This is a genomic window from Maricaulis sp. (assembly GCF_034670125.1).
In the GTDB taxonomy this organism is placed as follows: domain Bacteria; phylum Pseudomonadota; class Alphaproteobacteria; order Caulobacterales; family Maricaulaceae; genus Maricaulis.
The window spans coordinates 451,296-508,966 of record NZ_JAXMOC010000003.1; the positions used below are offsets into that span (position 1 = coordinate 451,296).

Sequence of the window (57,671 nt, forward strand, 5' to 3'; positions counted from 1 at the left end):
TCGTCTCCGGGCCGTAGGCATCGCTGCGTTCGCCAAAGGCGATCAGCGCCGGGATGGCCATTCCCGGAAGTTCGGGGCGCAGGTCCTGCTGCGCCATCGAAGACCAGAGGTCAGCCATGGCATCAGCATCGCGAGCGCGAAGCAGGGAAAGAGCGTCAGCCACCATTTGTGGCTCGCGTGCGGCCCGGTCCCGGGCAAACATGCGTGGCGCGAATGTGGCGGCATAGGCAGGCCAGTCGGCCCGCATCGCCTCGGTCGCTCGACTGGACGCATTGGAGTCCATGCCGCTCGACATGCCCAGCGACCAGGTTTCGTCGTTGAGAATGCGCGGGCTCATGTCTTCGATCACCATGCCGGCAAGCCGGTCATGGCCATGACGCTGGATCATCGACCACAGCACGGTTGCGCCCATCGACCAGCCCAACGCCACAATCCGGCTCAATCCCTTTCGGGTCAGCAGTTCATCGAGATCGTCGGCCAGGTCACCAATCGTGGTCGGAGGCGTGCCGGCCGGCGTGTCGCCATGGCCACGCAGGTCAGGTACCAGGACCCGGAACTCATCCGAGAGCGCTCGCGCGATGGTGTCGAAGAACGCGCTCGAAGCCGCCCAGCCATGCACCAGAAGCAGGACCGGCCCCTGTCCGAGTTCCCGATAGGACATCACCGTGCCATCGCGCAGCGTCAGGTGTTGCAGCGCGTGCTCACCTTCGTCCGGACTGTGCGGCTGTGCATCGGCCACGGTCTGATCTCCCCCTGGCCGTCCAATTTTCGCTGGATCGTGCCATATTGATTTAGGATCCATTTTGTGAAAACTGAATCATATGTCAACTTCAGAATCCAATACCGTCGATAAACGCCCCAAAACCGCACGCGGTCTGAGGACCCGGAACAAGCTTCTGGAAGCGGCGGAAGGCGCCTTCGGGGAGAATGGTTTTCATGCCACCTCGATCGGCGACATCACACGCCGGGCCTCGGTGGCACTGGGTACTTTCTACGTCTACTTCGACTCAAAGGACGAAATTTTCCGGGCCCTGGTCGCCCATATGGGAGACATGACGCGCGGCTGGATTGCCGAACGGGTCAAAGACGCGTCGGACCGGCTGGAAACCGAGCATCGCGGCCTCGTTGCCTATATCGAGTTCGCCCGGGCCCACCCGAATCTCTACCGGATCATCGAGGAATCCCAATTCGTCGCTCCGGACGCCTACAAGGCGCACTACGACGTTTTCATGGAACGCTATCAGAGAAACCTGGAAGACGCCGCCAGCCGGGGCGAGGTCAGTGCCGGCGACCAGGGCACCCGCGCCTGGGCACTGATCGGCATGAGCGTGTTCATGGGACTTCGCTTCGGAATATGGGAGCGTGACCGTGACCCGGAAGACGTTGCCCGCGTGGTCTCGGACCTGATCGCAAACGGCCTGAAGTCATGAATTCGGACGCGACCCCTTCGCCGGTTCTGGTCCGCCGTGACGACGAGGTCGTCCGGATCACGCTGAACCGGCCGGGCCATGGCAATGCGCTGGAACCGGTGTTGCTGAACGCGCTTTGTGACGCCCTTGGTGACAGCCGGAACGCCCGAACTGTGATCCTGACAGGTGCGGGGCGTGCCTTCTCCTCCGGTGGAGACATCCGCGAATTTCAGGCCCGGGCCGATGATCCTGCATCTCTCGAGGCATTCGGCGACACTGTGGTGTCGGCGCTGAACCGTGCCATCCTTGCCCTGCGTGCGCTGCCCTGCCCCACCATCGCTGCGGTCAACGGCCCCCTGACCGGTGGAGCGATCGGCCTGATGCTCGCCTGCGACATCACCCTGATGAGCCGCGACGCCTTCATCCAGCCATACTACGCCCGGATGGGATTTGCGCCCGATGGCGGCTGGACCGCGCTCCTGCCCGCCAGGATCGGTGCCGGTCGTGCCGGCAGCTGGCTGGCGCAGGACAGTCGTCTCGATGCCGACGCCGCTTTGGCCATGGGTGTCGTCGACCGGGTCTGTGACGCTCGCAATTTCGCCGGGCAGCTCGCGGAGCTGACCCAGCTTCAGGCCGCCCATGACCCACAGACCGCGCTGGCCAGTCGCCAGCTGCTGGATGCCGGTCTTGGGTCACCGACCCTGGCCGAACGGCTGGAGCTGGAACTGGCCAGTTTCAAGCAATTGCTGATCCGGCCGGAAGCCCGTCAAAGGATGGAAGCATTTCTGGCCCCGCGAGAGGCCGCCGGATGATGGATATTATCACCGACATCACCGCGCGCCGCGCCGCCCTGACGCCCGACAGGCCGGCCTTCCACATCGTCGAAACCGGCGAGGTCATCAGTTTTGCCGGGCTGGACGAGCGCAGTGCCCGCGCCGCCACCGTCCTGGCGGACCGGGGCGTGGGTGAAGGCGACCGGGTCGCCATTCTTTGCCGCAACCGGATCGAGTTCTTCGAGGCCCTGTTCGCCTGCGCGAAGCTGGGCGCCATTCTCACGCCATTGAATTGGCGCATGCCGGCGCGCGAACTGGCCGACCTGCTCGTCGATTGCGCGCCGACCTGCCTGCTCGTCGGCCATGACGACAGGCAGAAGGCCGAAACGGCAACGCAAACGGCTCCACTGGCCTTGATTGACCTGGAAAGCGAGTGGCCGACGGCCCGCAAAGTCGCATCGCGCCATCCCGGCCGGACAGCTTGGCCAGGCGATCAGCCCTGGTATCTGATCTACACATCGGGCACGACCGGCCGCCCCAAGGGCGTGATCCAGACCTACCGCATGGCACTGGTGAATTATGTCAATATTTCCCAAGCGATAGGCCTGCGGGACGGGGACGCGACGGTCAATTTCCTGCCCCTGTTCCACACCGCCGGGATCAACCTGCACACCCTGCCGGTCCTGATGGCTGGCGGACTCAACCATCTCTTGCCCGGCTTTGACGCCGGCACGGTGCTGAGCCTGATCAATGACGGCCAGCTGGACGTCATGCTGTGCGTCCCGGCCGTCTACCGCGAATTGTCGCTGCATCCCGAGTTTGGGGCGACCGATCTGACGCGCCTGCGGCACTGGGCCTGCGGCGGCGCACCCATGCCGGACGTCCTGATCGAGACATTTGCGGCCCGGGGCGCAATCGTTTGCAACGGCTTCGGGATGACCGAGACAGGACCGACAGCCTTTCTCATGGATCGCGACCATGCGCTCGAGAAAATCGGGTCGGTGGGTAAACCACAATTGCTGATCGAAGCCCGGGTGGCGACACCCGAGGGCGAGGCGCTGGCGACCGGCAAGACCGGCGAAATCCAGTTCTTCGGGCCAGGCCTGACGCCTGGCTACTGGCAGCGCGACGGGGAGACCGCGAAACTCTTTACCGCGGACGGCTGGCTCAAGAGCGGTGATCTGGGCCGCTTCGACGCGGATGGCTATTGCTATGTCGCCGGCCGGATCAAGGAGATGTACATTTCAGGTGGCGAGAACGTTTACCCGGCCGAGGTCGAGAACGTGCTCGACGAACACCCGGCCGTGCTGGAATCCGCCGTCACCGGCATCGCCGATGAAAAATGGGGCGAGGTCGGCTGCGCGCACCTGATCCTGCGCGACGGCCAGGACGTCACCGACAACGCCTTGGCGGACTGGTGCCGCGAACGGCTGGCCGGGTACAAGATTCCCCGCCATTTCCGTCGGGCAACAGACTTTCCGCGCACCGCAGCCGGCAAGGTCCAGAAACACCTTTTGCCGCTCCCGGAAGCCACAACGTGATGACGACGCCCCCGCAGCCGGCCTTGCCATGCGCGCACCTGGAAAAGACCTTCAGCCAGGCCGATTTCGACGCCTTTGCCCGGTTGTCCGGTGACAACAATCCGATCCATTGCGACCCCGGGTTCGCGGCGGGCACGCGCTTCGGACGAACCGTTGCCCACGGCGCGCTTTTGTGTGCTGTGCTGCGGCGGTTGGTGGAGGACCTCTATCCCGGAGCCCGACAACTGGGCCAGAACACGCAATACCCGGCGCCAAGCCCTGTCGGCGAAGCGCTTCGTTTTGACGTCGAAACAACCGGCCGGCCGGAAGCGGCAAACCGTCGGCGGATCGCGCTGTCGCTGACCGTGACCCGGCTTCTCGACGGGGTGACCACCTGTACCGGAACAACGGAAATCGAGGTATGAGCGAGGCGCTCCTTATCGGCCAGACCGCGTCAATAGAGCGTCGCTTCTCGTCTGCCGATGCCCGCGACCTGCAGCGCCTGACCGGCGGCACGCTGACCGTCGAGCATGTTCCCGAGGCGCTGATAAACAGCATGTTCTCCCACCTGCTCGGTGTCCACCTGCCGGGGCGGGGCACCAACTACCTCAAACAGGAAACCCGTTTCCTGTCACCGGCACCGCTGGGCCAGACGCTGATCGCCAGCGTCGAAATCACGCGTCTTCGTCCCGACAAACAGCTGGTCGACCTCGCCACGCGATGCGTGACAGCGGATGGCGCTGAGATTGCCTCCGGCCGCGCCCTGGTATTGGCGAAGGATGTCGCCGGCGCCTTCGATTGATCGGGCCAGCCTGGCGTCGATCGGCACAACCTCTGCGAAGCATTGCTCTTTTCCGACTTCGCGGCAAAACTCGACAGCCATGACAGCCCTCACCGCACCGATCCGTCACCGCGCCCGCAGAACCAGACCCGACCGCGATATCCTGATCATAGGAGGCGGTCATAACGGCCTTGTTTGCGCTGCTTATCTCGCCAAGGCAGGCTTGAAGGTCACCGTACTGGAGCGACGCGACGTGGTGGGTGGCGCTGCTGTCACCGAGGAGTTCCATCCCGGCTTTCGCAATTCGGTCGCCAGCTACACCGTCTCCCTGCTCAATCCCAAAGTGATTGCCGATCTCGACCTGCACGCCCACGGCCTGAAGATTGTTGAACGCCGGATCGGCAATTTCCTGCCGCTGGAGCACGGCTATCTTCTCGCCGGCGACGGCCTGACCGCCGACCAGGTCGGCAAGTTCTCCGCCAAGGATGCCGCGCGACTGCAGGAATACAGCGACCGGCTGGAAGTCGTTGCCGACACCTTGCGCGAGCTGGTTCTGGAGACGCCGCCCAACCTGTCCGAAAGCGGTTGGCTCGGCGCGCTGCCCGAGCTTCTCAAGGCCGCCAATCTGGGCGGTCGGCTGGGCGGCATGTCGCTCACAGCGAGACGCGACCTGCTCGACCTGTTCTCCAAATCCGCCGGAGACTGGCTCGATGGCTGGTTCGAGAGTGACGCCATCAAGGCGCTGTTCGGTTTCGACAGCATAGTCGGCAATTTCGCCAGCCCCTACACGCCCGGCAGTGCCTATGTCCTGTTGCATCACCTGTTTGGCGAAGTGAATGGGAAGAAAGGAGCCTGGGGTCATGCCATCGGCGGAATGGGAGCCATCACTCAAGCGATGGCGCGTTGTTGCGAGGAACGCGGTGTCGAGATCAGGACCGGCTGTGCCGTCGAGCAGGTGCTGGTCGACGACGCTGGCGCCGGTACGGTCGTACTGGCAGGCGGAGAAACCCTGTCGGCCCGGGCCGTGGTGTCGAACCTGAACCCGAAACTCCTGTTCGGCTCCCTGATCGACCCGGCCGCCCTGCCGGACGATTTCAGCGAGCGCATCCGGCACTATAAATGCGGGTCCGGCACGTTCCGGATGAACCTCGCCCTCGACCGCCTGCCCGATTTCACGGCCCTGCCCGGACCGGGCGACCATCTGACCGCCGGAATCATCATGGCACCGACATTGGCCTATATGGAGCAGGCCTATGCCGACGCCCGCCGCCAGGGGTGGTCGAACGAGCCGATCATCGAAATGCTGATACCGTCCACCCTGGACCCGACCCTCGCGCCGGATGGCCAGCACGTCGCCAGCCTGTTCTGCCAGCATGTCGCGCCGGAGCTGTCGGGAGGCCGGGACTGGGACGATTATCGCGATGAGGTGGCGCAGGTGATGATCAAGACTGTCGATAAATGGGCCCCCGGCTTTGCCGACAGCGTGCTGGGGTATCAGGCGCTGACCCCAAAGGACCTCGAGCGCACGTTCGGCCTGATCGGTGGCGACATCTTCCACGGCGCCCTCAGCCTCGACCAATTATTCGCGGCCCGGCCTGTCCTTGGCCATGCCGATCACAGGAGCCCGGTGAAAAATCTCTACCAGTGCGGTTCCGGCACCCATCCCGGCGGCGGTGTCACCGGCGCCCCCGGCCACAATGCCGCGCGCGAGATCCTGAAGGATTTCGGCAAGCGGATGAGCTAGCTGCCCGTCCCGGGCCCGGGACGTCCGAACCAACCTTTGGAAGCCGTATCAGGCCGCGCGGGCATGGCTTGCCCGCCGGACCGCAAATCCGGGAAAGCGTTGCGCCAGATCGGCTTGCAGGTCGGCATCCTGGAACACCGCGCCCCCCATCGCCTCACCGGTCACCGGGTCCCGACATTCCTGGAGCGCGAAATCCTTGCACCCCAGCCGATGCGCCTCGGTGGCGATCTGCCGGACAGCGTCGCCATCGAGCAGGCTCGGCCAGATGGTTACCCTCACCTCGTAGGGAATGCCCCACCCGGCGAGCATGGAGAAACTGGCCTGGGCTTGGCGTCCGGCCTGACTGACACCCGTGACACCGCCATAACCTGAGAACGGCGCCTTGATGTCAAATCCGACCCAGTCGACCCGATCGCGCAGGCGCTGAAACCGTTCCGGCGAAATCCCGGAGGTATGCAGACCGACCTTGAAACCAAGTGACCGGACATGATCCATCGCCGTCGCCAACCCGGACTGGACAAGCGGCTCTCCGCCGGAGAACACCACGGCTTGCAACAAGCCGCGGCGCTCTTTCAGGCGGGTTTCGATCTCTCGACCGTCAATTTCCGTGTCCGCGTGCACCGGGAGCAGGTCCGGGTTGTGGCAATAGACACAGCGCAATGGACAGCCCTGCAGAAAAACGACTGCCGCCATCTGCCCGGGAAAGTCCAGGGTGGTGAACGGCTGGAAGCCGCCCACCCGAATGGCGGACAACCCGTCAGGCGGCACGGCGAGACGCCCGGCGTTCCGTGAAGTGCTGGCGCTCTTCATGCTCGGACTTCTTGCCAGGATTGAACGCTTCGACAGGCCGGTGATAGCCCATCACCCGCGTCCAGACTTCGCAGGCCTGCCGATTGTCCGGATCGTAGCGACCGGCCAGTTTGGCCTCCTCATCACAGGTCGGACAGAAATGTTCCTCGCCGGCGAGATAGCCGTGATGGGGACATATCGAGAAGGTCGGCGTCACGGTGATGTAAGGCAGGTGGAAGGTTTCCAGCGACCGTCGGACCAGCGCCGCACAGGCATCGGGACTCGACAGCCTTTCGCTCATGTAAAGGTGCAGGACCGTTCCGCCTGTATATCGGGTCTGCAAGGCGTCCTGACGGGTCAGGGCCTCGAACGGGTCATCGGTAAACCCGACCGGCAACTGACTAGAATTGGTGTAGTAGGGCGACGTCTCCGTGCCGGCTTGCAGGATGTCCGGGAAGCGTTTGGCGTCTTCCTTGGCGAAGCGGTAGGTCGTGCCTTCTGCCGGCGTGGCTTCCAGATTGTACATATGGCCGGTCTGGTCCTGGAATTCGAGCATGCGGGCCCGGACATGATCGAGCAGGCGCAAGGCAAACGCTTCGCCAAAGGGTGTGGTGATGTCCGCCTCGTCATGGGTGAAATTCCGGATCATTTCATTGACGCCATTGACGCCGAGCGTTGAAAAATGGTTCCGCAAACTGCCCAGATACCGCTTGGAATACGGGAACAGCCCGTCATCCATCAATGACTGGATCAGGGCCCGCTTGATCTCCAGGCTGTCCCGTCCAAGCTCGAGGAGCCGGTCGACTTCAGCCATCAATCCGGCCTCATCGCCGGCGAAGCGGTAGCCAAGCCGGGCGCAATTGATCGTCACCACACCAATCGAACCGGTCTGCTCAGCCGAGCCGAACAAGCCGTTTCCCCGCTTCAGCAACTCACGAAGATCCAGCTGCAAGCGGCAGCACATCGAGCGGATCTGGTTGGGCTTGAGTTCCGAGTTGATGAAATTCTGGAAGTACGGAAGGCCATATTTGGCGGTCATGTCGAACAGGAGTCGGGCATTCTCCGACTCCCAGGGGAAGTCGTCAGTGATGTTGTAGGTCGGAATCGGGAAAGTGAACACGCGGCCCCGCGCATCGCCGCGGGTCATGACCTCGATGAAGGCGCGATTGATGATGTCCATCTCCGCCTGGAGCTCACCATAGGTGAAATCGACCGGCTCACCTCCAATGATGGCAACATCTTCGCGCAGGTCTTCCGGGCACACCCAGTCAAAGGTCAGGTTGGTGAACGGGGTCTGCGTGCCCCATCGCGACGGAACATTCAGGTTGAACACGAATTCCTGCATCGCCTGCACCACGGCATCATAGCTCAGACCGTCAAGGCGCAGGAAAGGAGCAAGATAGGTATCGAACGAGGAAAGCGCCTGGGCGCCGGCCCATTCATTCTGCAATGCCCCCAGAAAATTGACGATCTGGCCGAGCGCACTGGTAAAGTGCCGCGGCGGTGCGGCCTCGATCTTGCCGGGAACTCCGTTGAAGCCCTCCACCAGAAGGTTACGCAACGACCATCCGGCGCAATAGCCCGCCAGCATGTCCAGATCATGTACGTGCAGGTCGGCATTCCTGTGCGCGATCCCGACGGCGGGCGGGTACACGTGATCGAGCCAATAGTTGGCCGTGACCTTCCCGGATGTATTCAGGATCAGTCCGCCCAGGGAGTATCCCTGATTGGCATTGGCCTTGATGCGCCAGTCCTCACGGTGGACATATTCCTCAATGGTCGACTTCACATTGATCTGCGCCGCGACCGCGTGTTCGATCCGGCTATCCTGACGCCAAGCCAATTGCTCCGACTGCATGCTACCCTCCAATAATACGATATGTTGTCTCTTTTTAGAGAATGACCACAACATATTGTGTCATTTGGTCGAGAGCGTCATCGCGACGCCTTGACGCGCGGCCCTGAGCCGCACCGAACAGGACTTGACATTTATCAATTCATGTGAGTTTCAAGGCGCTCGAGGAAGCGCGGCATCAAGGCCGCCCGAACCTCCGGATCCCGCCAGAACGGGTTCATGAACACGCAGCGGATCAGGACCAGGGAGCCGCAGTCTGCCTGCCCCCCGTACTGGTCAAGATGGCTGTCAATCAAACGGCGATAGTTCGCGACCGCGAGTTTGGTCTTGGAGACGGCGAATTCAGGATCCGCGGCAAACGCCTCGTAGACGCGGCTGGTTCGGGCGTTGGACGCGTGGAGGCCTTCGCCCTTTTCGGCCAGAGAGAAGCAGAGAATATTGGAGTCGATCGGCTTGAGGATACGGACCCGCTCTGATCCGGACACGAGGGCCTGTTCGAAATAGGCGCGACTTTCAAGCGTACCCGCCATGACTTCGCCGAACCGGTCTGCGCTGAAGGTCAGCGTTTTTCCGGTCAGCCAGACTGCGGCCGCGCCGGACCCGCTGCGAGATCCTTCCAACGTCATCATCCATCTGTCATTGGGCGCTGCCCGGTCGATATAGGGCGCGGCAAATGTGGAGTTGGCGTAGTTGGCCAGGTCACGGACCAGAAACGCACCGCAGGCGTAGGGCACATAGCCCAGTTTGTGCGGGTCAAGCGTCACGGAGTTGGCGCGCCGGATAGCGGTCAGTGCCCGGCCGGCATGCTCGCTCAGTGCCCGGCTCGCGTCGCCTCCCAGCATCGAGCACAGAAACCCGCCCCAGGCGGCATCGACATGATGCCAGATATCCCGCCCCTTAGTGCGCAGTGTATCGAGCAGATCACATACACCATCGACCGGATCGATCTCACCCGCTTCTGTTGTGCCGGCGACGCTGACCACAGCCAGCACGGGTCGCCCGGCATCAAAGGCACGGTCAATCACCTCTGCCAGGGCGGCAAGGCTAAGCCGCCCATGCCGGTCCAGCTCGACCGGCCAGAATGCCTCTTCGCCCAGACCGAACACATTGGCCGCCTTGAGCCAGGAAAAATGCTTGTTGCCGGGTACCAGCAGAACCGGCCCTTCCCACGCGCGGCCGGACGCGCTGGATATCCGGGCGGCAACCCGGAACGGATTGCCCAATACCGCGCTGGCGTTTCGCAACTCGGCGTCGGTGATGTGGTGAGCTGCGACCAACGCGTGATAGTCATCCCACCCCAGATGAGCAAACTCGACCGGATCAAACCGCTCGCCCGTTGTCTCCGCGATGCACAGACCCAGGGCCAGAAAATGGTCCATCCGGTATCGGGCGCGCCAGACACTTTCAAAATTGGCGATGGTGCCACCACTGGTGAAATGACCCTGCGCACGGGCCGGGTCGAAACCGATCATCGAAGCCAGCATCGAGATCGCCTCATCCTCGACCCGGCCGCTCACACGGGCCACATCGCGGGACGTATTGTTCGGATTGTGCAACAGCGTGACAAAATGTCCGAGCAGGGCCGGCACCGACAGTTCCGACACCATGTGTCCAATATAGCGCGGGGTGTATTTGGGGACCTCACCGGTCATCATTTCGCTGAGCTCGCGGACTTTTTGCGTGAGTTTGTCCTGCTCGGCGCGAAACTCCGGCGACGCTCGCATCGCCATGGGAACCGGCGAGGGGTCCGAGCTGAACAGCGCACGACGCCAGTCAAACCACTGATCCAGCACACCCTCGAATTCAGAGCGAAGCCAGCTGGCATTCTCCGATTTCGGCCCGAGGAAGCTGACCCCTTCCAGACATCCGGATATTTTGCTCATTTTCCACTCCAACACGGTACGGACGCCCGTCAACGCAGCGTCAGCCTAGCTCTCCCATCATTGATAATTGATAAAAGTCAAGATGCGTTTCCACACATCTCCAATACCTGTGAGCCACTGAATGACCGGTTTTGGCGGCGCCGGCACGATGAAGCGCTGCGCCGCAGGTCATCGGCACAAAAAAGCCCCGGACCAGCCGGTCCGGGGCGTGTGGCATTGCCGTGCTGTGCCGTCGCTCAGCTTTTCACGCGCTCAAGCGAATCCAGGATCAGTTCGCGGGCCTTGGCGGCGTCGCCCCAGCCAATCACCTTGACCCATTTGTTGGGTTCGAGATCCTTGTAGTGCTCGAAGAAGTGCTTGATCCGCATCAGTTGGGGTTCCGGGATGTCGTCCGGCTCGTTGACCTTGCCGTAGAGCGGCGACAGCTTGGGGTGCGGAACGGCTAGAATTTTCTCGTCCATACCGCTCTCGTCTTCCATCAGCAGGACACCGATCGGACGGGCCCGGACGACACAGCCCGGCACCAGCGTGGTGTGGCCGACGATCATCACGTCGATCGGGTCGCCATCTTCCGACAGGGTATGCGGCATGAAGCCGTAATTGCACGGATAGCTCATCGGGGTGTGCAGGTAGCGGTCGACGAACAGCGTGCCCGCATCCTTGTCCATCTCGTACTTGACCGGCTGGCCACCGACCGGGACCTCGATGATCACATTGATGTCTTCAGGCGGATTTTCGCCCGCGGAGATTTTGTCGATCCGCATCGTGTGCTCCTTGCGGCTGGTCCGGGCGATGTCTTACGCCCAAATTCTGGCGCGACCAATGCCCGTGTTGCGCCGCAATATCAATTCTCAAGGTCAGACATTCGCTGGATTCAGGCGGTCTGACTGTCATTGGCCGCCGCGATGGCTGCCCGCTCGCGTTTCACCACTTCCTCACCGCGCAGGTGAACAAAGTGCTCCCGCTCGGCAGGCCAGGCGGCCAGCAGGCGAGCCGCGATCCTCGAGCCGGTCTCGCCGGCATGGGCTTCGATCATCGCCAGACAGCGGCGCTCGGCCTCGCCGTCCAGATCGAAAGCCAGCACGGTCTCACGGTTGAGACGGGCGTCGAGACGGCGCTCCGGATCATAGACGAACACATCACCGCCCGTCATTCCGGCCGCGAAATTATCCCCCACCGGTCCGAGGATCACCGCATTGCCACCGGTCATGTATTCACAGCCATTGGTGCCACAGCCCTCGATCACCGCGTCGGCGCCAGAATTGCGCACACCGAAGCGCTGACCCGCCCGCCCGGCGGCGAAAAGACGCCCGGAGGTGGCGCCATAGAGGCAGGTATTGCCGATAATGGCGTGCTCCTCATTGGCTTCGGTTGCGCCGCCATAGGGTCGCACGATGATGCTGGCGCCGGACAGGCCCTTGCCGACATAGTCGTTAGCGTCGCCGTCGAGCTCGATCCGCAAGCCCTTGGCCGAAAACGCTCCCAGCGACTGACCGGCCGAACCCCGCAGGCGCAGGGTCAGGTGATCAATACCCAGACCGTCCGGACCGAACCGCGCGACGATTTGCGACGAGGTGCGTGTACCGACCGCGCGATCGGTGTTCTTGACGCCATAGTCCAGTTGCATCTTCTCGCCGCGGTCGAAGGCAGGCGCGGCGTCCTGTATAATCTGTTCGTCCAGCGCCGGGGCGACATCATTGCGCAGGCGGCGGGTCGAACGGGCCGGGCGTTCGACCGCATCGGCCCGCGACATGATCGCCGACAGGTCGAGATCGTCGAGCGCCTGGGAGCCACGCGAGACCTGGTCGAGCAGGTCGGCCCGGCCGATGATGTCTTCCAGCGAGGTGGCGCCAAGATCGGCCAGGATTTCGCGGACATCCTGGGCCAGGAAGGTCATCAGGTTGACGACATGGTCCGGAATTCCGCCAAACCGCGCCCGTAGGTCATCGTCCTGGGTGCAGACCCCGACCGGGCAGGTGTTGGAGTGGCACTGGCGCACCATCAGACAACCCAGGGCGATCAACGAAGCCGTCCCGACACCGAATTCCTCCGCCCCCAACATGGCGGCAATGACGATGTCGCGACCAGTCCGGATCCCGCCATCAGCGCGCAGGGTGACGCGTTCGCGCAATCCGTTGAGGGACAGCATCTGGTGCGCTTCGGCTAGGCCGAGTTCCAGCGGTCCGCCGGCAAACTTGATCGAGGACAGCGCCGCCGCGCCGGTTCCGCCGACCGATCCGGAAATATTGATGATGTCGGCATTCGCCTTGGCCACGCCGGCGGCAACCGCCCCAACACCAGCCGCAGCGACCAATTTCACCCCGACGCGAGCGGTCGGATTGATCTGCTTGAGATCATAGATGAGCTGGGCGAGGTCCTCGATCGAATAAATGTCGTGATGCGGTGGCGGCGAGATCAGGCTGACGCCCGGTGTCGCCAGTCGCATGCGGGCGATGAATTCGGTGACCTTGAAGCCGGGCAGCTGGCCGCCTTCACCGGGCTTGGCGCCCTGGGCGACCTTGATTTCCATCTCGCGGCACTGGCCCAGATACTGGGCGGTGACCCCGAAACGACCCGACGCGATCTGCTTGACCGCGGAATTCATGTTGTCGCCATTGGGCAGCGGCGTGTAGCGGGCCGGGTCCTCACCGCCCTCACCGGAGACCGACTTGGCACCGATCCGGTTCATGGCGACATTCAGCGCCCCGTGCGCCTCGGGTGACAACGCCCCCAACGACATTCCCGGCGTGACAAAACGGCGGCGGATACCATTGATCGACTCGACCCGGTCCAGACCAACCGACGGACCGATGGGTCGCATGTCCATCAGATCGCGCAAATGGATCGGACCTTGGTCCTTGATCGCCGCGCCGTACTGCTTCCAGGCCGCTGGATCATTGTCACGGACCGCCGTCTGCAGGGCACTGATCACGGGTGCATTGAGCGCGTGGCGATCGCCACTGGACCGCTGGCGATAGAAACCGCCGATCGGCAGCCGCGCATCGCCATCCCAGGACTTGCGATGCAGATCGAGGGTACGGACTTCCAGTCCGGGCAGGCCGATCCCGGAAATCCGGCTGACCACGCCCGGCAGATAGGCCTCGACCAGAGCGCGCGACAAGCCGAGCACTTCGAAATTGCAGCCGCCGCGATAGGAGGAAATGATCGAGATCCCCATCTTGGAGAGGATTTTCAGCAGCCCGCCGTCCAGCGCTGTCTTGAGGCGACCGGCCCGCTCGCGGGCCCAACTCTCGCCGCCCACGGCCTCACGACCGGCGGTGACCGTGTCGAAGGCCAGGTAGGGGTTGACCGTCGTCGCCCCGAGACCGATCAGGACCGCTGCATAGTGGGCATCGAAACACTCACCCGCCCGCACATTGAGCGAGCAGAAATTGCGCAGACCCTCGCGGGTCAATGTGGAATGCACGGCGCCCGCGACCAGGACCATCGGCAGGGCGGCACACTCGCTGTCCTGGCGGTGATCGGTGAGAACCAGATGGGCGGCACCATCTCGGACGGCAGCAACACATTCATGGATCACGGCATCGATGGCCGACCGCAGGGCCTGACCGTCACCACTGGCGCTCGCAACCGGCAGAAGACAATCAATCTCCTTGATGGCGCCACCCATATGGTCCCGCCAGCGTTCGTAACTGCCATTGGACAGGATCGGACTTTCCAGCACCAGCACACTGGCCCGCGCCTCGCCCTGGCCCAGGATATTGCCCAGATTGCGGAAGCGGGTCTTCAGCCCCATCACCCGACCTTCACGCAGCGGGTCGATCGGCGGATTGGTCACTTGCGAGAAATTCTGGCGGAAGAAGTGTGATAACGGGCGGTAGCTTTCGGAAAGCACGGCGAGCGGTGCGTCATCCCCCATCGAGCCAACGGCCTCCTTGCCGTCTTCGGCCATCGCCTTGATCACCAGCTCGATGTTTTCGAAAGTGAAACCGGCGGCAGCCTGGCGGCGCGTGCGCTCGGCGTCGTCAAACAACTGGTCCTCGGCGCCCGGACCCACGACCGGCTCGATATCCTGCATTTCACCCAGCCAGCGGGTGTAAGGATGCTGTTCGGACAGTTCGTTCAGGATGTCCTGCTCTCGATAAAATTTGCCCTCGACGATGTCGAGCGCGATCAGGCGACCCGGCGTGATCGAGCCGCGCTCGGTCACCGTCGCCGGGTCTACCGGGGCCATCCCGGTTTCCGATCCGGCAACGAAAACATCATCGCGTGTCAGCGCATAGCGCATCGGCCGCAAACCGTTGCGGTCCAGCCCGGCTATTGCCCAGCGGCCATCAAAGGCGGCGATCGCCGCCGGACCGTCCCACGGCTCCATCACCGCATTGCAGTACTCATACATCCGGCTCCAGGCTTCCTGCATGACGTCGGCCCGCTTCGACCAGGCTTCCGGAATCAGAAGAGTCTTGGTCATCGGCGCAGACCGGCCGGCCCGGACCAGGATTTCGAAAGTCTGGTCGAGGGCCGCACTGTCCGAGGCGCCCGGCTGGATGACCGGTTTCACATCGCGCTCGACATCGGCAAAAGCGGTCTCGGCGATGTGGACCTCATGGCTCTTCATCCAGTTGATGTTGCCGCGGATCGTGTTGATTTCGCCATTGTGGGCGAGCATCCGGAAAGGCTGGGCCAAACGCCATTCCGGGAAGGTGTTGGTCGAATAGCGCTGATGGAATATCGCGAACGGCGAAATGAAGTCCGGCGATTGCAGATCCGTGTAGAAGGCGTCGATATCCTCGGCACGGAACAAGCCCTTGTAGATGATGTCCCGCGACGACAGTGAGCAGACATAGAGGTCACGCAAATTCTCTTCGCGAGCCCGCCGCTCGATCCGGCGGCGGACGATATACAGGACGCGTTCAACCGCTTCGCTGTCGCGACACCGCGGGTCACGAAACAGGACCTGCTCGATTTCCGGCAGGGTCGCCCGCGCCTTGTCTCCGAGCACAGACGTGTCGATTGGCGGCTGGCGCCATCCATAGAAGGCAAATCCCTCGCGCAGGATTTCCGCTTCGATGATCGCGCGGGCCCGCTCGCGGGCGGCGAAATCGGTGCGTGGCAGAAAGACCATGCCGACAATGACATCGCCGCGCTCGGGCTCGTGACCGGTTCGGGCAACGGCCGCCTTGAAGAACTCCTGCGGGACGCCCACTCGCAGACCGGCACCGTCGCCGGTCAGCCCGTCAGCATCGACAGCGCCGCGGTGCCAGACCGCCTTCAAGGCATCAATGGCGAGCTCGACAATGTCGCGACGAGCCCGGCCCTTCATGTCGGCGATGAGGCCGACGCCGCAGGCATCACGCTCATCGCGGGGATCTATGAGACCTGCATCGGAGAGTGTTTCGAGGCCTCGGCGATGCGCGGTTTCGGACCAGGTCTTGTTCGTCATTCGGCTGCTCCCAGTACCCGCATGCGATTGTCGAGATAGGAGATGATCGAGCGTGCAGCATCGAGCCCGTCCTTGATCGCCCAGACCACCAGCGAGGCGCCGCGGTGCAGGTCGCCGGCGACAAACACGCCATCAAGGCTGGTCATTCGCGTATCCGGATCTGCCTCGACACGGCCATCGTGATGGACCGACAGATAGGGCGCATCGAAATGGTCTGGCAGATCCTCGGGCGTGAAACCAAGTGCCGAGATCACCATGTCAGCCTCGATATCCCAGGTCCTGCCCGGATCTGCTTCGGGCGCCCGTCGACCGGAAACATCCGGAGCACCCAGCCTCATGCCCTGAACCCGCACGGCGGAAATGGCGTCCCCCTTGGTCAACACGGCAAGCGGTGCGGAAAGCCATTCAAAGTCCACACCTTCTTCCTCGGCGTGTCTCACTTCACGGGCCGAGCCCGGCATGTTGGCGCGATCCCGGCGATAGAGACAGGTGACCGATCTGGCCCCCTGTCGAATGGCGGTTCGGACACAGTCCATCGCCGTGTCGCCGCCACCGACAACGACCACGCGCTTTCCCTTGGCGTCGAGCGTGGGAATATTTGCGACAGGGTCGCCGAGGTCATCGCGGTTGGATCGGGTCAGATAGTCGAGCGCGGCCAGAACACCATCGCCTGAACCCGGACAGGTCAGGGCCCGCGCCTTGTAGACCCCGGTCGCCAGCAGCACCGCATGATGCTCCGCGCGGATGTCTGCCAGCGACGCGTCCCGGCCGACCTCGAAATTCAGCTTGAAAACAACGCCGCCCTGTTCGAGACGGTCGAGACGACGCTGGACCACGTGCTTTTCCAGCTTGAAGCCGGGGATGCCGTACATCAGCAGGCCACCAGCCCGGTCTGCGCGCTCGTAAACCGTGACCGCAAATCCGCTTTCGCGCAGGCGTTCAGCAGCAGCAAGGCCGGCGGGTCCGGACCCGATCACCGCGACGCTCTGGCCGCGCTCGATCCCGACCTTGAGCGGCTCGACCCAGCCTTCTTTCCACGCTGTGTCGGTGATGTATTGCTCTACGGCACCGATGGTGACGGCACCATGCTTGGACTTCTCGACGACACAGGACCCTTCGCACAGGCGGTCCTGCGGACAGATGCGACCGCAGATCTCGGGCATGGTCGAGGTTGCGGCCGAGGCGGCATAAGCCTCCTTGAGACGGTCCTCGCCCGCCAGCATCAGCCAGTCGGGGATATTGTTCTGCAAGGGACAACCGGACTGGCAGAACGGAACGCCGCATTGTGAACAGCGAGAGGCCTGGCCGGCGGCGGCTTCGGTCGCGAACCCGCGATAGATTTCATTGAAATCCTTACGTCGTTCCGTTTCCGCGCGCTTTTCCGGATAGGTCTGGTCTATGTCCACAAATCTGAGCAATCCGGCCCCCTTGGAAATGACGGAAGTTCGCCACTGCAGCACAGTCTTCGCAACCGCACAAGTCCGGGGCGATCCGGGATATTAGCATTTTTTGCCGCGAACTAGAGCTTGAGGGAATGATGTTGCCGGTGGCGCCAGCCAGCGCTCGATACTGCGCAACATTATGGGCGCACGCATCCGGCGCCAGATGATCAGATTGCGCAAGAATGATGCGACGCTGCCCGGCCTTGCAGCACGTTTTGCACCGCAACACAGATTCCACGGTCAACCCTTCCCGGTCGGGAGCGGAGTTCGGTGCCGCGTCGAATAATGGTTGGCAAGGGTCAATCCGCCGATGGCGTAGTGGGTCACCCGACCGTGAACCCGCCGGCATAAGGGTCGTTGTCGTCGACCCAGATTGCATTGACACCGGTCTGCACCGCCCAACCCCTGATGCTGGGACGGATCGCCGGGAAGCCTCCGACCCGGGTCGCGCCTTCCACCCGCCCCTCGAACAGGCTGCCGATAATGCTTTCATGGACAAAGGCATCACCAATCTGCAGATCACCCCGCGCGACCAGCTGGGCCATCCGGGCACTGGTTCCAGTTCCGCACGGAGACCGGTCTATGGCGCGACTGCCATAGAAAACAGCGTTGCGGGCATGGGCGCTGGGGTCTTGGGGGCGCCCGGCCCAGAGGGCATGGCTGACACCGCCAACCCGCGGATCCTCCGGATGGGCCAGGGTGACCGCGTCATTGGCGGCTGCGCGGACAAGCGGGCTAAGTCGCAAAATGTCCGCGACCGTCAACGCCGCCAGGTCTGCATACCCGGGCTGTGGCTCGATGATCACGTAGAAATTGCCCCCATAGGCGATATCGACGGTGAGGGATTGCCAACCGGGAATTTCGAGCACCAGACCGGAGACCGCCAGGTAGGACGCGACATTGCGGATCCGAACTCCGGCGACCCGGTCGCCTTGCCAGTCGATCTCCGCCACGATCCGCCCCGCTGGTGCATCCAGGTGCACGCACCGCCTGTCTGCCGGCGTGATGACCCCGTTTTCCAAAGCCATGGTCAGGGCTCCGATCGAGCCATGCCCGCACATCGGCAAGCAACCGGATGTTTCGATGAACAGGATCGAGGCGTCAGCATCCGGCGAACACGGCGGGTAGAACATCGCGCCGGACATCATGTCGTGCCCGCGGGGCTCGAACATCAGCGCGCGTCGGATCCAGTCGAAGCGGGCCATGAAGTCGGCCCGCTTTTCGCCCATGGTCGTGCCTTGGAGAAACGGCAGCGGTCCTGTGACCAGGCGCACCGGATTGCCGCAGGCGTGTCCGTCCAGGCACTGAAAGATATGGCGCATGACGCGCTACCGGCCGGGCTCAGTGTGCAAGCACTGACGGCAGCTTGACGGGCCGCGTGTCGCGCGCCGTCTCGACCATCGCAATCACTTCGGCCCGCCGCGCACCGGTCAGCACCATGCGCGGCATGCGGACCCGTTCAGATCCTCGCCCCATGACGGCCTCGGCGAGCTTGATCGACTGGACCAGATCGTGTTCAGCGTCGAGATGCAGCAACGGCATGAACCAGCGGTAGATGGAGCGTGCAGCTTCCAGGTCACCGCGCTCCACCGCATCCCACAAGGCTATCGACTCGGCGGGGAAAGCGTTGGTGAGGCCGGAAACCCAGCCAACCGCGCCCAACAAAATCTCTTCCAGGGCCACGTCATCGAGGCCCGCGAAAACCAGGTATCGGTCACCGCAACGATTGATGATGTCAGTGATGCGGCGCGGATCCGGAGCGCTTTCCTTGATGGCGACCAGCGTCGGCACGTCAGACAGTCGATCCAGCGTATCGAGCGAGATCGAGACCCGATAGGCGGGCGGATTGTTGTAGAGCATGACCGGCAGCGGGCTGGCGGCCGCGACTGTGCGGATATGGGCCTCCAGTTCGGCTTCACTGGGTACATAGACCATGGCCGGCAGCAGCATCAGCCCGTCGGCGCCGATCCGCGCCGCGTCAGCGGCATAGGTTTCCGCCAGCGTGGTGGTGAGTTCGGAGACGCCGGTCAGAACGGGCACACGGCCATCGACGACGTCGACGATCGCAGCCAGCACGGCACGCTTCTCGGTGGCCGTCAGCGAGTTGTTCTCGCCGACAGTGCCCATGGCGATCAAGCCATGCACACCGTCATCTACGAGCGCCCGGACCACGGCAGTGGTCGCATCGAGATCAACCGAGTGATCCTCGGCGAATTGCGTTGTCGCCGCGGGAAACACGCCGCGCCAGCCTGTTGTTGTCATGTCATGCCCTCACCCGGGACCGGTGTGACCGGTCACTGCCCTCGCCGCGTCCCCGTTCGCCAACGCGATCCCGATCAATCTGTCACTCTCCGGGAGAAAGATCGACCGCGCAGCAAATTGTATACGATATCCGAAACTGTCAAGACCACCGGGTGACACTATCGGGTGCTTCGTCTAGCGTCCGGGCAAAGAACGGGGACAGAACCACATGAAGACCACCACGATGATGCTGATGATGATCGCGCTCGGCGCGACGGCGACCACCTTGCCGCCGGCTGCCACGGCCCAGGAGCCGGAGAGCTTTGGTGAAGTTGTTGAAAATCTTGAACATCGTGAGGGCTTCATCCCGCTCTGGGTCGACCCGACGGACGGTCGCATCCTGGCCGAACTGAGCACCGGTGAGGAGGATGGTCTGGGCCGCATGATCTATACGGCCAGCCTGACTTCCGGGCTCGGATCCAACCCGGTCGGGCTCGATCGCGGCCTGGGATCAAGCTCGGAAATCCTTCGCTTCTTCCGCGTCAACGATCAGGTTTTTGCGGAGTTCGAGAATCTTCGCTACCGCGCCGACGGGGCCGGTGCGGACGAAGCGGCGGCGACCCGAAACTCCTTCGCCCGCTCGATCATCTGGTCCACCGCCATCGTCGCGGAAGACCAGGGACGTGTCCTGATCGACCTGTCCGATTTCCTGATACGGGATCCGGTCGGTACGGCCGATCAGCTCTCCGACAGTGGTCAGGGCAGCTTTTCCGTCGCCAGTGACCGCTCGGCCGCGATCACCGAAAGCGCACTGGCCTTTCCGTCGAATGTCGAGATCGACGCGCTGCTGACCCTCACCGGCACGAGTCCGGGTTCCGAGGTCAGAGCCGTCACCCCGGCACCGGATTCGGTGACCCTGACCGTTCACCATTCCTTCGCCGCCCTGCCAGCAGCTGGCTATGAGCCCCGGGAAGCCGATGACCGCTCCGGCGCCATCACCCGCGATTACTACGACATGGCGAGCCCGCTTGCCGAACCGGTTCGGCGCTCGCTGGCACTTCGTCATCGCCTTGAACGCGTTGACCCATCCGCCCAATCCGGTCCCGTCGTCGAGCCGATCATCTACTACCTGGACCGCGGAACCCCGCCGCTCATCCGTGATGCGCTGATCGAAGGTGGCAATTGGTGGGCCGACGCCTTCACCGCCGCCGGATATGAAAACGCGTTTCGCGTCGAGCTCCTGCCGGAAGACGCCCACCCGCTCGACATCCGTTACAATGTCATCCAGTGGGTGCACCGGCAGACGCGGGGCTGGTCCTATGGCGGATCAGTCATCGATCCCCGCACCGGTGAGATCATCAAAGGCCGGGTCATCCTCGGTTCGCAGCGCGTGCGTCAGGACAGGATGATCTTCGAAGGTCTCGTCGGGACAGCCAATACCGGCACCGGATCGGCGGATGATCCGCTCGAGCTTGCCCTCGCCCGCATCCGCCAGCTATCAGCCCACGAGATCGGCCATACGATCGGTCTGGCTCACAATTTTGCGGCCAGCATTTCGGACCGGGCCTCGGTGATGGACTACCCCGCCCCGCTCGTCACGCTCGACGACGCAGGCGGGATCGATACCAGCCAAGCCTATGATGTCGGCATCGGTGCTTGGGACAGGGTCGCGATATCCTGGCTCTACGGCGAGTTTGGTGACGGCGCGAGCGAGGCGGCCACACTCAGCCGTATTCTCGACGACGCGGCGTCCCGCGGTCTGCTCTACATCACCGACCGCCATGCCCGTGGCAATTCCAGCGCCCATCCGCTTGCCAATCTGTGGGACAATGGTGCCGATCCAACCGCGATGCTGACCGAAACCATGGCCGTGCGGGCACGCGCCCTGGACGGATTCGGATCACACGTGCTTGCTGCTGGCCAGCCCGCGAGTGCGTTGCGTCAGGTATTGCCGCCCATTTACCTTTATCATCGCTACCAGGTGGAGGCCGCAGCGAAAGCGATCGGCGGCGCGGTGTTCAATTACGGCCCCAACCGATCCGGCCTGATCGGCCTGACACCGGTTGATGCGGCCGATCAGGCGCGCGCCATTGATGCCCTGCTGGCAACGCTGGAGCCCCGGACGCTTGACCTCCCGGACTCCATCCTGGCCCTGATGATGCCGGCACCGTTCGCGGACTATGACGCTGCCGCAACCCGTGAGCTGTTCCGCTCCGACGATTATCCGGCGTTCAGCCGCGCCGACGCGGCGGCCGCGGCCGGGCGCATCACCCTGCAGGCAATGCTCAATCCGTCACGCCTGTCGCGACTGGCTGACCAGGCCGCGCGAGACGCGTCGCACATGCCCCTGCCCGCCGTGTTCGACCGCGTGGAGGCGACCCTCTTTGACGCGCCACGCGACGAGGCCATGCGGCTACAGCCCGTCCGCCAGGCCTTGCAAGCCGAGTATGTTGCGCAATTGCTGCAGATTGTGGCTGACGGCCCGGCGACACCGGCGGCGATGGCGAGGCAACGCCTGGAAACAATCGCCCGCAACGAACCGGGCCGGCGGCGGACAGATGCCGCCAGCTCCCACCAATTGTGGCTGGCCCGGGCTGCCGCGGCCGGACTGGAGCGTTTCGATGCGGGCGAAACACCTGAGTTCGTCGACACGCCGATTCCCCCGGGCAGCCCGATCGGTGCCGACACATGCTGGCATTGCGACAGCGCCACACTGCTCGGCCTCGGACAGGATCAATGAGCCCGGCCGGGCACGCCGGCCTTGGCCTGGTTGCCAGCATCCTGGCAGGCTGCGCGGGCGAAACCTGGACCGTCACGGAACAGGCCAGCGGTGTGACGTCGTCCCTGCGCGGGCTGAGCGTGGTTGATGATGACACGGTCTGGATCGGCGCGCCTGACGGTCAGGTCCTGCTCACCCTCGATGGCGGGGCGACTTGGCAGGTCTCCACAGCGCCTGAGGCGGAAGGAGCGGACTTGCGCTCGGCTCAGGGATTCGACGGCCGGACGGCACTCTTTGCCACCGCCGGACAGCCCGCCCGAATACTTGTGACCCGCGATGGCGGCGAGACCTTTGCCACGGTCTGGGATGATGCCAGTGGCGGAGCCTTCATAGACAGCATCGCCTTCTGGGATCGCGAGCGTGGACTGGCCTTTTCCGACCCGGTGGGCGGAGCCTTCCTGATCCTGCGGACCCTTGACGGCGGCAATAGCTGGCACCGCCTGGATGACCTGCCCCAACCGTTGGAGGGCGAAGCAGGGTTTGCAGCATCGAACAGCTCGATCGCCCTGACTGGCGATGGTTGCGCCTTCATCGGCACGGGTGGCGCGGCCATTGCCCGGATCCTGCGCAGTTGTGACTATGGCGAGCACTGGGATGCCATGGAAACGCCACTCGCCGCCGGTTCGGGTGGCGCCGGTATTTTTTCCGTTGCGACTGGTCAGTCCGGCCTCCTGGTAGCGAGTGGCGGCGACTATCTGGCCCCGACAGGCCAGGCTGGAAATTTCGCTACCTCAACCGATCGCGGCGAGACCTGGCAGGTTTCGCCAAGCCCCCCGCTCGGCTACCGATCCGGGATCACCGAATTCGGCAGTCAATGGATCACCGTCGGCACCAATGGCGTCGATATCGGCGCCGACACGGACGGCGCATTCGTCTGGCGGGATAGCGGTTGGGGCATGGTCGCGCCCAACGCCGTCGCTGTCTCGCCGAGCGGAAATGCCGGCTGGATCATTGGCGCGAACGGCAGCGTCTGGAAGCTGACCCCACGATAGGATCAGGCCCGGCGTTTGGCCGGGCCTGATGGCGTCTCCAATCCCTGCGGGCCAGGAACCCGAACTAGCCGCCGAAGCTCTGCGAGAATGACAATACGATGCTGTCATCACCGCCGTCGGACAGGTCGTGATAGCGCAGATCCCACCCGACATTTCCAAACACGGTGCCGGAAACGCCAATCTGATAGTCTTCGTAGTCCGCGACGGGGAGATCATCGAACCGGCTGGCACCGATACGGCCGTCGAGACTGATCCCCTCAGCCACTTCTACACCAACGCCGGTTTCCAGATACCAGGCCTGACCGATTTCGCCGTAGAATTCGGGTGAGTAGGACAATTTCGCATCCCAGGCGACCGGCCCGAATTCGCGGCCGAGACCACCGTAGAATTCGACGAAATTCTGATCACCGCCCGCGCTGGGACTGTCAGGGTAGGCGTAGTAGATCACGCCGATATCCCAATCGAACCCCGCTCCCGAAAAGGCGTATCCACCATACAGGTCGAGCTCCATTGTGGTGTCATCGGAAAAGTCGACGCTCGACCCCCAGACACCGACATAGAAGCCATCTGCCTCGACATCGAATCCGCCGGAGATCGCAGGGCCGCCATCGGTCTGGGTGACGCCGCGGAAAATATAGTCAGTGGTGAGCGCGACATTGCCGGTGATCTCCTGGGCAGCGACCGGAGCGGTGAAACAGCAGGCCGCAAGGCCAAGGGCGAGAATATTGGTTTTCATGATTTACTCCTGGGTGAAACATTGGGTGGTCGGGAATGCGAAAGTCTGGTGGTCCGGTGTCGGGGACGGGAGCGCAGCTCTCCCGTTTGCCGCGTGATCACCGGCGCTGTGTTCAAGGGTTTCGGGTGAGCCGGCCTGGACCGGCGCCCTGCGTGTGCTGGAGCGGATAAAGCCGGCTCCTGGTCAGCCCCGTCCGGCGGCGGAACCGGCACCGGGGAGACAGGCTCACCAGTGCCGGACACCTTTGCCGTTACTGCGCCGGGGCCGGGACCTTTCCCACGTCGGAGGCGAAAATCGAGCCCGCGTCATGTCCGAGTTCGGACAGGTCGCCGCCGACGTTCTCCGCATCTGGCGAGAGACGGATTCCGACGGTCATCTTCAGCGCGAGCCAGACAATGAAGCTGGTCGCAAACACGAAGGCACCGATTGCCCCGACACCCACCGCCTGACCGAAAAAGGTCGCGTCGGCATTGGTGAGGGGGACAGCCATCGTGCCCCAGATGCCGGCGAACAGGTGAACCGGGATCGCGCCAACGACGTCATCGATGCGGATAGTTTCAAGCAGTTTGGCGCCAAATGTGGCGATGACCGCACCGACTGCGCCAATGGCGATGGCCTGCAGGATCGTCGGGGTCAGCGGCTCGGCCGTGATGGCAACCAGGCCCGCCAGTGCGCCATTGAGGCAGTAAGCCAGATTGGCCTTGCCGCCTCCCAACAACATGGACAGCAGATAGGCGGTCACGACGCCACCGGCCGCAGCCATGTTCGTGTTGGCAAAGATTTGCGAGATGGCGACCGCGTCACCGGCAGAGCCCAGCGCCAGCTGGGAGGCGCCGTTGAAGCCGAACCAACCGAACCACAGGATGAAGGTACCTAGCGTGGCCAGAGGCAGTGAACCGGGCATCATCGGCTTGGCATCCGGCCCGAACCGCCCGGACCGGGCGCCCAGAAGGATCGCGCCGGCCAAGGCGGCCCAACCACCGGTCGAGTGAACCAGCGTCGATCCGGCGAAGTCCGAGAAACCGAAGTCGGCATCCAGCCAGCCACCGCCCCATTCCCAGGACCCCTGAACCGGGTAGATGATCGCGGTCAGGACAACCACGAAGATGAAGAAGGGCCCGAGCTTGACCCGTTCGGCGATGGTGCCGGACACGATCGAGGCGGCGGTCGCGACGAACACCATCTGGAAAAACCAGTCCGAGGCCGCGGCATAACCCGTTCCCAGGTCAATGGACGCGTCGGAAGACACTTCAGACGGCACCCACATTTCCGGGATCCCGAAATAGGGCGTCTGGCCGCCATACATGACCTGATAGCCGACCAGGTAGAACATGATGCCGGCAATCGAGTAGAGCGCGATATTCTTCAGGCAGATCGCCGCTGTGTGCTTGGTCCGCACAAAACCGGCTTCAAGCATGGCGAAACCCGCAGCCATCAGCATCACGAGGAATCCGCCAATAAGGAATAACAGCGTATTGAAAACGAACGCTGTTTCTTCCGACACCTCGGCATGCGCGGCGCCGGTCAGACCGATACCGGCAACCACGGCACATAAAGCGCCCCTTGCCAGTGTCTTGCCCATTTGTGTGCTGCCAATCATTGGGATCCCCCGTTTCTGGCAATTGCCCCTCACCATCCGGCCTGTCATCAGGTCGCGAACAGGGCTGCGGACTGCCCGCAGCACTTCCAAAACTTGTGTTGGATCGATGAGGCGACGGTCGCCGGAAGGGCCCGTCCCGAGGCGGACCGGGGACGGTCCGCTATCACTCACGATCCGCACCGCTTCACAGCGGTGGCGGATCCAATCAGTGCGCTCTGTGTCTGGTCACCTTGAGGCGACTCTTGATCTGGCAAGCCTAGGCATCGTGATATTGCAATGCAACATATTTCTCATATCGGCATATTTCTGGCTGTCTGTATCGTGAAAACTCCATTTTTGCTTTCTGTCTGCAATTTTATGCCCTCCGGAAAGAGGCTGGCGTCGGCCGCCGCCAGCAGTTCAATCCACAGAGTCACGACATGATCGGATGTCGCCCGCAAATTTGCTGCGTGTGCACAATCGTCCGTCAACCGGATAATCCTGATTCCCATGCTGAAGATTGGCGCTGCTCCGAAATGGGCGCGGCTGCACAGGTTTGAAGCAAGTTGATGCCAGGCTCAAACGGAGTTCAGGAGTCGCCTTCTGACCCGTCCGGACGGGACAGAATGAACACCGCAACGACCGAAAGAACGAGCAGTTGGACCAGGATCAGCTCAACGCGAACCTGCAACCAGAGACTCAAGGCCACCGCAACCAACATTGCGAAAACAGCCAGCAATTTCGATCTTCTGTCGATCCGCCCATGTTCGCGCCAGTTCCGGATCAAGGGTCCGAATTGCCGATGCGACATCAGCCAGGCATGCAGGCGCGGCGAAGACCGCGCGAATGCAAACGCTGCCAGCAGGAGAAACGGCGTGGTCGGAACCAATGGCAGCGCAACGCCGACAATCGCCAGCACCACACACAACAGGCCAAAGCCTCGCCACATCTGCCGTTTCAGCCACATCAAGAAATCCTAGCCCGTTTCGCGCGCGCGAGCGCGTAAATTTCTTGTGCACACATCCAACCAAAAAGCGGTCGCAATGCCAGTTTGTGCCAATTTATCTGTTTTGATGATGTTTTTTTTCAAAACGGGGTTGCCTTAACCAAAATCACCGGTCACGTTGCGCTGCAATAGAGTTCTGGAAAGCCGATCCGATGATCAATGCGTTTGCCCTGCCGGTTACCCCGGCCGCTGCCCTGACGGGCGAGCGGGCAAACACGCTCGGCCTCCTTCTCCTCGTACTCGTACTTATTATCGCCACCATAACGGGAGCGGTTGACGCGCCTGCCTGACGAGAGACCTCGGACACGCAGACACAAAAAACCCCGCTCCCGGAAACGGAGCGGGGTTTTTTGTGTTTCGACCACGGAACATGATGATGACCCATACCAATCGCAAATCCTCAGACGCCATCACGGCAGGCCCGGCCCGCGCGCCGGCCCGCGCCATGCTGCGCGCGACCGGCATGGAGGATGGCGATTTCGACAAGCCGATGATCGGGGTGATCAACACCTGGACCACGGTCACGCCCTGCAACATGCATCTGGCAGACCTGGCTGAGCCGGTCCGCGAAGCCGTGCGCGACGCGGGTGGACATCCGGTCGACTTCAACACCATCGTCGTCTCCGACGGCATCTCCATGGGCACGGATGGCATGCGCGCCTCGCTCATCTCGCGCGAGGTGATCACCGACTCGATCGAACTGGCCACGCGCGGCCACAGCCTGGATGGTGTCGTCATCCTGGTTGGATGCGACAAGACCATTCCTGCCGCGGCCATGGCCTTGGCCCGCATGGATGTGCCGGGCTGCATCCTCTATGGCGGCACGATCATGCCAGGCCGGATGGGCGGTCAGGACCTGTCGATCCAGGACGTGTTCGAGGCTGTTGGCGCCCACGCCGCCGGCGCGCTGGACGACGACGGTCTGGCGCAGGTCGAGAAGAAAGCCTGCCCTGGTGCCGGAGCCTGTGGCGGCCAGTTCACCGCCAACACCATGGCGATGATCCTGACCATGCTGGGCCTGTCGCCAATGGGCGTGAACGACATCCCCGCTCCGCATCCCGACAAGCCAGCCGCCGCCGCCCGCTGTGGTCGCCTCGTGGTCGAACTGGCCAAGGACGGCACCACGCCGCGGCGCTTCATCACCGAAGCTTCGTTGCGCAACGCCGCTGTCGCCGCTTCAGCGTCGGGCGGGTCTACCAATGCTGTCCTGCACGTCGCCGCAATCGCCGCCGAAGCCGGCATCGCGTTCGACATTGCAGAGTTCGACCGCATTTCAAGTCAGGCTCCGGTCATTACAGACCTCAAGCCGGGCGGGCGCTTCCTGGCTCACCACATGTTCCTGGCGGGCGGCTCGCGTCTGTTTGGCCAGCGCCTGATCGAGGGCGGCCTGCTGGCCGACACCCCGACCGTGACCGGCCTCAGCCTGCACGCGGAGTGCGCCAGCGCCAGCGAAGCCAAAAACCAGCGCGTCATCCACAGCATCGCCAATCCGGTCAAACCCGATGGCGGCTTCCGCATCCTGGCGGGCGATCTGGCACCCGAAGGCGCAGTCCTGAAACTGTCAGGCCATGACCGCTCGGAATTTTCCGGTCCGGCCCGCGTGTTTGAATGCGAGGAAGACGCCTTCGCCGCCGTCAGTGCCAACTCGGTGAACGCCGGCGACATCATCATCATCCGCAATGAGGGGCCCAAAGGCGGCCCTGGCATGCGTGAAATGCTGGGCGTGACCGCCGCTCTGGTCGGACAAGGCCTGGCCGGCGATGTCGCCCTGATCACGGATGGTCGCTTTTCCGGTGCGTCCAAGGGCTTCGTGATCGGCCATGTCAGCCCGGAGGCCGCTGATGGCGGTCCGATCGGCCGCGTCCGCAATGGCGACAAAGTCCGCATCGACGTTACCGCTCGCCGGATCGATGTCGATGCCGATCTGTCCAGCCGTCCGCAATCCGCTTCCGGTCGGCCCGCGCCGACCGGTGTCTTCGCCAAGTATGCCGCCCTGGTCTCTTCAGCCTCGCGCGGTGCCACCACGATCATCGCGCCGACGCCCGTTGCGACGCCGCCGCAAACAACCGCCATGCAATCCAAGCAGGAGATGCCCGCATGACCGCGTCCACCCCGTCCCGCCGTTCCGACTTCGAAGTCGACACGACAGCTTTCAAATCCCAGCCGATCGCCGTGATCGGCTATGGCAGCCAGGGCCGTGCCCACGCCATGAACCTCAAGGAAAGCGGATGTGACGTGACGGTCGGCGTCCGACCCGGTGGACCGGGTGAGAAGAAAGCCAAGGCTGACGGCCTGAAAACCGCAACGCCCGAGGAAGCCACCAAGGGCGCCAAGCTGATCGCCATCCTGACCCCGGACATGAGCCATGAGGCCCTGTTCCGCGAGTCGATCGCCCCCAACCTGTCACCCGGTGATGCGGTCCTGTTCGCACACGGTTTCTCGGTCCATTTCGGCCGCGTCACAGCGCCTGAAGGCGTTGATGTCATCCTCGTTGCCCCGAAAGGGCCCGGCGATCTGGTCCGCCGTGAGTATGAAATCGGCCGCGGCGTGCCCTGCCTTTTTGCCGTCCACCAGGACGCGACCGGTCAGGCCCGCAATCGGGCGCTTGGCTATACCGCCGGTATCGGTGGCGCCAATTCCGGCATCATTGAAACCACCTTCGCGGAAGAGACCGAGACCGACCTGTTCGGCGAACAGGCTGTTCTGTGTGGCGGCGCGACCGAGCTGGTGATGGCCGGCTACGAGACCCTGGTCGATGCCGGCTACCAGCCGGAAGTCGCCTATTTCGAATGCCTGCACGAACTCAAGCTGATCGTCGACCTGCTCTATGAGGGCGGCATGGCCAAGATGCATGAATTCATCTCGGAGACCGCCATCTACGGTGATCTGCGCTCCGGCCCGCGCGTCATCAATGACGAGACCCGCGCCCGCATGCGTGAAGTCCTCAAGGACATCCAGGACGGCACATTTGCCCGCGACTGGATCACCGAGAACCAGGCCGGCAAGCCGCAATACCAGGCGCTTTTGCGCAAGGACCTGGAACACCCGATCGAAAAGACCGGCGCCGCGCTGCGGGCCGACATGCCGTGGTTGCAACCGGGTGCGAACGCCTGAGCGGCCCGACCTGACCTGATCTGAAAAAGGACCAAGAGAGATGACGGCCCTGCCCGCCTCCGAAATCGACGACACGACCTCCAGCGTTGCCGCCGTGCGCCCTGCCCCCCGACAGACCGGGGCGCATGCGGTGGTCCGCACGCTGGAAGCGTTGGGCGTCACCCGCGTTTTCGGATATCCGGGCGGGGCCATCATGCCGGTCTATGACGCGCTGACCGGCTCGTCCTTGCAGCACATCCTGGTCCGCCACGAACAGGCCGCCGCCTTTGCCGCCGATGCCCAGGCGCGGCTGACCGGCAAGGCTGGTGTCTGCCTGGCGACCTCCGGGCCGGGGGCCACCAACCTCCTGACAGGCATCGCCAATGCTTATCTGGACAGCGTCCCGATGATCATCCTGACCGGCCAGGTGCCGTCCGGGCTGATGGGGACGGACGCGTTTCAGGAAGTCGACGTGTTCGGCATGTCGATGCCCGTCGTCAAACACTCGATCATCATCCGCGATCCGATGCGAATTCCGGAGATGATCGCCGAAGCCTTCCAGATTGCCGAAAGCGGACGCCCCGGTCCGGTTCTCATAGATCTGCCGAAGGATGTCTTACAGGCCGAGGCGTACCCCCAAATCCCCCCCCAGCCTCGGCCTGAGGCCGGGTCGTCGCATCCGTCAGAATCAGACCTGGCGGCCGCGACGACCCTGCTGGCCCAATCAAAGCGCCCCGTCTTCTATATCGGCGGCGGCGTTGCCTTGGGCGGCGCGGTTGAGGCCGTGCGTGACTTCATGGAGCGAACCGGAATCCCGACGGTCGCGACCCTGAAAGGTCTGGGCTGCCCGAATCCGGACAGCGAGACGTTTCTGGGCATGTTGGGCATGCATGGCGGCCGCGCCGCCAATGTCGCCGTCGATGAAAGCGACCTCCTGATCTGTTGCGGCGCCCGTTTCGACGACCGTGCCACCGGCCGCCTGGACACATTCGCACCCGGCGCCCGGATCATCCACATCGATGGCGACGCTGCCGAGATTGACAAGCTGCGCCGCGCCGAGATCGGATTGGCCGGCGACATCTCCGCCATTCTGGCGGGCATCACCAATGACTGGCTCGACATTGCCGAGTGGCGCGATGAGTGCGTCGGGCGCAGACACCGTCACGCCTTTCGTTATGACGCGCCGGGCTCGGGCGTTTTCGCTCCGGCCATGCTGAAGCAATTGTCGGAAGCCGCCGGCGACGACTTCATCGCCGCCTGCGATGTCGGCCAGCACCAGATGTGGGTGGCCCAGCATTGCCGTTTCTCGCGGCCGGAACACCATCTGACATCCGCCGGTCTGGGTGCGATGGGATATGGCCTGCCGGCCGGAATTGGCGCCGCCATGACCCGTCCGGACGCCAAGGTCGTCACCATTACCGGCGACGGCTCGATCATGATGAACATCCAGGAGCTGGCGACCGCGCGCCGCTATGGCGTGCCGATCCGCATCCTGCTGCTGGACAATGCCTCCCTGGGCCTGGTCCGGCAGTGGCAGGAGTATTTCTTCGAGGAGAATTTCTCGGAGATCGATCTCTATGACAATCCCGATTTCGCGGAAGTGGCCCATGCCTTCGGCATCGAGGCTTTCACCGTTCACAGCCGCGAGGAAGTTCCCGCGGCCATCGACCGCCTGCTGAACGCCCGCGGCCCGATCCTCGCGCATGTCCTGATCGACCCGCGTGAGAATGTCTGGCCGCTGGTGCCGCCGGGCGCGTCCAATGCCGACATGATGGAGGACTGATCATGCGCACCTCGCTTCGTATTGAACTCGCCGATTCAGAAGGCGCCCTGATGCGACTCATCGGCCTTGTGGAACGCCGCGGCTTCACGATCGCCGCGATGGACAAATCGGAAACCTCCGGCAGCCAGTCGACTGTGACCCTGTCGCTCGATGCCCGCGATGAGGCCCGAAACATGGACGTGCTGGCCCGCCAGGTCGCGCGTCTGCTCGACGTTCGCAGTGTCTTCACGCGTGACCCCGGCGACCGGATCGCACCCGAGATTGCTGCCCGCGCGGCGCCGTCCACGGACCGATGGAGGCAGGCATGCCCACCCCGACATTGAGACCCATCCCGACACAACAACCTGATCGGCTGCAGATATTCGACACCACCCTGCGCGACGGCGAGCAGGCGCCCGGCTTCTCGATGAATCCGGCGGAGAAACTGGAGATCGCCCGCCTGCTCGAAGCGATGCGGGTCGACACGATAGAAGCCGGCTTCGCAGCCGCCTCACCGGGCGACAGCGAGGCCATCCGGTTGATCGCATCGGAAATCCGCAGTTCGACCCTTTGCTCGCTGGCACGCGCCACGGAACAGGATATCGACGCGGCCGCCTTCGCGCTCCAACCTGCCCGTCGAAAACGGCTGCACATCTTCATCGCCACCAGCCCGATCCATCGCGAAGCCAAACTGCGCATGTCGCGCCGGGAGGTGCTGCAAACCATCGAGCGCTGCCTGAAACATGCCGCCGGAACATTCGACGAGATCGAGTTCTCCGCCGAGGACGCATTGCGCACCGAGCCGGACTTTCTGATCGAGGCCATGAGTTGCGCCGCAGCCAATGGCGCCGACGTCCTCAACGTCCCCGACACCGTCGGCTATTCCGAGCCGGACGAAATCCGTGCGGTGTTCGAGCGCCTGGCGACCCATGTCGAGCGGCCCGGACACGTGATTTTCTCCGCCCATTGTCACAATGATCTGGGTCTCGCCGTCTCCAACTCTCTGGCCGCCGTCAAAGGCGGCGCACGGCAGGTCGAGTGCGCCATCAACGGTATCGGCGAGCGGGCCGGCAATTGTTCACTGGAGGAAATCGTCATGGCCCTGCAGGTGCGGGCGGACGTCTTCCCGGCCATCAGCCATGTCGATGCAACCAAGATCTGGACCGCAAGCCAGCGCCTGTCCCGTGTGACCGGCGCGGCCATCGCCCCGAACAAGGCCATCGTTGGCAGGAACGCCTTCGCGCACGAGGCCGGCATTCATCAACACGGCATGATTTCCGATCGGCGCACCTACGAGATCATGACTCCGGAAAGCGTCGGCGCGCCGGGCTCCGAACTCGTTTTGGGCAAGCATTCGGGCAAGCATGCGCTGGTGCAGCGCCTGGCCAAGCTTGGCTACCAGCCGGATCCGGAACCGCTGAACCAGGTCTTCACGGACTTCAAACACCTGGCTGACGAGCTGGGCGAAGTGAATGATGCCGACCTGGTCGCCATGATGGAGGGTTTCTCCCCCAGCGGATCGCGTTGGACCGTGCTGCGCACCGAGTTGCGCACCACCGCGGGACGCCAGCCCAAGCAATTTGCCCGGGTCGAACTGGAGCATCCCGACCGGGGCCGCGTATCAGACATTGCCTCAGGCGACGGCCCGATGGCCGCTGCGTTCGCGGCCGTGCAACGCATCACCGGTACCGATGCCACAGTAACGGCGCTGGAAACGAGAATGCGGTCAACGACGACTGGTCGCGAATTCGTGGCTGACATAAGCGTCGATATCGACGGCGCAATCTTCTCCGGGCGCGCACGCGGTCCCGATGTCGTCACAGCAGCCATAGACTCGCTGCTTTTCACACTCGATCGCGGCGAGGCCTATGGCCGGGCCGACATGACCCCGCAACAACCGGCCGCGGCCGTCTGACAGGAATTGAAACAATGGCTATCCAGGAAACCGACTTCATCTGGCGCAATGGCGAACTGATCGACTGGCACGAAGCCCAGACCCATGTGCTCTCACACGCCCTGCATTACGGCTCCTCGGTCTTCGAGGGGATCCGCTGTTACAACACGCCCACCGGACCGGTGATCTTCCGCCTCACCGACCACGTCAAGCGCCTGTTCAACAGCGCCAAGGTCTATCACATGCCGATCAACCACACCGTCGAGGAGGTCGAGGCCGCCTGCCGGATGGTGATCCGCGCCAATCACCTCAAGGACGCCTATATCCGGCCCGTCGCCTTCTTCGGCTATGGCGGGATCGGTGTCCTGCCTGGCGCCGATACAAAACCGGAGATTTGCATAGCCGCCTTCCCATGGGGTGCTTATCTGGGCGAGGAAGCCCTGACCAAGGGCGTGGATTGCTGCATCTCGTCCTGGAGCCGCCCGGCCCCGAACACGATCCCGACCGGCGCCAAGGCTGGCGGCAATTACCTGTCCTCCATGCTGATCAGCCACGAAGCCCATTCGCGCGGTTTCGACGAAGGCATCGGCCTCGACGTCAATGGCCTCGTCTCGGAAGGCGCCGGCGAGAACATCTTTGTCGTCTCCGATGGCATCATCCGCACCCCGCCCAGCTCGGCGTCGATCCTGTCCGGCCTGACTCGCGATGCGGTGATGAAGCTGGCCGAAGCGGAAGGGTTCGACGTCCGCGAACAGACCCTGTCACGCGAAAGTCTCTATTTCGCCGACGAGATCTTCTTCACCGGCACCGCCGCCGAGATCACCCCGGTGCGCTCGGTTGACGGTCATGTTGTCAGCGCCGGTGGGCGCGGACCGATCGCCGAGTTGATGCAAAAGCGCTTCTTCGGCCTGTTCTCCGGCGAGACCCCGGACCGCCATGGCTGGCTGCAGCCGGTCCAGGACAATGCGATGGAGATCCAGCATGTCGCCTGAGACGAAGGTCACGGGCAAAGCTCCGCGTTCGCTGTTCGACAAGGTGTGGGACGCCCACCAGGTACGCGCCGAAACGGCGGAGACGCCGGGCCTGCTGTATATCGACCTGCACCTGGTACATGAGGTGACCTCGCCGCAGGCCTTCTCTGTCCTCGCCGAACGGGGTCTGAGGGTGCGTCGGCCGGACCGGACCCTGGCCACCATCGACCACGCCACCCCGACCCTCGACTTCGCAGCCGGGGATGCGCCGCCCTACGCAACGGCGGCCGCGCGCAATCAGGTCGAGACCCTGCAGTCAAATACCGCCAAGCACGGCATCACCCTGCATGGCTGGGGCAGCGGGCACCGCGGCGTCGTGCATGTGATCGGTCCGGAACTGGGCGCCACCCAGCCGGGCATGACGATCGTCTGCGGCGACAGCCATACCGCGACCCATGGCGCATTCGGAGCGCTCGCTTTTGGCATTGGCACCACCGAGGTCGGTCACGTCCTGGCCTCGCAATGCCTGCTGCAACGAAAACCGAAATCAATGCGCATCACGGTGGATGGCGAGACCGCACCAGGTATCTCCGCCAAGGACATTATTCTCACCATTATCGCCGAAATTGGTGTCGATGGCGGAACGGGCTGTGTGATCGAATATGCCGGCAGCGCCATTGAGGCGCTCGACATGGAGGGCCGGATGACGGTCTGCAACATGTCGATCGAAGCCGGCGCCCGCGCCGGCATGATCGCACCGGATGAAACCACTGTCGCCTGGCTTGAAGGGCGCGAGCAGGTGCCTGCCGGGCCCGATTGGGACGCAGCGATCAAGCGATGGACCGCACTGCGCAGTGATGACGGGGCCCCTTTCGACCATGATGTCATGATCGACGCGGCTACAATCCGGCCGATGGTGACCTGGGGCACTGCGCCGGATACCGGGATCGCCGTCAACGCGCCTATTCCCCAACCGCGCAGCCCGTCGCACCGGAAGGCCCTTGCCTATATGGGACTGGAAGCGGGCATGCCGGTTGCCGGCACACCGGTTGACCAGGTTTTCATCGGCTCATGCACCAATTCCCGCATTACCGATCTGCGCGAAGCCGCCGCCATCATGAGCGGACGTCGCGTCGCAAACGGTATCCGGGCGCTGGTGGTGCCCGGTTCCGTGGCAGTCCGCGCCCAGGCCGAAGCCGAAGGGCTCGACCGCATCTTCACTGACGCCGGCGCCGAGTGGCGCCAGCCGGGCTGTTCGATGTGCATCGCCATGAACGGCGACCGCGGCGAGCCGGGCCAGCTGGTCGTTTCGACGTCCAACCGCAATTTCGAGGGCCGCCAGGGCCCCGGCGTGCGCACCGTCCTCGCCAGTCCGGCCACCGCCGCCGCGGCCGCCATCGCCGGTCATGTCATCGATCCGGCCGAACTGATGGAGCCTGCCCATGCCTGATCAAACGGACAATATCCGCCAGATCGACAGCCGGACCTTCGTGATCGATCAGGAAGACATCGATACCGACCAGATCATCCCGGCCCGTTTCCTGACCACGACCAGCCGCGACGGGCTGGGCAAGCTGGCCTTCCATGACTGGCGCTATGATGGCGACGGCAACCCCCTCGAAGCGGTATCGCTGAACAGTCTCGACACGGCTGAATGCCGGGTTCTGGTCGCGGGCCGCAATTTCGGCTGTGGCTCATCGCGCGAGCATGCGCCCTGGGCTCTGCATGATTTCGGCTTTCGCGCCGTCATTTCGAGCGAGTTTGCCGACATATTCCGCTCCAATTCGGCCCGCAACGGCCTGCTGCCGATCATGGCGCCGGAAGCGGCTCACAACTGGCTGCTGGCCAATCCCGGCGTGGCGATCAAAATCGACCTTGCCAGCCAACATGTCGATCTGGGCAATGGCCCCGGTTTCGACTTCGCCATCGAACCCTTCGCCAAACATTGCCTGATGGAAGGCACCGACCCGCTCGGCTTCCTGTTGGGACATGCCGACGATATCGACGCATACGAGGCCGCAAACGCATGACCTACCGGATCATCCTTTTGCCCGGCGACGGAATCGGACCGGAAATCACCGCCGTGGCCCGCGCCGTGCTGGAACAGGTGGCCGCGCTGGAAGGCTTCCGGATCGAGTTCACCACCTGCGCCTTCGGCGGCGCCTCGATCGATGAATTCGGCGAGCCGCTGACCGCGGCGACCCTGAAGACTTGCCAGACAGCCGATGCCATCTTTCTGGGAGCCGTTGGCGGTCCCAAATGGGACCGGGCCGATACCCGCCCCGAGGCCGGCCTTCTGGCGATCCGCAAAGCGCTCGGAGTCTACGCCAATCTGCGCCCGGCAGCTGTCCACCCGGCGCTCGCGGGCAAGTCACCCTTGCGCCCGGACCTGGTCGCCGGAACCGATGTGCTGATCGTGCGCGAACTGACCGGTGGCATCTATTTCGGACAGCGCGAACGCAGCGCCGACAGCGCCAGCGACAAATGCACCTATTCGCGCTTCGAGATTGAGCGTGTCGCCCGCATCGCCTTTGAGCAGGCGCGCCTGCGTCGCGGCAAGCTGACCTCGGTCGACAAGGCCAATGTGCTGGAAACCAGCCGCCTGTGGCGGGACGTGGTCAGCGAGATGGGCGCCCGCGACTTTCCCGATATCGAACTCGACCACATGTATGTCGATGCCGCCGCCATGCACATGCTGCGCGCCCCGGCGAGCTTCGACGTCATCGTCACCGAGAACATGTTCGGCGACATCCTTTCCGACGAAGCCTCCATGCTGCCCGGCTCGATCGGCCTGTTGGGATCAGCCTCGCTAGGTGACCAGAAACCCGGCCTCTTCGAACCCATCCACGGTTCGGCGCCCGACATTGCCGGTCAGGACAAGGCCAACCCCATTGGCGCCATCGAGGCGGTGGCGCAATTGCTGGAGAGCCTGGACGAGACCCGCGCGGCGGGCCGCATTCGGGCCGCCATAAACGCGATGCACGAGGCGGGCGAGTGGACCGGAGATCTGGGCGGATCACTGTCCTGCTCGCAGGCGGGTATGAAGCTGGTCGAACGGCTGGAAGCGGAGGCCGTGGCGGCGGAGTAACTGCCGCCTGCCGGGTTACTGCGGCAGGTTTTCGAGAAGAAACCGGATCGTGTTGCCGCCCATCACCTGGCCCACTTCATCGGCGCTGAGGCCGGCGGCGAGCAGGCGGTCGGTCAGGACGACATATTCCGAGGCATCGAATGTCGTGGTGACCGTGCCGTCATAGTCCGAGCCCAGCGCGACATGGTCGATGCCGACCAGCTCGACCGCCGCCACAATGGCCGCTGCGACGCCAGCCGGGCTGTCGTCGCAGGTGACATCAGCCCAGAAGCCGATCCCGATCAGCCCGCCGCCGGCGGCGATGCGCTGCATCAGGGCGTCGGGGATGTTGCGCTTGACCTCGCAATGACCGTGCACGCCGGTATGGGAGACCACCAGCGGGCTGCTCGTCATAGCCAGCACATCCTCGACCACTTGCGGCGAGGAGTGGGCGACATCGATGATGAGGCCGCGCTCGTCCATGCGGCGGATCACATCGCGGCCGAAATCCGTCAGCCCGGCATTCGAGACACCGTGGAGCGAGCCGCCGAGCTCATTGTCGAAGAAATGCTGCAGGCCAAGCATGCGGTAGCCGGCCTCCCAGAGCACATCGACATTGGCGATGTCGCCTTCCAGCGGATGAGCCCCCTCGGTTTCCAGCAAACCGGCCAGCGCTGTCGGATCGGTCTCCCGAGCGGCCAGCACCGCTTCCAGGTCGGCGCGATTCCGGACAACCGTGAAACTGTCATCCCGCTCAGCCAGACGGTTCAACCGGTCAGCATGGTAGACCGCGCGTTCCAGGATCGAACTCCAGGTCCGGATCGGCCAGCGCTGGACAATGGCGAGGGCGGTAATGTCGTCACTGTCAGCGGTATTGCTGTCATAGTTCTGGCCCGAGGGCGTCTTGGTGACGCTGGAGAAAACCTGAAGCACCACGCCGCCGGCACGCAGGCGAGGCAGGTCGGTATGACCGCGATCATTCCAGCGCGTCGGATCACGCATCCACAACAGCATGTCGGAATGAAGGTCGGCGACCGGCAGGGTTGCGTGCAGGGTCTCGGCCTCGGCGCTCGGCGTATAGGGCGCGTGAGGCCTGACGACATTCATGTCAGCATCAATGCGAGCCGGGAGGATGAAGAAGACAAAACCGCCCGCAACGAGGACAGCCGCCAACAAGATGCCGATGAAGATACGCATGAAGAACCCGCCCGAATGACCCATCAAAGCCATAAACCGGAAAGCCGGACAGCAAAAGGGCGGCCGCTTGGCAGCGACCGCCCATCCGCGTGACCCGCGATCGATTACTCGCTGTAAAGCTCGGAAATCGACAGCGTCGCTTCAGTGCCGCCACCCTGGCTGTAGGAGCCGATCCAGATGTCGTAGGTCCCGGAGGCCGCATTGTTGAAGGTCAGGGCCGGGTTCAAGCCGACATTGCCACCATCATCATTGCAGTGCCAATTGCCGTTCGGATCATTGACCAGGATGGTCGTGTCCGAACTGGACGCAGCCGACAGGATCAGCGGCAGCGACCCGGCCGTGAAATTGAGTTCGAAATCCGGAGCTGCAGATACCCAGCCGGCACAACCGGACCGAACCGAGTCAGCCCGGTAACCACCACCGGAGATGATGTTCACCCGATAAGGGTCAGGCGTGAATCCGCCGCGCAGGTTGGCCGAGCCGAAATTGGCGGACAACGACCAGTCAATGCCCCGGGAGGACGGCTGCGGGGCAGGATCGCCAGCCAGACCGAGTTCGGAAATCGACAGGGTGGCCTGGGCATAATCGCCTTCCGAATAGGAGCCGACCCAGATGTCATACCGACCGGACGCCGGATTGGAGAAGGTCATGCTCGGATTGAGGCCTTCACCGCTGTCATCATCGCAATACCAGCTGGTATCCGGGCCGTTGACGACGAGGGTGGTGTCGGTGTCCGAGACCGCGCCGATGGTCAGGTCGAACATGTTCCCGGCTTCGTAATAGACCGAGTAATCGGGCGCGTTGGCGATCCAGCCGCGACAGCTGCTCGACAGGTTGCTGGCCCGCAACTGCCCGCCTGACGTCAGGGTGACATTGTGCGGGTCTGGCGTGAATCCGGAGCTCAGATTGACGGATCCGAACGTCGCCGGCGCCGAGAAATCCTGGGCGATCGCAGGGCTGGCGAGAAGCGCTACTGTGACCACACTTGCGAAAATTTGGGTTTTCATCAATTTCCCCCTCCAGACCGTGTGGAACGCCCCTGCGATCCGGCAATCACGTCTGGTCCGGGACAGAATAAGGGATGTTGCGGCTGAACCCTAGCTGAATGCCGGAATATTCGTATCTTTCTGAAACGACCCCACCGCGATGTTTGACCGGGCTGGCCGTCAGGAATGCGGCTCCAGCAGGATCGTTGCTTCCACAACATTGCCGACGCCATGATAGGTCAGCGATGAAAATGACAGGTCGCGCGCCATGGCGATCCCGCGTCCACGATAGCCGGACTTTTCACCGTCCGCAGACCTGTACCGCTCATGATCAAATCCGGCGCCCTCATCCTGGACTGTCATCGATATGAGCCGCGTACTGCGCTGAAAAGACAGAGTGACCATACGGTCCGAATACTGCGGGTCCTGCAGACGAGCCTCGACCTCCTCCCGCCACGTGCCGGCCATCAGAAGTTCCTGTTTCATGTCGGCATCAATCTCGAGATTTCCATGCTCGACGGCATTGATCAGCAATTCCTGCAATCCGATCGCGACCAGATCCGAATTGGGGCAGGCATGAGCGATCATGGTCGCGAGATTCCGGGCCTCGTCCAAGGTTCGCAAGGCAAACTCGCCGCGCAAGATCGTTCCAACCGCGGATCGACGGCGGGCGACCTCCGACTTGAGGCTCATAACCTGATCATGGAAGTCCTTGGCCGCTGTGACCACTGACGTCACAGACCCGACGTCGACATCCGCAGACAGCACGAAATCAGCGTGCACATCAGACGCCTTGCCTTTTGTGATCAGGATAGATTGCTGCGCGCCGGCATTGCGATCCGCAGCCTGCCCGATCGCATCACGATGCGCATCGTCAACGATGACGAGACTGACACATGCACCGGCCGGCAGGCTTGCTGTCGTGACGACGGCCTCCCGAAAACGGGTCGCCAGGTCCTTGTGAACAGCGTCCGCGACCGGACTGGCTGCAAGCCGGACCCAGATCACATCGGTCGGCACGGGTGGTGATATCCGCTCACCCATCGCCAGCGACCTCCAACAGCAAAAGCGTCAGATCATCCCGGCGGGTGGCGGCTTCACTGTCAAAAACACGCTGGACCAGGGCTTCATGGAAACCGGGGCCGGCCTCCGTTTCCAGGACTGCCCGCACATGTGCGACCAGGTCGGCCGGTTCCAGCGACTTCTCCGGCTCGTCGAAATTTTCGTACAAGGCGTCGCTGTAGAAGAATACCCGGTCGCCCGGGGCGATTGGCACGCTGTGTGTTTCATAGCATGCCGCCTCGGAGCACCCGAGAATAACGCCACAATGGTCAAGTGCCTGCCAGCCGCCCGTCTTCTCAAGCACGAGGGGTGGCGGCGCACCGGCAGCGGCGTATTGAATGCAACCGCCAGCGATATCCACAACGCCGTAGAAGGCCGTGGCGAAATGTTCGACCGGAAGTATCTGGCACAGGCCCACATTGAGGGATGTCAGCCACGCTCCGGGCGTCGATCGGTAATCGACCTGGTCTTCCGCCAGCATGTGTACGCGAAACGCGTTGATGGCGGCAGCCACTCCATGACCGGACAGGTCGACCATGAAGATGCCGAAGCGCGTCGCGTCGATTTCGAATACCTGCCAGAGATCACCGCCGAGCTGGTTTGACGCCTTGTAGAACGTGGTCAGCCTGGCCTTCCGTGGCCCGACGATCGCGGCGACCTCGCGCTCGGACTTGAGCAGGGAGACCTGCATGGCCTCCGCGGCTTTCAACTCATCCTGCATGCGACGACGGTAGCCCTGCAAGCTGTCGATCATTCGCCGGCGCTCGAGATGGAGCCGCGTGCGGGACACCAGTTCATGGGCATGGATGGGTTTGGACACGATATCCGATGCGCCGGCGTCAAACGCCGTTGCCCGATGATCGGCGTCCTGCAGTCCCGTCTGGATCAGGATCGGCATGGCGAGTGCCAACCGTTCCCGCGCTTCCCGGCACACCTGTATTCCGTCTTTTCTCGGCATGACGATATCCAGAATGACCATATCGACAACGCGTCGCTCGAGTATCTCGAGTGCTTCAACGCCGTCTGCGGCAAAGGTCAGATTGTTGAAGCCGGCGGCCTGCAGGATCGACCCGATCAGGAGCCGGGACGATTGGAGATCATCAACGACAAGGATGGCGGCAGTATCTTCGGTGCCGGCTTCGGCGATCGGATCTGCCATGCCGCCCACCTGCCCCTATTCGACCGGAATAAGCTGGTCGATCTTGGACAACTCGACCACCTTGGCGACGTGTCCCTTAACTCCCGAAAGACACAGGAACTTGCCGGACTTGGCAGCCTTGTCCTTGGCCAGCAAAAGCATGCCGATGCCAGCCGAGTCGATCATCTTGGTGGTCGCGAGCGAAAGCTCGACAGCCGCTTCCTGGCAATCAGCGATCTCACTGACAACACGCCGGAAAGCCTCGTGATCGTCAAAGGTGAGCATGCCTGAAATCGACACGACCAACCGGCCATCACGGACGTCACTTCGGTAGTCCATCTTCATCTCCTGTTGCAGTCACCCGACGATACAGCCCCGTCAAATCAGGATGCGGCCTCAAGGCGCGCAATGGAGATGTCGAGGATTGCATCGAGGTCGGAACCCGGATCCGTCGCTTCGCGCTCCAGCTCGCCAGCGATCGCGCCCAACCGGACCAGGCCGATATTGGACGCCGCCCCTTTCAGCGCATGCGCCGACGCTCGAGCGTCGGCGAGGTCAGACCGCGCGAATGCGTCGTGATAGGCTTGGGTCAGGGAGCGGAGGTCAGTGACAAACTGCGATCGCATGCCTGAAAACGCATACATTCCAACAGCATCAACCAAGTTCCGGATGATTGCCGGGTCGATCTCCGGGTATTCGTTCCAGTCGCTCAAGACCACTCTCCCTCAAGTCTGCCGCCCGGGCTCAATCAACACGAAAGCGGTCGCCCTTGACCATATAGCGCTGTTTGTTACCGGATTCACATCCCGCGCCGCCGGGCAACTTCAGCCTCGACATTGCAGGCTGGGCAGTCATCAGCCAGCGGGCGCGCCGGAGGAGTCACGCACCACGATTTCCGACCGGATTTCACGCTGGGCCGCGGCATCCGCGTCACCGTCGAGATGACTGGCCAGTAACTCGATGGCATTGCTCGACATGTCGGAAATCGGCTGCCGCACAGTTGTCAATTGCGGCCAGATCGCCGTGGCCATCGGGGTGTCGTCGAACCCGACGACCGTCAGGTCACGCGGGACATCCAGCCCGTGCCTGTGTGCGAGCGCGATCACCGCAACCGCCATGTCGTCATTGGACGCGAAAATGGCGCTCGGCCGATCATCGCGGGAAAGGAGCGTTTCGGCGGCTTCCAGGCCGGACTTGTAGGTGACTTCCCCCGCGACCAGGAGTTCGGGATCGCTTTCCAATCCATGGGCCGCCAGCGCCTCCAGATGACCGGCGCAGCGTTCACGACTTGCCCCATGTTCTTTCGGACCGCGCACAAATCCGATCCTCGAATGCCCGAGATCGATCAGGTACTCGGTCATCCGCCGCGCGGCCGCCCGGTCATCCGTGAGAATGCAGGGCGAACGATCTAGATCCGTATCGGGCGCAATACGGACGCAGGGAATGCCGGCCTCGGCAACAGCGGCCAGTACATCGGCATTGTCGCAAACCGGGGGCGGCATGATTATGCCGTCAAAGCTGGACGTTCGCAGCATGCTGGAAATCTGGCTGGCCCAGTCCGCGCCGGAGGCGTCACAGTTTTCCAGCACGAGATGGTAGCCCGACGCCCTGCAGCGGTTCAGGGCGCCGATCAGTAACTCGCTGATATAGCCCGCGCTGGGATTATCGTAGAGCAGGCCGATGAAATAGGCGTTCGCACGGGCCAGGTTTCGGGCCGAAAGATTGGGCCGGTAGTTGAGATCACGGATCGCCAACTGAACACGCTCGCGCGTTGCCGGGCGGACATTCGGCTCCGCGTTAAGCACGCGGGACACCGTCATTGCGGAGACACCGGCCGCGCTCGCCACGTCCTTGATGGTCGCTCCGGACTGTTTGTTAGCCCGCGTTTTCACACTCATGCTGACCGTCACCCCGGCACCTGACGAAATCACGTGATGCGGGATGGTAGCGCAAACGCTCGCGCCCCGCACCCGCCTTCGTCATTCGCTCCGGGGCAGGCCGGCCAAGGCCCCCCTGCATCAAAGCCCGGTAAAGGTCTGAAATGCTGTCAAAAGCGGATTGCCGAACCTGAGCTTGCCGCGGGTCAGCGCCAGACAGACACACTCGCCGTCCATTCCGATACGAATATCGTGCGCGATGTCTTCGTGGGCTTCTTCGACATCACCGCGCCGGTATTCCTGGTCGCCATCCCAGAAACTGCCCTTCAACACCAGGGTCAATTCGGAGCCAGAATGACCATGATGCGGAATGGAGACCCCCGGTTGCGCCTTGAGCAACCAGAGTCGCGTTCCGTCCTTGCCGCGCCACAATATTGACTTGCGCAGGCCCGGGCCGAGAAATTCCCATTTCATCCGGGCCGACGAGCCGGCGAGATACCGGGCGAGGGCTGGCGGAAGGTCGACGCCGTCGAGCGCGGCCGGAACAGCCGTCGCTTCAGCCGACCCGGGGTCGCCCAAGTCGCGACCATCATCCTGATCCAGCATATCCAAAAGCTCATCCGCGCTGAAGGGCAAGGCCTCACCAACCGGCATGCGATCAAGCAGCAGACCGCCAATCCGGTCCAGCCCGGCGACGCGATCCTGCGCGTCGGCATTCAACTCGACATGTGACTGGACAAGCACGGTTTCAGCTTCGCTCGCCAGACTGCCGGCGGCGTAGCCCAGATACCAGGCATCATCGAGCACGTGACCACGTTGGGTCATACCAATTCTCCAAGGGAAGTCTTCAGCTTGCCAAGGGCAAGCCGTATGCGTGATTTGACAGTACCGAGCGGCAAATTCAGTCGCTCGGCGATTTCGCTGTGGGTCAGGCCTTCGGTAAAGGCGAGCTCCACCACCTGCCGCTGATCGGCAGAGAGACTCTCCAAGGCCACACCGACACTGTCGGCCGCCTCGGCTTGTTCGCACAGATCGTCCGCAGCCGCCGCCGGGACAGGCTGGAGAGACGGGTCGGTCTCGTCCATGCGGCTGGCGCGCTGGGTCTTTCGATACTGATCAATGTGCTGATTGCGGGCGATCGTGTAGATCCAGGTCGACGCCGCCGCCCGCGACGGGTCGAAACTCGACGCCCGGCGCCAGATCGTCAACATGACGTCTTGGGTCAGATCATCAGCCATGGCCGGAACAACGCGCCGCTGGATCAGAAACGCCCGTATTCTCGGGCCGAAATGATCAAAGAGTGCCCGGAACGCCGACCGGTCCTGTGACTGGCCCACCCGCACAAGCAGGTCGGACAGCTCCTGACTCTCAACCGTCGGGGCAGGGCGGTCATTCAGATCCGTCATATGTCCCTTTCCCGGGCCGAGTACTCGGCACCAGGCCGGACGATTGGATGTCTGAACCATAGCGTACATGTGGAGGGATACGAAAGCGCCAGTGATCTGGATCATTCATCGCCGTCACATAAGTCAGATCGTCGCATTCGGCGCAGGGCAGTGATCCGATCGGGCCGTGTCGACGTACTCTTTATTCATTCCGACGCGAAGCCATCCACCGACAGGAACGCCCATGACCCAAGCCCATCGTCGCATTGCCGTTATCGGCTCGGGCATCTCGGGACTCGCGGCCGCCTGGCGCCTGTCGACCCGCCACGATGTCACGCTCTTTGAAGCCGCCGGGCGGCTGGGTGGTCACGCTAACACCGCCGATATTGATATCGGCGGGACGCAATTCGGCGTCGACACCGGCTTCATCGTCTACAATCCCCGCAACTATCCGAATTTTGTTGGCATGCTCGACCACCTTCAGGTCAGCTCCTCTGCCAGCGACATGTCATTTGCCGCGTCCATTTCCGATGGCGGATTCGAGTATTCCTCCAATCCGTCCGGCCTGTTCGCCCAGCGGCGAAACCTGCTGCGCCCCCGAATGTGGCGGATGATCGCCGACATCATGAGACTTAACCGCCACGCCCGCGATGACAGTCGCGCGGATACCGCGCTTTCGCTGGACGAATTTCTCCAGCACCATGGGTATTCCGAGGCCTTTCGAGAAGATCACATCCTGCCGATGTGCGCGGCGATCTGGTCGTCTCCGGTTGACCAGATGCGCGGTTTTCCGGCCGATGCCTTTTTCCGGTTCTTTCTCAATCACGGCTTGCTGCAGCTCACAGACCGGCCCGCCTGGCGGACCGTGACGGGCGGCAGTCGAGCCTATGTCCAGGCTTTGTCGGCCGCGAATTCGGGGGACATCAAACTGGCCACTCCGGTGCGCCAGGTTCGACGGACAGCAAGCGGGGTCACCCTGACCCTCGATCATGGGCACGAGGCCGACTTCGATGACGTGGTTTTCGCCTGCCACTCAGACCAGGCGCTGAAGCTGTTGGGTGATGCGGACACCGAAGAAACCAGCCTGCTGTCGGCCATTCGCTACCGGCCCAACACCGCCGTACTCCATACGGACGACCGCTTCATGCCTCGCCGTCGTGCGGCTTGGGCGAGCTGGAACTATCTCGAGCGGGGCGAGCGGGACTCACGCGAGATCAGTCTGACGTACTGGATGAATCGGTTGCAGCCCCTGCCGACCGAGACGCCGGTGTTTGTCACCCTCAATCCAACCTCGGCGCCAGACCCGGACCTTGTTTTGCGCACCGACCAATATGCTCACCCGGTCTTCGATCAGGCTGCGCTGACCGCGCAGGCGGACTTCGGTGTCATCCAGGGTCGCCGCGGCACCTGGTATAGTGGCGCGTGGCTGGGCTCGGGCTTCCATGAAGATGGATTGCAATCGGGACTGCGGGTTGCCGATGCAATCGGGGCGGACGCCCGGCCGTGGTCGGCCCCGGATATGAATTCCCGTATTGCCTGGACAAACCAACACCTCGGCCAACCCGGCTATCGCTTGGCTGTTGCAGCGGAATGACACCGACCGCAGCCTCCCTTCTGATCGGACAGGTCGGCCATACGCGCCGCCTGCCGCGACATCACAGCCTGCGCTACCGCGTCGCGTCTGTGCTGGTCGATATCGATGGGCCGGAGGCGCCGCGGTCGGAAGGCTGGGTGTTCGGATTCAACCGCCCGGGATTGGTCAGCCTTTACACCAAAGATCACGGAAGCGACAAAAGCCCGCTTCGCAGCTGGGTTGAGCAACGCCTGAAAGAGGCCGGCTCGACCTCGCCGATTGGCCGGATCCAGCTTCTCGCGGCACCACGCATTCTTGGCCTGGCGTTCAATCCGGTCTCCGTGTTCTTCGCTCACAATCCCCAGGGCGACCTGGCCGGATTGATTTTCGAAGTCAGCAATTTTCATGGCGGCCGTTGCGCATACGCCTTTCCGATTGAGGATCGAGCCGATCACGAAGATGCTCAGTATCTGGAAACGTCAAAACGCTTCTTCGTTTCGCCTTTCAATCCCGTTGACGGCCACTACCGTTTCCGGCTGTCGAGGACTGATGATCAGTATCGGCTCTCAATCCAGCTGATCCGCGACGGAGATGTCGTACTCAGCGCGGCGCACACCGCCCGCCTGAAGCCGCTGCAGCGCCGGGCGCTGCAGTCCGCCGCCTGGCTCGTGGCAACCAACACAACCCGCATCTTTTTTGGTATCCTGTGGGAGGCGCTACGCTTGCGCCTGAAGGGGCTGGCAACCTTTGCCCCCCGCCGCGGAACCAGTGACACCCTGCCCGGGAGGCATTGATGGACGCTTACAACGATCAATCGGCGACGTGCGCCACGAGGCCCTCGCGCCTGCAAGCCTTTGCGGCGCGCCGGATTTCAAAGGCCCTGTCCGGGCTGACCGCGTTCCGCCTCAGGGTGGAGCTGCCCGGTGGCTACGCCTTCCATGTCGGCCCGGACACAGCTGCGGCACACGCAGACTGGACTGTCCGTCGCTGGAACGCTCTGCTCCGCATTGCCGCCAGTGGCGTGCTGGGGTTTTCAGAAGGCTATGTGAACGACGAGTGGCAAACCAATGATCTGCCGACCTTGTTGACAGCGCTCGCGCGGGAGCTGGACTCCAATGCCTCGCTCTCCAGCAAGAACGGACCAAGCCGTCTCCTGGCGAGATTGCAGCATTGGCTCAATGCCAATACGCGGCGCGGCAGCCGTCGCAACATCGCTTTCCACTACGATCTGGGCAATGACTTCTATCGCCACTGGCTGGATGACAGCATGACCTATTCGGCGGCGCTGTTCGAGGACGAAGACGAAAGCCTTGCCGACGCACAAGCGCGCAAATACCGCCAGATCTGCACGAGCCTGGAGCTGAAGCCCGGGGATCATGTGCTGGAGATCGGATGCGGTTGGGGCGGGTTTGCCGAGATCGCCGCGCGGGAGTTCGGCTGCCGTGTCACCGGCCTGACCCTGTCAGCCGCGCAGCTTGAATATGCCCAAACACGAATGGAAAGAGCCGGAATCGCTGATCAGGTTGATCTGCGTCTGCAGGATTATCGCGACGTGACGGAAAAATTTGATGCCGTCGCGTCGATCGAAATGTTCGAGGCCGTCGGCGAGGCCCATTGGCCGACCTATTTCTCCCAGCTCAACCAGTGCCTGAAACCGGGCGGGAAGGCGGCGCTTCAGATCATCACCATTCGGGAAACTGATTTTGCCAACTACCGGGTTTCAGCTGACTTCATCCAGAAATATGTGTTTCCGGGCGGCATGCTTCCGCCGGTTTCCAAGCTGTCCGAACTTGCCCGAAGCGCGGGATTGACTGAAGTCGGCACCACCCTGTTCGGATCGGGCTACGCCCAGACCCTGGCCCGATGGCATCGCGCCTATCGGGCCAGCTGGCCCGATATCCAGGCGTCCGGTTTTGACGCCAAGTTCGACCGAATCTGGCGGTTCTACCTGGCGTATTGCGAAGCCGGGTTCAGAACCGGGCGTATCGATGTCGGGCAATTCGTCTACCGCAAGCCCTAGCGTCAAGGATCCCAATTCGGACGCACCCGATCGCGTCGCCCGCATGAAATATGAGGCATATCCGGGTCACGAACTGCAATTTCCCGGTTTTTCCGGACACTTGCTGACCGGACATTTACCACTTTGCTTCACCCTCCAGTCTCCAAGAAGACCAACAGGTGGACTGGATGGGACGGACACTCGACAGCACGCTCGGGCGCTACATCAATGTGGCGACCCTGTTGAGTCTGATTGCCTCGGTCCTGACCATTTATTTCTTTGTTGGCGCCCTAAACCGGAATGCCGAGCAGAATGACCGCCAGCTCCTGACCGCCGGGCTCGAAGCCGCATCCCGCCAGAACGAGACGTGGGTCGCCGATTATGGCTGGTGGGGCGAGTTGCTCGAGCTCTGGAATGACCGTCGCAAATCGGTCCTGACAGGCAGCCTCGCCTCATCTTTCTCGGACCATTCCGCATTCGATTTTGTCGGCCTTTATGGCCAAGACAATGCCGACAGTATGGCTTGGCATCGCGACACCGGCCAACGGTTACGCTCCGATGTCTTGTCGATGGAGCAGGTTGATGCCCTGCGCGGCGATCTGGTGTCAGGCTATGCGGAAAACCGCTTCATCGCGACCCACTATCTGAAGATCGGGGGGCAACTCTATCTGGCCTCGGTCACTGTGGTCGGAGAGTTTGCCGACAGGACGACGATGACCGACCCGTCGAGCGACACGATCATCGTGATTGGCACCGCCATGGATGAAAGCTTTCTGGCAGACACCGAGGAAGTGTTTCTCGTGTCAGACGTCTCCCTTCACCAGGGTGCGCTGCCACGTGGCGCGTCCGGACTTGAAATAACGGACGATGCCGGACATTCGGTGGGCTGGCTCAGCTGGCAGGCGTCGCGTCCCGGTCTCGAAACGCTACGCATCGCCTTTCTTCCGCTGTTGGCCTATATCGCTGCCTTCTTCATCTGCGCCCAGCTGATTGCCAACAAGGCCCGCGCGCTCGCCCGCCATGCTGCAGGCAACGAGCAACGTGCCATCATCGCGGCGGGGACCGACAACCTGTCCGGACTGCCAAACCGGCACGGCTTCACCAGCTTCATAGAGAGCTCGGCGGCGACCGCGGCAGCGGACAAGGGCGAGGCGGCGGTCATCTATATCGATCTCAATGGGTTCAAATCAGTCAACGACAAGGCCGGACACCGCGCCGGCGATGACGTCATCCGCCGCGTCGCTCAACGATTCCGTGCGGCCGTTGAGGGCGACATCCACATCGCCCGCATTGGCGGCGATGAGTTCGCCTGCGCATTGATCGGCGAGGACAGCTTCGGCTCGGCACTGGCGATCGCGCGCTGTCTGGCCGACAGTCTTTCCAAACCCTTCGACATCGATGGCCGACAGTTTGAAATCGGTGCGGCCATCGGCATCGCCCATTCCGAAAGCGGCCACCCAAAATCGTTCAGCCAACTCATTCATGACGCCGATCTGGCCATGTACCGCGCCAAGGCCGACCAGCTCGACAAGCCACTGGTTTTCAACGCCAGCCTTGGCCTCGAAGCAGATGCGCGCCGGGCGCTGGAAGCGGATATTGAAGCCGGTCTCGACCGCAATGAGTTCTTCGTCGTCTACCAGCCAATCGCCCGCGCCACCGATGGCAGCACGGCCTCTGTGGAAGCCCTGTTGCGTTGGGAGCACCCGACCCGGGGCGCTGTGCCGCCGGACGTGTTCATCCCGGTCGCTGAAAGCTCGAAACTCATCCGCCGGCTCGGAGACTTCGTGGTCCGCAGTGTGTGCGAGGAAATCGGCCCGGGCGCCACTCACACCGTTTCGATCAACCTGTCCCCGGATCAGCTGAACGACCCTCGGCTTTGCGAACGGTATTTGCGTGAAATCCAGGCACACGGAATGTCAGCCGACGCCATCGAGTTTGAGTTGACCGAGGCCGTACTGGTGGAAGATTTCGACCAGGCCAAGAGCCGGTTGATGGAGTTCCACAACGCCGGCTTCAAGGTCAATCTTGATGATTTCGGTACCGGATTTGCCTCAATGGGCTACCTCCACATGCTGCCCTTCTCGAAGATCAAGATCGACAGGACATTTGTGCAGACAATCGGCCGCGGTGAAGGGTCCAACAAGATGCTGCAGGCGCTCGCCTTGCTGGGCGACGCCCTGTCTCTGGACATGGTTGCCGAGGGCGTTGAAACCGAGGGACAGGCCGCCATGTTGCGCCTTCTGGGCTTCGAGTATTTGCAAGGCTGGCATTTCGGCTATCCCTTGCCGGCCGCGCAACTCAAGACCCGCACCCGCAGCGACGCAGCCTGATTTCGGATCGCGGCCACTGGCCGGACCAGCGAGCCATGGGCGTCACGGCTTCAACACTTGCGATGACTGCTCTGGCGGGCGCAGATTGGGGGCCCTGTTCGCCAGTCGGATACCCGCCGTGACCCAAGAACCAATCTACCTGAAGCGCCATGCACACCACGCCGAACTGATCCTGAATCAGCCGCAACGTCGCAACGCGCTCAGCGCCCGAATGTGGGCCGCCTTGCCCGGCCTTCTGGCAGAGGCCGCCGGCGATCCGTCCATCAAACTGCTGGTGGTGCGCGGTGAAGGCGGCGCCTTCACCGCTGGTGCCGACATTTCCGAATTCGAATCCGTCTATGCCACCGCCGATGCCGCAGAGGCGTATACAAAGGCCATCGCCGGCGGGCTCGACGGGCTGGCCCATTTTCCCAAGCCGACCCTGGCGGTCATCCGCGGAGCCTGTGTCGGCGGCGGTTGCGGCCTTGCCCTCTCATGCGACCTGCGCTTTGCCGCGTCCGACAGCCGTTTCGGCATCACGCCGGCCAAGCTCGGCCTGGCTTATACGCTCAACGACACCAAACGACTGATCGACGCTGTCGGCGTACCGGTCGCCAAAGACCTGCTCTATTCCGCCCGCTTGGTGGATGCGGACGAGGCTCAGGCGATCGGGCTGATCAACAGGTGCTTTGATCCCGACCGGCTTGACGCGGAAGTGGACGCCTATCTGGCCACCATGCTGTCGCGGTCAACCGGATCAGCCCGCGCGATCAAGCGCGTCATCCACCTCATTCGTGCGGGCGTCGATCACGACACGGACGAAACGCGCCAGCTCTTCCTGGACGCCTTTCGCAGTGACGACTTCAAGGAAGGTTATCGAGCTTTCCTCGACAAGCGGGTCCCGGACTTCACTGGCAAGACCTGACGTTCCGGCTATTCAGCCGGCGTCTCGACGGCTTCATCGCCCGCGGCCCGGGCTTCCGCCTCCAGCTGGCGGGAGACCCAGTTCGGGGTCTTTGTGAAGCGGCCCAGGACACCATAGGCAACCGGCACAACGAACAGCGTGAAGAGTGTCGCCACCGTGACACCGGCAAAGATGACCACCCCGATGGTGATCCGGCTTTCTGCGCCCGGGCCAGTGCCGATCACCAGCGGAAAGGCACCGATCGCTGTCGATATTCCGGTCATCAGGATCGGCCGGAAGCGGGTTTCAGCGGCATCGAGGGTAGCGGTCCGCAGGTCCCGACCCGTTTCTCGCAGCTGATTGGCAAATTCGACGATCAAGATGCCGTTCTTCGCGGCGAGACCGATCAGGATCACCAAGCCAATCTGCGAGTAGATGTTGAGGCTGGAGCCAACCAGTTCCAGTCCGAACAGACCGCCGGCGACCGCGAGCGGTACGGTCAGCATGATCACGAGTGGCTGGATCAGGCTTTCGAACTGGGCGGCCAGCACGAGGAAAACGATCAGCAGGGCCATGCCAAAGGCGAACAGCACGGCGGAATTGGCGTTGAGGAACTCTTTCGCACCGCCCAGATAGGTCGTGCTCATCTCGGGTGGCAGGTCGCGCTGGGCCCATTCGTCCAGCCAGGCAACCGCTTCGCCAAGTGTATACCCTTCAGCCAGCGTCGCAGAGACAGTCACCGCGCGTTGTCGGTCAACGCGATTGCGCGATGAGGCTTCGCCAACTTCACTCAGGGACACCAGATTGGATAGCGGGATCAACTGTCCGGCCCGACCGGAAACATACAAGGACTCCAGGTCTTGGGCGCTGGACCGGGCCTCGCGCCGGTTTTCCAGGATCACATTGTAGGCCTCGCCGCGATCGATGAACTGGCCGACCCGGCGCGACCCGAGATGGGTTTGCAAGGTTTGTCCGATTTCAGCGACCGAAACCCCCAGATCCGCGGCGCGTTCGCGATCGATATCGACGATGAGGCGGGGACTGGTCGGCTCATAATTCTTGCGGGCCCGCATCAGGCCGGGATTGCCCTCACGGACTGCGGCCATGAGGCGCTCGGCCTGGCGGTCCAGGGCGCCGTAATCCGGTCCCAGCAGAACGAACTGGACATCATCACCGCCACCACCGCCACCGAGTGAAGAGCGCATCGACGCGAACGCCTGGACTCCGGTCAGCTGGCCCAGACGTCCGTTGATGTCCCGCATGATCTCGCTTCCCGGGCGACGTTCGTCCCAGTCTGTCATGGTCCCAATCACGAAACCGGAGTTGAAACCGCTGCCGCCCCACCCCGGCGAAATCACCAGGACTCGGCGCAGCTCTCCGGTCTCGACAAAGTCCATTGCAATCGCTTCGACCTCGTCGGCCTGAGTCGACATGTAGTCAAAACTCGCGCCCTCCGGACCCGCAAATCGTCCGAAGAAGGAGCCCCGGTCTTCCGGTGGCGTCAGCTCGGCCGGCAGGCGGTCCAGAAGGAAGACTGAGCCCGCGATGGCCACCCCGACGAAGGGGATCATCAATACCGGAAGTTTCAATGCGATTTCCAGGCTCTCGCGATAGGATCGCCTCACTGCGTTGACGATACCGTCGACCCATTTTGCCAGGCCCGTTGCCTCGCGACTTGGGCGCAGGAGTTTGGACGCCATCATCGGCGACAGGGTCAGCGCCACAAAACTCGACAGGACCACGGCCCCGGCAATCGTCACGGCCAATTCGGTAAAGATGCGGCCGATGAAGCCAGGCAGGAACACCAGCGGCACAAACACGGCGACCAGAACCGCCGTCGTCGCCACAACGGCAAAGAAGACCTGCCGCCCGCCCCGCAGGGACGCAAGGGCCGGCGGCTCGCCCAGGTCGACCCGACGCTGAATGTTCTCGAGCACGACGATCGAGTCATCGACCACGAGCCCGATCGCCAGGACGAGCGCCAAAAGAGTCAGGATGTTGACCGAGAATCCTGCGACGGCGAGGATCGCGAACACACCAATCAGGCAGACCGGTACAACGGCGGCCGGGATGATCGCCGCACGCAGGCTGCCCAGGAACAGATAGATCACCAGTACGACCAGCGTCGCCGCAATGGCCAGTGTCCGCCAGACTTCCTTGATCGATTCCTCGATGAAAACCGTGTCGTCAGAGGCGGAAATCAACTCCATGCCTTCCGGCAGGGTCAGGCGAACCCGCTCGGCCTCGACACCGATCGCATCCGCCACCTCGACCGAATTGGCCTGGCTCTGCCGGACGAAACCCAGTCCGATCATGTTTTGGCCATTGCCGCGGAACAGCGTCCGGGGTTCTTCCGCGGCGAGTTCCACATCGGCCACTTCGGCGAGACGGATCACATGGCCCTCACCGGTCCGCGATATCGGCAGTCGGGCAAACGCGTCCGGATCCGCGAACAGGCGCTCGACGCGGACCACGATCTGCGTGTCAGGCGTCTCGACGGATCCACCGGGAACCTCGACATTCTGGGTACGGAGCGCACCATCGATATCGGAAACGGTCACGCCGCGTGCGGCCATCGCCTGCGGGTCGAGCCAGATCCGCATCGAGTAGCGACGCTGCCCGCCAATCCGGACCTGTGCGACACCGTCGATGACCGAGAAACGATCCAGCAGCGCGCGTTCGGCATAATCGGAAAGCTCTTCCGATGTCATCCGGTCAGACAGGAGATTGTACCAGACGAAGGGCCGGGCATCGCTGTCCTGCTTGCGCACTTCAACCTGCTCCACATCCTGGGGCAAGCGATCGAGCACTCGAGAGACCGCATCGCGGACATCATTGGCGGCGGCTTCAATATTGCGATCGAGTGAAAACGTGATGGTGACGCGGGACGAGCTGTCGCGCGAGGACGAAGTGATCGTCTCGACGCCGTCAATTCCGGACAGCTGATCCTCGATGATCTGGGTAACCCGGTTCTCGACCACTTCGGCATTGGCGCCAGGGTAATCCGCCGAGACGGAAACCACCGGTCGGTCGACGTCAGGCAGTTCGCGCAAGGGCAGGTCGCGCAACCCGAGCACGCCGAACACGACAATCAGGGCACAGAAGACAAATGCCAGGACGGGGCGGCGGACCGCAATGTCGGAGAGGGTCATTGCGCGGCCTCTCCGCCGGTAGCGGCCGAACCGGCCACCACACCGCCCGCATCCAGGCGCAATTCGCGGGCGATGCGGACTTCGGCGCCGTCCCGTATGCGGTGGACACCTTCGGTGATGATCCGTTCGCCAACCTGCAAGCCATCGAGAACTTCCACCATCTGCCCGGAGCGGCGACCCAGATTGATTGTACGCTGACGGGCGAAAACACCTTCGGCGCTTTCCTCGACAACGTAGACGAAGGTCTGGTCGAGATAACGGGTCAAGGCCGATCCGGGTACAGCCGGGCGGGAACGCTGATCGCGGCGCACTTCGACCGTCATCAACTGGCCGGGCAGCAGGCGGCCATCCTGATTTTCGATTTCAGCGCGGATCGTGACGCTGCGGGTGACCGGATCAATGCGGCTGTCGACCTGGGCGATCAAGCCTGTGAACACTTCGTCCGGATAGGCCGAGGTCCGTGCGGCGATCGGCATGCCCGCGGAAACAACCGACAGGAAACGCTCGGGGACTGTGAAATCGAGCTTGATCAGGCTGGCATCGTCGAGGCGTGCGATGGCGTCGCCGGGCCGGACCAGCCCACCCAAGCTGACCTCACGGAGGCCGACAATGCCGGCGAAGGGCGCCCGGACGATACGGTCTGCCAGCTGTGCCTCGATGGACGAGACCCGGGCGCGGGCCCGCTCGACAACGGCAGTCACTTCATCGAGCCGCGATTGGGGAATGACGGCGCGACTCACCAGATCGGTGGTCCGGGTCAGGTCGCGCTGCGCCTCACGGAGCGTGGTGCGGGCTTCCGTCAGTCCGGCCGCCTCTTCGGTATCCGTCAGCTCAACAAGGATCGCGCCGGCCGCAACCTGCTGGCCGGACTCGAAATTGATCCGTGAAATCGTGTCGGTCACCCGTGCGGTAATCGTGACGGTTTCATTGGCCCCCGCCGTTCCCAGAGCCTCGACAATATCGGCGAACATGACCTCAGGCACATCAGCAACGGCGACCGCCGTTACACGTTCACCACGCATCATGGCACCGCCTTCCGACGGCATCAGCGCCCGAACGGCGATGATCGCCGTCATCGCAAGGAAAGCAACAAGAACAATGATCAAGAAACGGGCGCGGTGCATGGGCAATCTCCTGCCCGCATAAATGGCCCGTCTGACTCCGATGGCAAGTCCCCAATTGGGTCGTGACAGGCAATGATGGCGTGATCATTCCCGAGGCGTGGCGTGCCAGGCGACAACGCCGACCACCGATCTCCCGATCCAACCGGCTGCGTCCGGCGACGAACCGTACGGTTTCAGCGCAGCGGCTTGGTCAGATGGAGTCGGACTTTCAAACCACCGTGATCGACGGGGCGGCCTGGCGGGGCAAACGGGAGGCGGGTCGCCCGGGCGAGGGCGGGGTCGGTTGTGATCAAGCCAATCCGCCATCCACGGAAACGGGCCCGCATCGCGTCCCCAAAGGCACCGTAGACGCCATACAGGCCCTTGCGGTTGCCGATGCGCGCGCCATAGGGCGGGTTCACGATCACCAAACCCGGATCTCCGTCCGGACGCTCGCGCTTCTCCACCGGACAGACATCAAACTCCGTGATGCCACCCAGCCCGGCCCGCGCGGCATTGGTCCGACTCATGCGGACTGCGCCCTCATCACGGTCCGACCCTCGGTACCGGGATGCAATTGTCCGGGCCGATGCCCGTGCGGCCGCGTCGGACTTCATCGACTGCCAGGCAACAGGGTCAAAGCCGGCCAGGTGCTCGAACGCGAACGATCTTTCCCGACCCGGCGCGATCCGGCCGGCGATTTCGGCCGCCTCGATCACAAAGGTTCCTGACCCGCACATCGGATCAAGAACCGGCTCGACACCATCAAACCCCGCGGCCCGCAGAAACAGCGCCGCCAGGTTTTCCCGCATTGGCGCCTTGTTGACCTCAGCCTTGAATCCGCGGCGGTGAAGAAGCTCACCGGAGGTGTCGATGCTGAGCGTGCAAAGATTGTCATCGATCCGGACTCGCACGCATACGACGGCCTCCTCGCATGCCGGCACCCCGACCGCCGCTTCGATGGCATTCGCCACGCGCTCGGCAGCGGCACCGGCATGATAGATTTTCGAATGACGGCAACTCGCCTCAACGCGCACCGGCACTCCGGGTTTCAAGACATCCGACCAGGGAAACTGGCGTGCGCGCTTGTCGAGTTGCGACAGGTGCACGACCCGGAAGGAGCCGATCCGGGCGAGAATCCGGCTGGCACCGCGCACTTCCAGGTTGGCGCGCCAGACTTCAGGCCAGCCGCCGGCAATGGTCACCCCGCCCGTGTCGACCCTGGGCGCTTTGAACCCCTTCTCCACGAGTTCAGCGCGCAAGACA

Annotated in this window: 47 protein-coding genes (2 of these 47 cut by a window edge); 23 read left to right on the forward strand and 24 right to left on the reverse strand. The window is 63.1% G+C overall.

The window, feature by feature from the left end:
* A protein-coding gene (locus VOI18_RS08395) for an alpha/beta hydrolase (RefSeq protein ID WP_323761949.1) crosses the window boundary here: on the reverse strand, positions 1 to 739 show its 5' portion. 173 nt of this gene lie to the left of the window's left edge; only the first 739 of its 912 coding nucleotides appear in the window; its start codon is at positions 737 to 739; its stop codon lies off the left edge, out of view.
* A gap of 82 nt (positions 740 to 821) precedes the next feature.
* On the opposite strand from VOI18_RS08395, the gene VOI18_RS08400 reads away from it, so the two are divergent.
* The 6 genes from VOI18_RS08400 (at position 822) to VOI18_RS08425 (ending at position 6,227) form a co-directional block, all read left to right on the forward strand.
* Positions 822 to 1,430: a TetR/AcrR family transcriptional regulator gene (locus VOI18_RS08400; RefSeq protein ID WP_323761950.1), complete on the forward strand. Its 609-nt coding sequence runs from the start codon at positions 822 to 824 to the stop codon at positions 1,428 to 1,430.
* Positions 1,427 to 2,221: an enoyl-CoA hydratase/isomerase family protein gene (locus tag VOI18_RS08405; protein WP_323761951.1), complete on the forward strand. Its 795-nt coding sequence runs from the start codon at positions 1,427 to 1,429 to the stop codon at positions 2,219 to 2,221. The genes VOI18_RS08400 and VOI18_RS08405 overlap by 4 nt, the downstream gene beginning before the upstream one ends.
* On the forward strand, positions 2,218 to 3,723 hold the full coding sequence (locus VOI18_RS08410; RefSeq protein WP_323761952.1) for a long-chain fatty acid--CoA ligase: 1,506 nt from the start codon (positions 2,218 to 2,220) through the stop codon (positions 3,721 to 3,723). The genes VOI18_RS08405 and VOI18_RS08410 overlap by 4 nt, the downstream gene beginning before the upstream one ends.
* Positions 3,723 to 4,127 carry a MaoC family dehydratase gene (locus VOI18_RS08415; RefSeq protein ID WP_323761953.1) on the forward strand — a complete coding sequence of 135 codons (405 nt, stop codon included), beginning with the start codon at positions 3,723 to 3,725 and terminating at the stop codon, positions 4,125 to 4,127. Before VOI18_RS08410 ends, VOI18_RS08415 begins: the two co-directional genes overlap by 1 nt.
* Positions 4,124 to 4,504, forward strand: a complete 381-nt coding sequence (locus VOI18_RS08420; RefSeq protein WP_323761954.1) for a phosphate acetyltransferase — start codon at positions 4,124 to 4,126, stop codon at positions 4,502 to 4,504. The genes VOI18_RS08415 and VOI18_RS08420 overlap by 4 nt, the downstream gene beginning before the upstream one ends.
* 79 nt (positions 4,505 to 4,583) lie before the next feature.
* The gene (locus tag VOI18_RS08425) at positions 4,584 to 6,227 is read left to right on the forward strand and encodes an NAD(P)/FAD-dependent oxidoreductase (protein WP_323761955.1); all 1,644 of its coding nucleotides are present in this window, start codon (positions 4,584 to 4,586) and stop codon (positions 6,225 to 6,227) included.
* 48 nt (positions 6,228 to 6,275) lie between these two features.
* Here VOI18_RS08425 and VOI18_RS08430 read toward each other — a convergent pair whose 3' ends face one another.
* The 8 genes from VOI18_RS08430 to VOI18_RS08465 form a co-directional block, all read right to left on the reverse strand.
* Positions 6,276 to 7,037, reverse strand: a complete 762-nt coding sequence (locus VOI18_RS08430; RefSeq protein ID WP_323761956.1) for an anaerobic ribonucleoside-triphosphate reductase activating protein — start codon at positions 7,035 to 7,037, stop codon at positions 6,276 to 6,278.
* Positions 6,985 to 8,874: a ribonucleoside triphosphate reductase gene (locus VOI18_RS08435; protein ID WP_323761957.1), complete on the reverse strand. Its 1,890-nt coding sequence runs from the start codon at positions 8,872 to 8,874 to the stop codon at positions 6,985 to 6,987. The genes VOI18_RS08430 and VOI18_RS08435 overlap by 53 nt, the downstream gene beginning before the upstream one ends.
* A gap of 134 nt (positions 8,875 to 9,008) precedes the next feature.
* The gene (locus VOI18_RS08440; protein WP_323761958.1) at positions 9,009 to 10,754 is read right to left on the reverse strand and encodes a pyridoxal phosphate-dependent decarboxylase family protein; all 1,746 of its coding nucleotides are present in this window, start codon (positions 10,752 to 10,754) and stop codon (positions 9,009 to 9,011) included.
* A 236-nt stretch (positions 10,755 to 10,990) separates the two neighbouring features.
* A complete protein-coding gene (ppa, locus tag VOI18_RS08445; protein ID WP_323761959.1) occupies positions 10,991 to 11,518 on the reverse strand; it encodes an inorganic diphosphatase in 528 nt (175 codons plus the stop codon).
* Between the two features lie 110 nt (positions 11,519 to 11,628).
* Entirely contained in the window at positions 11,629 to 16,158 is a 4,530-nt protein-coding gene (gene gltB, locus VOI18_RS08450) for a glutamate synthase large subunit (protein WP_323761960.1), read from the reverse strand.
* Positions 16,155 to 17,576 carry an NAD(P)-dependent oxidoreductase gene (locus VOI18_RS08455; protein ID WP_323761961.1) on the reverse strand — a complete coding sequence of 474 codons (1,422 nt, stop codon included), beginning with the start codon at positions 17,574 to 17,576 and terminating at the stop codon, positions 16,155 to 16,157. The genes gltB and VOI18_RS08455 overlap by 4 nt, the downstream gene beginning before the upstream one ends.
* A gap of 347 nt (positions 17,577 to 17,923) precedes the next feature.
* A complete protein-coding gene (locus VOI18_RS08460; RefSeq protein WP_323761962.1) occupies positions 17,924 to 18,922 on the reverse strand; it encodes a 4-hydroxyproline epimerase in 999 nt (332 codons plus the stop codon).
* Positions 18,923 to 18,941: 19 nt separating this feature from the next.
* A complete protein-coding gene (locus VOI18_RS08465) occupies positions 18,942 to 19,862 on the reverse strand; it encodes a dihydrodipicolinate synthase family protein (RefSeq protein WP_323761963.1) in 921 nt (306 codons plus the stop codon).
* 208 nt (positions 19,863 to 20,070) lie between these two features.
* Between VOI18_RS08465 and VOI18_RS08470 the strand changes: the two genes are divergently transcribed.
* On the forward strand, positions 20,071 to 22,581 hold the full coding sequence (locus VOI18_RS08470; RefSeq protein WP_323761964.1) for a zinc-dependent metalloprotease: 2,511 nt from the start codon (positions 20,071 to 20,073) through the stop codon (positions 22,579 to 22,581).
* Positions 22,578 to 23,612: a hypothetical protein gene (locus VOI18_RS08475; RefSeq protein WP_323761965.1), complete on the forward strand. Its 1,035-nt coding sequence runs from the start codon at positions 22,578 to 22,580 to the stop codon at positions 23,610 to 23,612. Before VOI18_RS08470 ends, VOI18_RS08475 begins: the two co-directional genes overlap by 4 nt.
* 64 nt (positions 23,613 to 23,676) lie before the next feature.
* On the opposite strand, the gene VOI18_RS08480 is transcribed toward VOI18_RS08475, so the two are convergent.
* From VOI18_RS08480 to VOI18_RS08490, 3 genes are all read right to left on the reverse strand, one after another.
* Positions 23,677 to 24,348 carry a TorF family putative porin gene (locus tag VOI18_RS08480; protein WP_323761966.1) on the reverse strand — a complete coding sequence of 224 codons (672 nt, stop codon included), beginning with the start codon at positions 24,346 to 24,348 and terminating at the stop codon, positions 23,677 to 23,679.
* Between the two features lie 250 nt (positions 24,349 to 24,598).
* The gene (locus tag VOI18_RS08485) at positions 24,599 to 25,948 is read right to left on the reverse strand and encodes an ammonium transporter (RefSeq protein ID WP_323761967.1); all 1,350 of its coding nucleotides are present in this window, start codon (positions 25,946 to 25,948) and stop codon (positions 24,599 to 24,601) included.
* Positions 25,949 to 26,516: 568 nt separating this feature from the next.
* Positions 26,517 to 26,894 carry a YbaN family protein gene (locus VOI18_RS08490; protein ID WP_323761968.1) on the reverse strand — a complete coding sequence of 126 codons (378 nt, stop codon included), beginning with the start codon at positions 26,892 to 26,894 and terminating at the stop codon, positions 26,517 to 26,519.
* 191 nt (positions 26,895 to 27,085) lie between these two features.
* Between VOI18_RS08490 and VOI18_RS08495 the strand changes: the two genes are divergently transcribed.
* The 10 genes from VOI18_RS08495 (at position 27,086) to leuB (ending at position 37,741) form a co-directional block, all read left to right on the forward strand.
* Positions 27,086 to 27,223 (forward strand): hypothetical protein, encoded by a 138-nt coding sequence (locus VOI18_RS08495; protein ID WP_323761969.1) that lies wholly within the window; start codon positions 27,086 to 27,088, stop codon positions 27,221 to 27,223.
* Between the two features lie 86 nt (positions 27,224 to 27,309).
* Positions 27,310 to 29,034: a dihydroxy-acid dehydratase gene (locus VOI18_RS08500; protein ID WP_323761970.1), complete on the forward strand. Its 1,725-nt coding sequence runs from the start codon at positions 27,310 to 27,312 to the stop codon at positions 29,032 to 29,034.
* Complete coding sequence (ilvC, locus tag VOI18_RS08505; protein ID WP_323761971.1) at positions 29,031 to 30,047, forward strand: ketol-acid reductoisomerase; 1,017 nt, start codon at positions 29,031 to 29,033, stop codon at positions 30,045 to 30,047. Before VOI18_RS08500 ends, ilvC begins: the two co-directional genes overlap by 4 nt.
* Positions 30,048 to 30,087: 40 nt before the next feature.
* Complete coding sequence (gene ilvG / locus VOI18_RS08510; RefSeq protein ID WP_323761972.1) at positions 30,088 to 31,809, forward strand: acetolactate synthase 2 catalytic subunit; 1,722 nt, start codon at positions 30,088 to 30,090, stop codon at positions 31,807 to 31,809.
* A gap of 2 nt (positions 31,810 to 31,811) precedes the next feature.
* Positions 31,812 to 32,132 (forward strand): ACT domain-containing protein, encoded by a 321-nt coding sequence (locus VOI18_RS08515; RefSeq protein WP_323761973.1) that lies wholly within the window; start codon positions 31,812 to 31,814, stop codon positions 32,130 to 32,132.
* Positions 32,114 to 33,703, forward strand: coding sequence for a 2-isopropylmalate synthase (locus VOI18_RS08520; protein WP_323761974.1), 1,590 nt, complete (start codon positions 32,114 to 32,116; stop codon positions 33,701 to 33,703). The genes VOI18_RS08515 and VOI18_RS08520 overlap by 19 nt, the downstream gene beginning before the upstream one ends.
* Positions 33,704 to 33,717: 14 nt before the next feature.
* A complete protein-coding gene (locus VOI18_RS08525; protein ID WP_323761975.1) occupies positions 33,718 to 34,674 on the forward strand; it encodes a branched-chain amino acid transaminase in 957 nt (318 codons plus the stop codon).
* The gene (leuC, locus tag VOI18_RS08530) at positions 34,664 to 36,103 is read left to right on the forward strand and encodes a 3-isopropylmalate dehydratase large subunit (protein ID WP_323761976.1); all 1,440 of its coding nucleotides are present in this window, start codon (positions 34,664 to 34,666) and stop codon (positions 36,101 to 36,103) included. Before VOI18_RS08525 ends, leuC begins: the two co-directional genes overlap by 11 nt.
* Entirely contained in the window at positions 36,096 to 36,683 is a 588-nt protein-coding gene (gene leuD / locus VOI18_RS08535; RefSeq protein WP_323761977.1) for a 3-isopropylmalate dehydratase small subunit, read from the forward strand. Before leuC ends, leuD begins: the two co-directional genes overlap by 8 nt.
* Positions 36,680 to 37,741 carry a 3-isopropylmalate dehydrogenase gene (gene leuB, locus VOI18_RS08540; RefSeq protein ID WP_323761978.1) on the forward strand — a complete coding sequence of 354 codons (1,062 nt, stop codon included), beginning with the start codon at positions 36,680 to 36,682 and terminating at the stop codon, positions 37,739 to 37,741. Before leuD ends, leuB begins: the two co-directional genes overlap by 4 nt.
* 15 nt (positions 37,742 to 37,756) lie before the next feature.
* On the opposite strand, the gene VOI18_RS08545 is transcribed toward leuB, so the two are convergent.
* The 9 genes from VOI18_RS08545 to VOI18_RS08585 all read right to left on the reverse strand — a co-directional run bounded on the left by VOI18_RS08545 (position 37,757) and on the right by VOI18_RS08585 (position 45,386).
* Complete coding sequence (locus VOI18_RS08545) at positions 37,757 to 38,917, reverse strand: dipeptidase (RefSeq protein WP_323761979.1); 1,161 nt, start codon at positions 38,915 to 38,917, stop codon at positions 37,757 to 37,759.
* Between the two features lie 104 nt (positions 38,918 to 39,021).
* Positions 39,022 to 39,924, reverse strand: a complete 903-nt coding sequence (locus VOI18_RS08550; RefSeq protein WP_323761980.1) for a hypothetical protein — start codon at positions 39,922 to 39,924, stop codon at positions 39,022 to 39,024.
* A 159-nt stretch (positions 39,925 to 40,083) separates the two neighbouring features.
* Positions 40,084 to 40,947, reverse strand: coding sequence for an ATP-binding protein (locus tag VOI18_RS08555; protein ID WP_323761981.1), 864 nt, complete (start codon positions 40,945 to 40,947; stop codon positions 40,084 to 40,086).
* Positions 40,940 to 42,124 (reverse strand): fused response regulator/phosphatase, encoded by a 1,185-nt coding sequence (locus VOI18_RS08560; protein WP_323761982.1) that lies wholly within the window; start codon positions 42,122 to 42,124, stop codon positions 40,940 to 40,942. Before VOI18_RS08560 ends, VOI18_RS08555 begins: the two co-directional genes overlap by 8 nt.
* A gap of 15 nt (positions 42,125 to 42,139) precedes the next feature.
* Positions 42,140 to 42,442: an STAS domain-containing protein gene (locus VOI18_RS08565; protein ID WP_323761983.1), complete on the reverse strand. Its 303-nt coding sequence runs from the start codon at positions 42,440 to 42,442 to the stop codon at positions 42,140 to 42,142.
* 44 nt (positions 42,443 to 42,486) lie between these two features.
* Positions 42,487 to 42,816, reverse strand: a complete 330-nt coding sequence (locus VOI18_RS08570; RefSeq protein WP_323761984.1) for an Hpt domain-containing protein — start codon at positions 42,814 to 42,816, stop codon at positions 42,487 to 42,489.
* A 141-nt stretch (positions 42,817 to 42,957) separates the two neighbouring features.
* Complete coding sequence (locus VOI18_RS08575; protein WP_323761985.1) at positions 42,958 to 44,001, reverse strand: LacI family DNA-binding transcriptional regulator; 1,044 nt, start codon at positions 43,999 to 44,001, stop codon at positions 42,958 to 42,960.
* Positions 44,002 to 44,121: 120 nt separating this feature from the next.
* A complete protein-coding gene (locus VOI18_RS08580; protein ID WP_323761986.1) occupies positions 44,122 to 44,805 on the reverse strand; it encodes a ChrR family anti-sigma-E factor in 684 nt (227 codons plus the stop codon).
* Positions 44,802 to 45,386 carry a sigma-70 family RNA polymerase sigma factor gene (locus VOI18_RS08585; RefSeq protein WP_323761987.1) on the reverse strand — a complete coding sequence of 195 codons (585 nt, stop codon included), beginning with the start codon at positions 45,384 to 45,386 and terminating at the stop codon, positions 44,802 to 44,804. Before VOI18_RS08585 ends, VOI18_RS08580 begins: the two co-directional genes overlap by 4 nt.
* Before the next feature lie 223 nt (positions 45,387 to 45,609).
* On the opposite strand from VOI18_RS08585, the gene VOI18_RS08590 reads away from it, so the two are divergent.
* From VOI18_RS08590 to VOI18_RS08610, 5 genes are all read left to right on the forward strand, one after another.
* On the forward strand, positions 45,610 to 46,959 hold the full coding sequence (locus VOI18_RS08590; protein WP_323761988.1) for an NAD(P)/FAD-dependent oxidoreductase: 1,350 nt from the start codon (positions 45,610 to 45,612) through the stop codon (positions 46,957 to 46,959).
* Positions 46,956 to 47,732, forward strand: coding sequence for a DUF1365 domain-containing protein (locus tag VOI18_RS08595; protein ID WP_323761989.1), 777 nt, complete (start codon positions 46,956 to 46,958; stop codon positions 47,730 to 47,732). The genes VOI18_RS08590 and VOI18_RS08595 overlap by 4 nt, the downstream gene beginning before the upstream one ends.
* Positions 47,732 to 48,958: a cyclopropane-fatty-acyl-phospholipid synthase family protein gene (locus tag VOI18_RS08600; RefSeq protein ID WP_323761990.1), complete on the forward strand. Its 1,227-nt coding sequence runs from the start codon at positions 47,732 to 47,734 to the stop codon at positions 48,956 to 48,958. Before VOI18_RS08595 ends, VOI18_RS08600 begins: the two co-directional genes overlap by 1 nt.
* Before the next feature lie 167 nt (positions 48,959 to 49,125).
* Positions 49,126 to 51,267, forward strand: coding sequence for a putative bifunctional diguanylate cyclase/phosphodiesterase (locus VOI18_RS08605; RefSeq protein ID WP_323761991.1), 2,142 nt, complete (start codon positions 49,126 to 49,128; stop codon positions 51,265 to 51,267).
* 118 nt (positions 51,268 to 51,385) lie between these two features.
* The gene (locus VOI18_RS08610; protein WP_323761992.1) at positions 51,386 to 52,171 is read left to right on the forward strand and encodes an enoyl-CoA hydratase-related protein; all 786 of its coding nucleotides are present in this window, start codon (positions 51,386 to 51,388) and stop codon (positions 52,169 to 52,171) included.
* Between the two features lie 8 nt (positions 52,172 to 52,179).
* Here VOI18_RS08610 and VOI18_RS08615 read toward each other — a convergent pair whose 3' ends face one another.
* From VOI18_RS08615 to VOI18_RS08625, 3 genes are all read right to left on the reverse strand, one after another.
* Positions 52,180 to 55,302 (reverse strand): efflux RND transporter permease subunit, encoded by a 3,123-nt coding sequence (locus VOI18_RS08615; RefSeq protein WP_323761993.1) that lies wholly within the window; start codon positions 55,300 to 55,302, stop codon positions 52,180 to 52,182.
* Positions 55,299 to 56,426 (reverse strand): efflux RND transporter periplasmic adaptor subunit, encoded by a 1,128-nt coding sequence (locus VOI18_RS08620; protein WP_323761994.1) that lies wholly within the window; start codon positions 56,424 to 56,426, stop codon positions 55,299 to 55,301. The genes VOI18_RS08615 and VOI18_RS08620 overlap by 4 nt, the downstream gene beginning before the upstream one ends.
* Positions 56,427 to 56,599: 173 nt before the next feature.
* Positions 56,600 to 57,671: the 3' portion of a class I SAM-dependent RNA methyltransferase gene (locus tag VOI18_RS08625; RefSeq protein WP_323761995.1), read on the reverse strand. Its footprint extends 56 nt past the window's final position; the window shows 1,072 of its 1,128 coding nt (coding positions 57–1,128); the start codon falls outside the window, past its right edge; it ends in the stop codon at positions 56,600 to 56,602.

Excerpts from the sequence above, each read along its gene's own strand:
- leuB (WP_323761978.1), top strand. The coding sequence starts at position 36,680 with ATGACCTACCGGATCATCCTTTTGCCCGGCGACGGAATCGGACCGGAA.
- VOI18_RS08495 (WP_323761969.1), top strand. The coding sequence starts at position 27,086 with ATGATCAATGCGTTTGCCCTGCCGGTTACCCCGGCCGCTGCCCTGACG.
- ilvC (WP_323761971.1), top strand. The coding sequence starts at position 29,031 with ATGACCGCGTCCACCCCGTCCCGCCGTTCCGACTTCGAAGTCGACACG.
- VOI18_RS08525 (WP_323761975.1), top strand. The coding sequence starts at position 33,718 with ATGGCTATCCAGGAAACCGACTTCATCTGGCGCAATGGCGAACTGATC.
- VOI18_RS08580 (WP_323761986.1), bottom strand. The coding sequence starts at position 44,805 with ATGACCCAACGTGGTCACGTGCTCGATGATGCCTGGTATCTGGGCTAC.
- VOI18_RS08520 (WP_323761974.1), top strand. The coding sequence starts at position 32,114 with ATGCCCACCCCGACATTGAGACCCATCCCGACACAACAACCTGATCGG.
- VOI18_RS08585 (WP_323761987.1), bottom strand. The coding sequence starts at position 45,386 with ATGACGGATCTGAATGACCGCCCTGCCCCGACGGTTGAGAGTCAGGAG.
- VOI18_RS08575 (WP_323761985.1), bottom strand. The coding sequence starts at position 44,001 with ATGAGTGTGAAAACGCGGGCTAACAAACAGTCCGGAGCGACCATCAAG.
- VOI18_RS08440 (WP_323761958.1), bottom strand. The coding sequence starts at position 10,754 with ATGAGCAAAATATCCGGATGTCTGGAAGGGGTCAGCTTCCTCGGGCCG.
- VOI18_RS08615 (WP_323761993.1), bottom strand. The coding sequence starts at position 55,302 with ATGACCCTCTCCGACATTGCGGTCCGCCGCCCCGTCCTGGCATTTGTC.
- VOI18_RS08545 (WP_323761979.1), bottom strand. The coding sequence starts at position 38,917 with ATGCGTATCTTCATCGGCATCTTGTTGGCGGCTGTCCTCGTTGCGGGC.
- VOI18_RS08605 (WP_323761991.1), top strand. The coding sequence starts at position 49,126 with ATGGGACGGACACTCGACAGCACGCTCGGGCGCTACATCAATGTGGCG.
- VOI18_RS08595 (WP_323761989.1), top strand. The coding sequence starts at position 46,956 with ATGACACCGACCGCAGCCTCCCTTCTGATCGGACAGGTCGGCCATACG.
- VOI18_RS08415 (WP_323761953.1), top strand. The coding sequence starts at position 3,723 with ATGACGACGCCCCCGCAGCCGGCCTTGCCATGCGCGCACCTGGAAAAG.
- gltB (WP_323761960.1), bottom strand. The coding sequence starts at position 16,158 with ATGACGAACAAGACCTGGTCCGAAACCGCGCATCGCCGAGGCCTCGAA.
- VOI18_RS08565 (WP_323761983.1), bottom strand. The coding sequence starts at position 42,442 with ATGGACTACCGAAGTGACGTCCGTGATGGCCGGTTGGTCGTGTCGATT.
- VOI18_RS08475 (WP_323761965.1), top strand. The coding sequence starts at position 22,578 with ATGAGCCCGGCCGGGCACGCCGGCCTTGGCCTGGTTGCCAGCATCCTG.
- ppa (WP_323761959.1), bottom strand. The coding sequence starts at position 11,518 with ATGCGGATCGACAAAATCTCCGCGGGCGAAAATCCGCCTGAAGACATC.
- VOI18_RS08480 (WP_323761966.1), bottom strand. The coding sequence starts at position 24,348 with ATGAAAACCAATATTCTCGCCCTTGGCCTTGCGGCCTGCTGTTTCACC.
- VOI18_RS08600 (WP_323761990.1), top strand. The coding sequence starts at position 47,732 with ATGGACGCTTACAACGATCAATCGGCGACGTGCGCCACGAGGCCCTCG.
- leuD (WP_323761977.1), top strand. The coding sequence starts at position 36,096 with ATGCCTGATCAAACGGACAATATCCGCCAGATCGACAGCCGGACCTTC.
- VOI18_RS08560 (WP_323761982.1), bottom strand. The coding sequence starts at position 42,124 with ATGGCAGATCCGATCGCCGAAGCCGGCACCGAAGATACTGCCGCCATC.
- VOI18_RS08400 (WP_323761950.1), top strand. The coding sequence starts at position 822 with ATGTCAACTTCAGAATCCAATACCGTCGATAAACGCCCCAAAACCGCA.
- VOI18_RS08515 (WP_323761973.1), top strand. The coding sequence starts at position 31,812 with ATGCGCACCTCGCTTCGTATTGAACTCGCCGATTCAGAAGGCGCCCTG.
- leuC (WP_323761976.1), top strand. The coding sequence starts at position 34,664 with ATGTCGCCTGAGACGAAGGTCACGGGCAAAGCTCCGCGTTCGCTGTTC.
- VOI18_RS08430 (WP_323761956.1), bottom strand. The coding sequence starts at position 7,037 with ATGAAGAGCGCCAGCACTTCACGGAACGCCGGGCGTCTCGCCGTGCCG.
- VOI18_RS08490 (WP_323761968.1), bottom strand. The coding sequence starts at position 26,894 with ATGTGGCTGAAACGGCAGATGTGGCGAGGCTTTGGCCTGTTGTGTGTG.
- VOI18_RS08550 (WP_323761980.1), bottom strand. The coding sequence starts at position 39,924 with ATGAAAACCCAAATTTTCGCAAGTGTGGTCACAGTAGCGCTTCTCGCC.
- ilvG (WP_323761972.1), top strand. The coding sequence starts at position 30,088 with ATGACGGCCCTGCCCGCCTCCGAAATCGACGACACGACCTCCAGCGTT.
- VOI18_RS08470 (WP_323761964.1), top strand. The coding sequence starts at position 20,071 with ATGAAGACCACCACGATGATGCTGATGATGATCGCGCTCGGCGCGACG.
- VOI18_RS08435 (WP_323761957.1), bottom strand. The coding sequence starts at position 8,874 with ATGCAGTCGGAGCAATTGGCTTGGCGTCAGGATAGCCGGATCGAACAC.
- VOI18_RS08420 (WP_323761954.1), top strand. The coding sequence starts at position 4,124 with ATGAGCGAGGCGCTCCTTATCGGCCAGACCGCGTCAATAGAGCGTCGC.
- VOI18_RS08465 (WP_323761963.1), bottom strand. The coding sequence starts at position 19,862 with ATGACAACAACAGGCTGGCGCGGCGTGTTTCCCGCGGCGACAACGCAA.
- VOI18_RS08485 (WP_323761967.1), bottom strand. The coding sequence starts at position 25,948 with ATGATTGGCAGCACACAAATGGGCAAGACACTGGCAAGGGGCGCTTTA.
- VOI18_RS08425 (WP_323761955.1), top strand. The coding sequence starts at position 4,584 with ATGACAGCCCTCACCGCACCGATCCGTCACCGCGCCCGCAGAACCAGA.
- VOI18_RS08410 (WP_323761952.1), top strand. The coding sequence starts at position 2,218 with ATGATGGATATTATCACCGACATCACCGCGCGCCGCGCCGCCCTGACG.
- VOI18_RS08460 (WP_323761962.1), bottom strand. The coding sequence starts at position 18,922 with ATGCGCCATATCTTTCAGTGCCTGGACGGACACGCCTGCGGCAATCCG.
- VOI18_RS08500 (WP_323761970.1), top strand. The coding sequence starts at position 27,310 with ATGACCCATACCAATCGCAAATCCTCAGACGCCATCACGGCAGGCCCG.
- VOI18_RS08405 (WP_323761951.1), top strand. The coding sequence starts at position 1,427 with ATGAATTCGGACGCGACCCCTTCGCCGGTTCTGGTCCGCCGTGACGAC.
- VOI18_RS08620 (WP_323761994.1), bottom strand. The coding sequence starts at position 56,426 with ATGCACCGCGCCCGTTTCTTGATCATTGTTCTTGTTGCTTTCCTTGCG.
- VOI18_RS08555 (WP_323761981.1), bottom strand. The coding sequence starts at position 40,947 with ATGGGTGAGCGGATATCACCACCCGTGCCGACCGATGTGATCTGGGTC.
- VOI18_RS08590 (WP_323761988.1), top strand. The coding sequence starts at position 45,610 with ATGACCCAAGCCCATCGTCGCATTGCCGTTATCGGCTCGGGCATCTCG.